General features: G+C 43.9%; 59 protein-coding genes, 7 tRNA genes and 1 pseudogene (2 of these 67 only partly in view). 10 read left to right on the plus strand and 57 right to left on the minus strand.

Annotated features, from left to right (window positions below; translation table 11 throughout):
- Together AS030_RS09720 and AS030_RS09725 are read right to left on the minus strand one after the other, a co-directional pair.
- A protein-coding gene (locus AS030_RS09720) for a YqgQ family protein (RefSeq protein ID WP_061971045.1) crosses the window boundary here: on the minus strand, positions 1-124 show its 5' portion. 68 nt of this gene lie to the left of the window's left edge; 124 of the gene's 192 nt are visible here — the first part of the coding sequence; the start codon lies at positions 122-124; its stop codon lies beyond the left edge, outside the window.
- 72 nt (positions 125-196) lie between these two features.
- Positions 197-1,237, minus strand: a complete 1,041-nt coding sequence (locus AS030_RS09725; RefSeq protein ID WP_061971047.1) for a M42 family metallopeptidase — start codon at positions 1,235-1,237, stop codon at positions 197-199.
- 128 nt (positions 1,238-1,365) lie between these two features.
- On the opposite strand from AS030_RS09725, the gene AS030_RS09730 reads away from it, so the two are divergent.
- Positions 1,366-2,232: a hypothetical protein gene (locus AS030_RS09730; protein WP_061971049.1), complete on the plus strand. Its 867-nt coding sequence runs from the start codon at positions 1,366-1,368 to the stop codon at positions 2,230-2,232.
- On the opposite strand, the gene AS030_RS09735 is transcribed toward AS030_RS09730, so the two are convergent.
- The 10 genes from AS030_RS09735 to AS030_RS09775 form a co-directional block, all read right to left on the minus strand.
- Positions 2,213-2,935: an HAD family hydrolase gene (locus AS030_RS09735; protein ID WP_061971051.1), complete on the minus strand. Its 723-nt coding sequence runs from the start codon at positions 2,933-2,935 to the stop codon at positions 2,213-2,215. The two genes, AS030_RS09730 and AS030_RS09735, sit on opposite strands and share 20 nt — an antisense overlap.
- A 31-nt stretch (positions 2,936-2,966) precedes the next feature.
- Positions 2,967-3,143, minus strand: coding sequence for a hypothetical protein (locus AS030_RS24010; RefSeq protein ID WP_169792704.1), 177 nt, complete (start codon positions 3,141-3,143; stop codon positions 2,967-2,969).
- Between the two features lie 44 nt (positions 3,144-3,187).
- Positions 3,188-3,811, minus strand: a complete 624-nt coding sequence (locus AS030_RS09740; RefSeq protein WP_061971053.1) for a molybdenum cofactor guanylyltransferase — start codon at positions 3,809-3,811, stop codon at positions 3,188-3,190.
- On the minus strand, positions 3,799-4,593 hold the full coding sequence (locus AS030_RS09745; RefSeq protein ID WP_061971055.1) for a DUF92 domain-containing protein: 795 nt from the start codon (positions 4,591-4,593) through the stop codon (positions 3,799-3,801). Before AS030_RS09745 ends, AS030_RS09740 begins: the two co-directional genes overlap by 13 nt.
- Complete coding sequence (locus AS030_RS09750; RefSeq protein WP_061971058.1) at positions 4,593-5,165, minus strand: 5-formyltetrahydrofolate cyclo-ligase; 573 nt, start codon at positions 5,163-5,165, stop codon at positions 4,593-4,595. The genes AS030_RS09745 and AS030_RS09750 overlap by 1 nt, the downstream gene beginning before the upstream one ends.
- A 103-nt stretch (positions 5,166-5,268) precedes the next feature.
- Positions 5,269-5,418, minus strand: coding sequence for a 50S ribosomal protein L33 (rpmG, locus tag AS030_RS09755; protein ID WP_061971060.1), 150 nt, complete (start codon positions 5,416-5,418; stop codon positions 5,269-5,271).
- Between the two features lie 119 nt (positions 5,419-5,537).
- Positions 5,538-7,505, minus strand: coding sequence for a glycoside hydrolase family 15 protein (locus tag AS030_RS09760; RefSeq protein WP_061971062.1), 1,968 nt, complete (start codon positions 7,503-7,505; stop codon positions 5,538-5,540).
- Between the two features lie 6 nt (positions 7,506-7,511).
- Positions 7,512-9,923: a sugar phosphate nucleotidyltransferase gene (locus tag AS030_RS09765; protein ID WP_061971065.1), complete on the minus strand. Its 2,412-nt coding sequence runs from the start codon at positions 9,921-9,923 to the stop codon at positions 7,512-7,514.
- Between the two features lie 14 nt (positions 9,924-9,937).
- Positions 9,938-12,715, minus strand: coding sequence for a 1,4-alpha-glucan branching protein domain-containing protein (locus tag AS030_RS09770; RefSeq protein WP_061971067.1), 2,778 nt, complete (start codon positions 12,713-12,715; stop codon positions 9,938-9,940).
- A 13-nt stretch (positions 12,716-12,728) separates the two neighbouring features.
- The gene (locus AS030_RS09775; protein WP_061971070.1) at positions 12,729-13,415 is read right to left on the minus strand and encodes a DUF4912 domain-containing protein; all 687 of its coding nucleotides are present in this window, start codon (positions 13,413-13,415) and stop codon (positions 12,729-12,731) included.
- Between the two features lie 394 nt (positions 13,416-13,809).
- Here AS030_RS09775 and AS030_RS09780 point away from each other — a divergent pair, with 394 nt between their 5' ends.
- On the plus strand, positions 13,810-14,007 hold the full coding sequence (locus AS030_RS09780) for a hypothetical protein (RefSeq protein ID WP_061971073.1): 198 nt from the start codon (positions 13,810-13,812) through the stop codon (positions 14,005-14,007).
- An 18-nt stretch (positions 14,008-14,025) separates the two neighbouring features.
- The gene (locus AS030_RS09785; RefSeq protein WP_061971075.1) at positions 14,026-14,496 is read left to right on the plus strand and encodes a hypothetical protein; all 471 of its coding nucleotides are present in this window, start codon (positions 14,026-14,028) and stop codon (positions 14,494-14,496) included.
- A 56-nt stretch (positions 14,497-14,552) separates the two neighbouring features.
- On the opposite strand, the gene phoU is transcribed toward AS030_RS09785, so the two are convergent.
- From phoU to AS030_RS09875, 18 genes are all read right to left on the minus strand, one after another.
- Positions 14,553-15,212: a phosphate signaling complex protein PhoU gene (gene phoU / locus AS030_RS09790; protein ID WP_061971078.1), complete on the minus strand. Its 660-nt coding sequence runs from the start codon at positions 15,210-15,212 to the stop codon at positions 14,553-14,555.
- Positions 15,213-15,234: 22 nt separating this feature from the next.
- On the minus strand, positions 15,235-16,020 hold the full coding sequence (pstB, locus tag AS030_RS09795; protein WP_061971080.1) for a phosphate ABC transporter ATP-binding protein PstB: 786 nt from the start codon (positions 16,018-16,020) through the stop codon (positions 15,235-15,237).
- Positions 16,021-16,031: 11 nt separating this feature from the next.
- Positions 16,032-16,790 carry a phosphate ABC transporter ATP-binding protein PstB gene (pstB, locus tag AS030_RS09800; RefSeq protein ID WP_061971691.1) on the minus strand — a complete coding sequence of 253 codons (759 nt, stop codon included), beginning with the start codon at positions 16,788-16,790 and terminating at the stop codon, positions 16,032-16,034.
- Positions 16,791-16,886: 96 nt separating this feature from the next.
- A complete protein-coding gene (pstA, locus tag AS030_RS09805; protein WP_061971083.1) occupies positions 16,887-17,774 on the minus strand; it encodes a phosphate ABC transporter permease PstA in 888 nt (295 codons plus the stop codon).
- Positions 17,774-18,688 (minus strand): phosphate ABC transporter permease subunit PstC, encoded by a 915-nt coding sequence (pstC, locus tag AS030_RS09810; RefSeq protein ID WP_240482305.1) that lies wholly within the window; start codon positions 18,686-18,688, stop codon positions 17,774-17,776. The genes pstA and pstC overlap by 1 nt, the downstream gene beginning before the upstream one ends.
- A 107-nt stretch (positions 18,689-18,795) precedes the next feature.
- On the minus strand, positions 18,796-19,704 hold the full coding sequence (locus tag AS030_RS09815; protein WP_061971087.1) for a phosphate ABC transporter substrate-binding protein: 909 nt from the start codon (positions 19,702-19,704) through the stop codon (positions 18,796-18,798).
- Positions 19,705-19,975: 271 nt separating this feature from the next.
- The gene (locus tag AS030_RS09820) at positions 19,976-21,991 is read right to left on the minus strand and encodes a peptidoglycan D,D-transpeptidase FtsI family protein (RefSeq protein WP_061971089.1); all 2,016 of its coding nucleotides are present in this window, start codon (positions 21,989-21,991) and stop codon (positions 19,976-19,978) included.
- A gap of 110 nt (positions 21,992-22,101) precedes the next feature.
- Positions 22,102-23,379 (minus strand): MFS transporter, encoded by a 1,278-nt coding sequence (locus AS030_RS09825; protein WP_061971092.1) that lies wholly within the window; start codon positions 23,377-23,379, stop codon positions 22,102-22,104.
- A 144-nt stretch (positions 23,380-23,523) separates the two neighbouring features.
- Complete coding sequence (locus tag AS030_RS09830) at positions 23,524-24,135, minus strand: superoxide dismutase (RefSeq protein WP_061971094.1); 612 nt, start codon at positions 24,133-24,135, stop codon at positions 23,524-23,526.
- Positions 24,136-24,657: 522 nt separating this feature from the next.
- Positions 24,658-24,733: transfer RNA gene (locus tag AS030_RS09835), tRNA-Phe, on the minus strand.
- Positions 24,734-24,737: 4 nt separating this feature from the next.
- Positions 24,738-24,814: transfer RNA gene (locus AS030_RS09840), tRNA-Met, on the minus strand.
- Between the two features lie 171 nt (positions 24,815-24,985).
- Positions 24,986-25,078, minus strand: a tRNA-Ser gene (locus tag AS030_RS09845).
- A 13-nt stretch (positions 25,079-25,091) separates the two neighbouring features.
- Positions 25,092-25,168 (minus strand) — tRNA-Ile (locus AS030_RS09850).
- A 38-nt stretch (positions 25,169-25,206) separates the two neighbouring features.
- Positions 25,207-25,282, minus strand: a tRNA-His gene (locus AS030_RS09855).
- Positions 25,283-25,298: 16 nt separating this feature from the next.
- A tRNA-Met gene (locus AS030_RS09860) sits at positions 25,299-25,375 on the minus strand.
- Positions 25,376-25,380: 5 nt separating this feature from the next.
- Positions 25,381-25,455, minus strand: a tRNA-Asn gene (locus AS030_RS09865).
- Between the two features lie 147 nt (positions 25,456-25,602).
- Complete coding sequence (locus AS030_RS09870) at positions 25,603-26,085, minus strand: DUF456 domain-containing protein (RefSeq protein ID WP_061971097.1); 483 nt, start codon at positions 26,083-26,085, stop codon at positions 25,603-25,605.
- A 29-nt stretch (positions 26,086-26,114) separates the two neighbouring features.
- A complete protein-coding gene (locus AS030_RS09875) occupies positions 26,115-27,731 on the minus strand; it encodes a Na/Pi cotransporter family protein (RefSeq protein ID WP_338082312.1) in 1,617 nt (538 codons plus the stop codon).
- A 167-nt stretch (positions 27,732-27,898) separates the two neighbouring features.
- Between AS030_RS09875 and AS030_RS09880 the strand changes: the two genes are divergently transcribed.
- The gene (locus AS030_RS09880; RefSeq protein ID WP_061971102.1) at positions 27,899-28,666 is read left to right on the plus strand and encodes a DUF1189 domain-containing protein; all 768 of its coding nucleotides are present in this window, start codon (positions 27,899-27,901) and stop codon (positions 28,664-28,666) included.
- A gap of 38 nt (positions 28,667-28,704) precedes the next feature.
- Here the strand turns inward: AS030_RS09880 and AS030_RS09885 are convergent, their stop codons facing one another.
- Complete coding sequence (locus AS030_RS09885; protein WP_141687046.1) at positions 28,705-29,580, minus strand: DUF1002 domain-containing protein; 876 nt, start codon at positions 29,578-29,580, stop codon at positions 28,705-28,707.
- A gap of 196 nt (positions 29,581-29,776) precedes the next feature.
- On the opposite strand from AS030_RS09885, the gene AS030_RS09890 reads away from it, so the two are divergent.
- Entirely contained in the window at positions 29,777-30,100 is a 324-nt protein-coding gene (locus AS030_RS09890) for a hypothetical protein (protein WP_061971107.1), read from the plus strand.
- A gap of 110 nt (positions 30,101-30,210) precedes the next feature.
- Entirely contained in the window at positions 30,211-31,311 is a 1,101-nt protein-coding gene (gene ispG / locus AS030_RS09895) for a flavodoxin-dependent (E)-4-hydroxy-3-methylbut-2-enyl-diphosphate synthase (protein WP_061971109.1), read from the plus strand.
- 55 nt (positions 31,312-31,366) lie between these two features.
- Here ispG and AS030_RS09900 read toward each other — a convergent pair whose 3' ends face one another.
- From AS030_RS09900 to AS030_RS09925, 6 genes are all read right to left on the minus strand, one after another.
- Entirely contained in the window at positions 31,367-31,744 is a 378-nt protein-coding gene (locus AS030_RS09900) for a hypothetical protein (protein ID WP_061971112.1), read from the minus strand.
- Positions 31,745-31,872: 128 nt separating this feature from the next.
- Entirely contained in the window at positions 31,873-32,085 is a 213-nt protein-coding gene (locus tag AS030_RS09905) for a DUF1540 domain-containing protein (RefSeq protein WP_061971114.1), read from the minus strand.
- Positions 32,086-32,145: 60 nt separating this feature from the next.
- Entirely contained in the window at positions 32,146-32,559 is a 414-nt protein-coding gene (locus AS030_RS09910; protein WP_061971117.1) for a Fur family transcriptional regulator, read from the minus strand.
- A gap of 15 nt (positions 32,560-32,574) precedes the next feature.
- Positions 32,575-33,426 (minus strand): metal ABC transporter permease, encoded by an 852-nt coding sequence (locus tag AS030_RS09915; protein WP_061971119.1) that lies wholly within the window; start codon positions 33,424-33,426, stop codon positions 32,575-32,577.
- Positions 33,427-33,441: 15 nt separating this feature from the next.
- Complete coding sequence (locus tag AS030_RS09920; protein ID WP_061971121.1) at positions 33,442-34,209, minus strand: metal ABC transporter ATP-binding protein; 768 nt, start codon at positions 34,207-34,209, stop codon at positions 33,442-33,444.
- A gap of 63 nt (positions 34,210-34,272) precedes the next feature.
- The gene (locus AS030_RS09925; RefSeq protein WP_061971123.1) at positions 34,273-34,953 is read right to left on the minus strand and encodes an HAD family hydrolase; all 681 of its coding nucleotides are present in this window, start codon (positions 34,951-34,953) and stop codon (positions 34,273-34,275) included.
- A gap of 150 nt (positions 34,954-35,103) precedes the next feature.
- On the opposite strand from AS030_RS09925, the gene AS030_RS09930 reads away from it, so the two are divergent.
- Together AS030_RS09930 and AS030_RS09935 are read left to right on the plus strand one after the other, a co-directional pair.
- The gene (locus tag AS030_RS09930) at positions 35,104-36,387 is read left to right on the plus strand and encodes an NCS2 family permease (RefSeq protein WP_061971126.1); all 1,284 of its coding nucleotides are present in this window, start codon (positions 35,104-35,106) and stop codon (positions 36,385-36,387) included.
- A gap of 89 nt (positions 36,388-36,476) precedes the next feature.
- Positions 36,477-36,737, plus strand: a complete 261-nt coding sequence (locus AS030_RS09935) for a DUF2624 family protein (RefSeq protein ID WP_061971128.1) — start codon at positions 36,477-36,479, stop codon at positions 36,735-36,737.
- Positions 36,738-36,797: 60 nt separating this feature from the next.
- On the opposite strand, the gene AS030_RS09940 is transcribed toward AS030_RS09935, so the two are convergent.
- Together AS030_RS09940 and AS030_RS09945 are read right to left on the minus strand one after the other, a co-directional pair.
- Positions 36,798-37,691, minus strand: a complete 894-nt coding sequence (locus tag AS030_RS09940) for a deoxyribonuclease IV (protein ID WP_061971130.1) — start codon at positions 37,689-37,691, stop codon at positions 36,798-36,800.
- A gap of 28 nt (positions 37,692-37,719) precedes the next feature.
- Positions 37,720-39,006, minus strand: coding sequence for a DEAD/DEAH box helicase (locus tag AS030_RS09945; protein WP_061971133.1), 1,287 nt, complete (start codon positions 39,004-39,006; stop codon positions 37,720-37,722).
- Positions 39,007-39,184: 178 nt separating this feature from the next.
- Between AS030_RS09945 and vrrA the strand changes: the two genes are divergently transcribed.
- Both vrrA and AS030_RS09955 read left to right on the plus strand, forming a co-directional pair.
- Positions 39,185-39,871, plus strand: a complete 687-nt coding sequence (gene vrrA, locus AS030_RS09950; RefSeq protein ID WP_061971135.1) for a VrrA/YqfQ family protein — start codon at positions 39,185-39,187, stop codon at positions 39,869-39,871.
- 123 nt (positions 39,872-39,994) lie between these two features.
- Entirely contained in the window at positions 39,995-40,936 is a 942-nt protein-coding gene (locus AS030_RS09955) for a 4-hydroxy-3-methylbut-2-enyl diphosphate reductase (RefSeq protein WP_061971138.1), read from the plus strand.
- Between the two features lie 37 nt (positions 40,937-40,973).
- Here AS030_RS09955 and AS030_RS09960 read toward each other — a convergent pair whose 3' ends face one another.
- From AS030_RS09960 to AS030_RS10040, 18 genes and pseudogenes are all read right to left on the minus strand, one after another.
- Complete coding sequence (locus tag AS030_RS09960) at positions 40,974-42,095, minus strand: Nif3-like dinuclear metal center hexameric protein (RefSeq protein WP_061971140.1); 1,122 nt, start codon at positions 42,093-42,095, stop codon at positions 40,974-40,976.
- The gene (locus tag AS030_RS09965) at positions 42,092-42,808 is read right to left on the minus strand and encodes a tRNA (adenine(22)-N(1))-methyltransferase (protein WP_061971142.1); all 717 of its coding nucleotides are present in this window, start codon (positions 42,806-42,808) and stop codon (positions 42,092-42,094) included. Before AS030_RS09965 ends, AS030_RS09960 begins: the two co-directional genes overlap by 4 nt.
- A 114-nt stretch (positions 42,809-42,922) precedes the next feature.
- A complete protein-coding gene (cccA, locus tag AS030_RS09970) occupies positions 42,923-43,267 on the minus strand; it encodes a cytochrome c550 (protein ID WP_061971144.1) in 345 nt (114 codons plus the stop codon).
- Between the two features lie 222 nt (positions 43,268-43,489).
- Positions 43,490-45,115 (minus strand): AMP-binding protein, encoded by a 1,626-nt coding sequence (locus tag AS030_RS09975; RefSeq protein WP_061971146.1) that lies wholly within the window; start codon positions 45,113-45,115, stop codon positions 43,490-43,492.
- A gap of 21 nt (positions 45,116-45,136) precedes the next feature.
- Complete coding sequence (locus tag AS030_RS09980) at positions 45,137-46,276, minus strand: acyl-CoA dehydrogenase family protein (RefSeq protein WP_061971148.1); 1,140 nt, start codon at positions 46,274-46,276, stop codon at positions 45,137-45,139.
- A gap of 256 nt (positions 46,277-46,532) precedes the next feature.
- Positions 46,533-47,657: an RNA polymerase sigma factor RpoD gene (rpoD, locus tag AS030_RS09985; RefSeq protein ID WP_061971150.1), complete on the minus strand. Its 1,125-nt coding sequence runs from the start codon at positions 47,655-47,657 to the stop codon at positions 46,533-46,535.
- Between the two features lie 588 nt (positions 47,658-48,245).
- A pseudogene (gene dnaG, locus AS030_RS09990) lies at positions 48,246-49,505 on the minus strand (DNA primase); the annotation flags it as partial.
- A gap of 70 nt (positions 49,506-49,575) precedes the next feature.
- Positions 49,576-50,046, minus strand: coding sequence for a YaiI/YqxD family protein (locus tag AS030_RS09995; RefSeq protein ID WP_074440499.1), 471 nt, complete (start codon positions 50,044-50,046; stop codon positions 49,576-49,578).
- A 274-nt stretch (positions 50,047-50,320) separates the two neighbouring features.
- Positions 50,321-51,145 (minus strand): pyruvate, water dikinase regulatory protein, encoded by an 825-nt coding sequence (locus AS030_RS10000; protein WP_074440500.1) that lies wholly within the window; start codon positions 51,143-51,145, stop codon positions 50,321-50,323.
- A 22-nt stretch (positions 51,146-51,167) separates the two neighbouring features.
- Positions 51,168-51,818 carry a transcriptional regulator CcpN gene (gene ccpN, locus AS030_RS10005; RefSeq protein ID WP_061971155.1) on the minus strand — a complete coding sequence of 217 codons (651 nt, stop codon included), beginning with the start codon at positions 51,816-51,818 and terminating at the stop codon, positions 51,168-51,170.
- A gap of 82 nt (positions 51,819-51,900) precedes the next feature.
- Positions 51,901-52,644 carry a DNA repair protein RecO gene (gene recO, locus AS030_RS10010; protein ID WP_061971157.1) on the minus strand — a complete coding sequence of 248 codons (744 nt, stop codon included), beginning with the start codon at positions 52,642-52,644 and terminating at the stop codon, positions 51,901-51,903.
- Between the two features lie 35 nt (positions 52,645-52,679).
- Positions 52,680-52,823, minus strand: a complete 144-nt coding sequence (locus AS030_RS22995; protein ID WP_074440501.1) for a YqzL family protein — start codon at positions 52,821-52,823, stop codon at positions 52,680-52,682.
- 94 nt (positions 52,824-52,917) lie between these two features.
- On the minus strand, positions 52,918-53,826 hold the full coding sequence (era, locus tag AS030_RS10015) for a GTPase Era (RefSeq protein WP_061971159.1): 909 nt from the start codon (positions 53,824-53,826) through the stop codon (positions 52,918-52,920).
- The gene (locus AS030_RS10020; RefSeq protein ID WP_061971161.1) at positions 53,819-54,217 is read right to left on the minus strand and encodes a cytidine deaminase; all 399 of its coding nucleotides are present in this window, start codon (positions 54,215-54,217) and stop codon (positions 53,819-53,821) included. The genes era and AS030_RS10020 overlap by 8 nt, the downstream gene beginning before the upstream one ends.
- An 80-nt stretch (positions 54,218-54,297) precedes the next feature.
- Positions 54,298-54,663: a diacylglycerol kinase family protein gene (locus tag AS030_RS10025; RefSeq protein ID WP_061971163.1), complete on the minus strand. Its 366-nt coding sequence runs from the start codon at positions 54,661-54,663 to the stop codon at positions 54,298-54,300.
- A 5-nt stretch (positions 54,664-54,668) separates the two neighbouring features.
- A complete protein-coding gene (ybeY, locus tag AS030_RS10030) occupies positions 54,669-55,139 on the minus strand; it encodes an rRNA maturation RNase YbeY (protein WP_061971165.1) in 471 nt (156 codons plus the stop codon).
- Positions 55,140-57,278 (minus strand): HD family phosphohydrolase, encoded by a 2,139-nt coding sequence (locus AS030_RS10035; RefSeq protein WP_061971167.1) that lies wholly within the window; start codon positions 57,276-57,278, stop codon positions 55,140-55,142. It lies immediately after the preceding gene.
- A gap of 146 nt (positions 57,279-57,424) precedes the next feature.
- Positions 57,425-57,671, minus strand: partial view of a PhoH family protein gene (locus tag AS030_RS10040; protein WP_061971169.1) — the 3' portion only. The gene runs 722 nt beyond the window's last position; only the last 247 of its 969 coding nucleotides appear in the window; its start codon lies off the right edge, out of view; its stop codon occupies positions 57,425-57,427.

Here is a 57,671-nt window from a genome sequence, read left to right on the forward strand (position 1 = left end):
TCCCTGACTCATACAGAGATCGCACCTCTTCCTCCATCAGTTCCAGGTCCGCGAGGCGATGGCCTGTATAAATGAAGATGCCAAACCTTTTTAATAGCTGCTGTACGTCATATAGCGTTTTCATTTTATCACCCTGCTTATTATAGCAGAGACTGACGAAAAAAACCGCTGAAAAGACAGCGGTTTCTTTCGCGTTTTATGCAAGTTCCGATTGTACGTAATGAAGAAGCAAATTTGCCGTATGGCGAAGCGAGCTCACATGGGTGCGCTCATAGGCATGGGAATCGGCAATTCCTGCCCCGACAAGTCCATGCTTGATATCAAAGCCTGCCTTGATTGCCGCCGAAGCATCGGAACCATAATAAGGATAGATGTCCACGCGGTAATCGACACTGTGTTCCTGAGCAAGCTTCACCAAATGTTTGCGCAGTTCGTAGTGGTAAGGGCCGCTTGAATCTTTCGCACAAATAGAAACACTGTACTCGTCGGTGGATTGTCCGTCTCCAATGGCGCCCATGTCAACCGCGATGTATTCTACTGTCTCTTCTTTGATATTGGAATTGCCTCCATAACCGATCTCTTCATTGTTGGAGATCAGTAAATTAACAGTATAAGGAAGTTCGATGTTGTTGTCTTTGATCAGCTTGATGAGGTGCATGAGGATGCCGACACTGGCTTTGTCATCCAGATGCCTGGATTTAATAAACCCGCTTTCCGTGATTTCCACACGCGGTTCGAAAGAAACAAAATCTCCTACAGATATGCCGAGCTTTTCTGTTTCTTCTTTTGTTTTTACTACTTCATCAATCCGCACTTCGATATTTTGCTCATCGCGCTTCGCATCGCCGGCATCTTTATACACATGAACCGAGGTCTGATGCATGAGGATGGTACCTGTATACGTTTTTCCGTCTGCTGTATGAATCTTGCAATATTCACCTTCCACAGCATTCCAACGGAAACCGCCGATCATCGTGAGCTTCAGTCGCCCGCTGCTTTTGATTTCCTTCACCATCGCTCCAAGCGTATCTACATGAGCCGTCAGCAGACGATGCTTGCTGTCGTCTTTTCCTTTCAGGGTGGCAATCAATCCCCCTTTATGGTTCAGGTAAAACGGCACATTTTCTTTCTTGAGAAAATCACTGACATAGGAAATGGCATCCCCTGTAAAGCCTGAAGGGCTTGGAATGCTGACCAGATCCTTAATGTTCTGTACAATTTCTTGTTCATTAATCATTAAATGCCTCTCTCCTATCTAATTCTTCTTTTAACGATTTCTTTTCGTTCCTCTCATTTCCTTCTTCTTTCTTTAACGTTTGCTGCATACACATGGAACAACAGTCTGTCCAACGGGGTGGTTATAAGATGAAAATGAGAAATTGGCTCGGCATTGTTCTTCCTGCATTTTTCGCAATCCTCTTTTTTATGTATCTTTTTGGCAAAGAACCTGTAAAAGAAAGCATCATTTTCTTTCCGATTGATAATCAGGTCTATTTTACAAAAGCCAATACAAGCGTGCATTTGAGCGGTTCCACCCCTGAAAACTATACTCTTCAGTGGAACGTGGCTTCCGAAACCAATCAGCCGGTCTATCTTCGTCAGGATATCTCCCTGTTGTATGGCAACGGCGTCCTGGCCAGCACCATGAATAAATGGAAACAGGATACCAAAAGCATCGAAGAATCCAAAAAGGTGTCCGGACGAAATGAACGGCTGTCCCAGAGCGTCAGCTTTCATTATGCCGAAATCCACAAAAATGAAAACACGTATCGAAGTGCCCAGGACATGAGCGGACAAAGTATGTACATCTATCAAAAGGGAGCTTCCTTCGCGTCGTTCCAAAAGCCACAAACACAGGCAGAACGGACTGCGAAAACTAAGCTGGATGTTAAAACCTACTCTTATCTGCAAAAAACATGGAACGGCGCAAAACAATTTTACAATGTAACCGGTGCAAATTACTACTCGGTTGCTCTCGCAGACCTGCCTCAATACCAAAAGAAGCCTCTCCCCGGCTTTACACAGGACCAAACCAATAAGATTATTGGAAACTTGTGGGAAGGGCTCTACAAAAATTATTTTCTCGGGGTGAAGAAAAGCAACGGCCAAAAGGTCAGCCCGGTCGGCAGCAGTATGCCGCTGATTATGTTCAGTAAAGACAAAACCCATCTGATGGTATTGTTTAAACTGAAGGATGGGGAATTCATCCAGCTTATTCAATATACGAGATAAGAAGTTTGTGCAGTTGACAAATGGAGAAGGCTGCATGTAGGGCATTCTCTGTTTTTGCATTCTGAGTTGTCATCCAGATGGCCTCCCATCCCGCTTTTTTGGCGGGCAGGATATCAAGCTCCCACGTGTCACCCACGTACAAGGGATGTTTGCAGCCGGATTGCTTTTGAACAAGGGAGAAAATCTTGGGATCTGGTTTTTTTAATGGCATCGTATCCGAAATAAAAACCGTTTCGGAAGATATCCAGTGATCAAGTGATAAAGCCTTTATTTTTTTCTTCTGTAGCACCTCTTCCCCGTTGGTAATGATCCCCGTAAGGATCTGGTGGTCCTTTAATGCTTGAAGCAGCCCATCCATACCGGCGAAAAGCACACAATAGGAAGAAATATAATGGCGAAGAAGTTGTTCAAACGAGAGGGCATCTCTGGAAACTGATAACAGCCCGCACTCCTTTAAAGAGTGTAAAAATCTCTTTTTCTGATAAGCGGACCGTGAAAGTTGACCGTTTTCATACTCTCCCCAGAACCGGTCACAGCAAGATTTAAAGCGCCGGAACCATTGTTCGGCTTTTGTTGCTGCCTCTCCAGTAATGTTCCCTTCTTTCCAGAGTTCTGTAAAGCTTTGAAGAGCAGCTAGCCGGAATGCCCGTTCATAATCATATAGCGTATTATCCAAATCAAAAAAGACAGCATCCACTTTCATGACGATAAAAGAAGAGGCGCAAAAAAGCGCCTCAAAACATTTCTTTCATAAATTTATCACGGACACCTGGAAACGACAGCATTTTGCCAACCGCCACACGCCGGATCAGTGGCACTCCAAGTATGACGTTCAGCAGCCGGTATCGATATTGATAACCAATCAGAACCAAAGCAACAAAAAGGACAAGCTTGATGAAAAATCTGGTCACAGAACATTCCTCCTTGTCCTTACTTTTTGCATAGATACCTGAAATTATTCGAATCGCCCGTTTTCGATATATTGCTTGTACTCATCAGCCGTGTTGATGTTGATAAACATCTCCTGAGGAAGATCATAATCCTCTGCCTCAACAAAAATGGTATTCACCGACTGCAGCAAGCCGTACATGCTTCGCCTTTCCTCCAAAAGCAGCCGCACAATGTGACCCTTGCAGCTTTTATGATAGATGGCGGCGAGCGGTTGATTTCTGCCTGCGGCCACAGGAACAACAGCCTGGGTTCCCGGTTTCTGATCTGCTATGGAGAACAGCTTCTCAAACAGGAGGGGCATAACAAACGGCATATCACAGGTCGCGACCGCATACCAATCCGACTCCTCTCCGCTTTCCATCCCCGAAAGAATTCCAGCAAGTGGCCCTTGACCCTGATACTGGGGAAAGTCGAATATTAATTTTGCATCTGCATGCTTCATTCGGTCCGATATGTCACTCTGTGATACGAGGACAACCTCATCCGTTATTTGTTTCAAACAACCAACCGCAAGTTCATAAAAATACCTATCTTTATACCTTGCGAACGCTTTATGAAACGGAAAACGCGTCGATCCGCCCCCTGCCAGCACAATGCCTGTCCTGTGTATCTTCCTTAAAGAACCCAAAACATCATCACCCCTGCCGCGACACCTGCCAGCGTGCTCGAAATAAAATTGACCGTGTTATTGTTGACCGAAGACCAGCCCTTGATTTGTTCAGTGGGTACCCCGCAATGGGTGTGCACTTCAACTTCCGCTCCGCATACTGGACAGCGAAAGCCAAGCTGAACCGTGCCTCCAATAATAGTATCGAGTATATTACCGAGGAATCCTGCTAAAAAAGTTATAAGGAAAACATAAAATGCCCATTTGCCTTCAAAAAACAACAAAGCACCTGTGACACTGATTAAGAGCGAGCCCAACGCAGCCGCTGTCAGTCCGAGTGCAGAAACGGCTCCTGATATTCCCCGTTCCACCCGGGTTCTGCGCAAGATATGATACGGCTCACCTTTTGAAAGAACACCAACTTCTGAAGCCCACGTATCAGCAGCCGCTTCTGCCAGACTGGCAATAAACAGGGCAAGCCAGAAAGGATGTGAAAAAAACAGAAAACCTGCACCCGCCAGAAACGCAGCCCCTCCGTTGGCAAAGACCTGTCCTGCATTTCTTCCCTTTGATTCAACCGACAAAGTGCGCAGCTTCTTCTTTTTCTCTTTTCCCCATTTGCTCAATAATGATGAGCTGATAAAGAACAACAGCAATAAACTCAAGCCCCGATATCCAAAAGCCGCGCAAACCACTACGCCAATCCCCCAGCTCGAAAATGCACCACCCAGTGTCAGCATCCGAATCTTATAAGCAATCGCGACAAACAAGGCGAGAACCACCATAAAAAGGGCAAAAGCCATCACCTTCCGTCCTTCTTGACGCCTTTATCCGTAATAATGTACTCCACAGGTATATCAAACGGTTCAACCGGAATACTGTTCATATACTGAATATCAAAGGCAAGTGAAACGGTTGTGCCATGGTAACCGGAGAGATACCGGTCATAAAAACCACCCCCAAATCCAATGCGGTAGCCTTCGGGATTAAAAATCAATCCAGGAACAACCATAAGATCCATATCCTCCGGCGGTGTAAGTTCAGTCATGCCCATGATTGGTTCGTAAAGATCCATATAGACATTTTCAAGTTCCTGGAACGATGTAATCCGATGAAAATTCATCAGCCGTTCACCGACCGTACTGCACTTTGGTACACTCACCTTTTTTTCATCATCCCATGCTTTTTGTATGATCTGTTTCGTATCCACTTCAAACCCTCTGGAAACCGTAATTCCAATATGCTTTGCGTTTTTCCATACCGGCAGGCTGAACAAATGCTGAGCGATATCTCCGCTTTTTCTTTTATGTACGGCCGGATCGAATGAAAGGAGTTGATCCTTCATCATTTTGCGCAATTCCTTTTTTGTTTCCATGAGCAGCTCCTCTTATGTGTGATTAATATTCTTATTTTACCAGGGTCCGCGCCATGAAAAAAGCCGCCAGTCTTCCATAAGGAATGTGGCGGCCTTTCGTACATTACTTCGTTTCACGGTGCAATGTGTATCTTTTTAGTCGTGGGCTGTATTTTTTAAGCTCCAGACGCTCTGGGTTATTACGCTTGTTTTTCTTAGTGATGTAATTGCGATCACCAGTCTCAGTGCAAGCAAGAGTGATGTTTACACGCATGTATTTTCCCTCCAAACCTTAACCATTACAAAAATGGTGTACTGCTTTGATTGATTTGTTTCCAAATTAATTCATACTTTAATATAATAGCAGACACAGTCATTTTCAGCAAGTGGTATTTATTGAAGACGTTCATAAGCTTTCATGTAATCCACGACCACATCAGCAAACGTGGCGTGAGACCAGGTCAGCGGTGCCACTGAGAGCGGATCACCGGTAAAAGGATGCAGTTGTTCGGGAAGAACTCCACTCGTAAACGCATGGTCAGCGACCCAATCAAGATAGTGCCGGCATTCCTGCAATTCCGATAAACTCTGTGCCGTATAGATCTTCCACTTTGCCAGCCAAAGAGTGCAGATGATCCATGGATTACCGGGAACTTTATCCACCTCATGGGTTTGCTGGAAATAATAATCGTTAAAATAACGGGCAACACCGCCGACATCCGTTTTGATATAGAGCTCACGCTCAATCGCTTCCATGGTGGAACGGATGCGCGGATCATCCGGAGAAAACACCCCAAAGGCAAACAAGCCGTAAATGCTGCTTTCAATCGTATAATCTTTTTTGATTTCGCGCGTTTCTTCATCAAGGTAGATGCCGCGCAGGAACCGGCCCGCCTCTTCATCATACAGATGCGCCTCTATCCCTTTTTTCACGCGCTCAGCACCCGTTTTATAACGAGCTGCCCGGTCATCCTCCCCAAATAAAAGAGCAAAATTATGGGCAGCCATCAAACCGCCGTAAACACCCGCACATGTAAAAGAAAAAATGCCTCGTCTTTCTTCCCAAAGATCGTACGAAGGGTTTGGCAAGTCCAGCGCTGCATCCATGAATCCCAGCAAAAAGCGGGCTCCTGGTCTGACCAGCGACCGGTAAAGAGATTGTGCAAACTCGATGTCCCCCGTCTCTTTGTAATGCTCCCAGAACGCCCATAATACGAGAGCTGTTTCATCCTCCTGGATGGGCAGCTGCTCTTTGCCATTCTTTGCGATGGTAGGATGCCAGCTGGAACCAATGGAACCGTCCGGATTGTATTTATGATGCAAATAGCCTTCCTTTGTCAGGACATCGGAACACCTTCGGTAGAAGTTTTTCACCATTCCCTGGTAACCGGACTTGGCGATCGCCGCCGCAACAAGCGCCCCGTCCCTCGGCCACATATAGCTGTAATGGTCCCGGTTATATTGCTGGATATCAGAATCATTTGCAGCCATGATATAGCCATTCTCATTGGTTTGTGTCCGTACCACAAGAAGGCTTCGTTTATAGAGGGAGAGAATCTCATCGCTCAGGTCGGTTTCAGGAAAGTGAGACTTGTTTGCCCACCTTCGCCAGTAGATTAAAATTTTATCTATCGTTAAAGAAGGACCGATTTCCTGGACATAGTCATTCAGGGCAACCACTTCTTCGCGGTTGCGGCCGATCGTCATCCAATAAAAGGCTTCAACCGTCTGCTCGCCGCCTACCGTATGCTCCACGGCAAAGGTGCTGTCGACAGACCCCTGTGCAATAGGATTGATATGAAGAGAGCCATCCTCCGCATCCTTCCATGTTCCTTCTGCACTTTGAAACCGTTTAATCCCGGTCGTATACTGCGAGATGCCGTTGTTGCCAAAAAGGGCGTTAAACAAAAAGTAGCGGTTCTTTTTATAGTGGACAATGGATTGTGAATCAGGGGCAAAATAGGCCGTGTCGCCGACCTCTGTTTCATAAATATTAAGATCCTGGTGAAAAAACAGCCTGATCTTTTTTTCGTGAGGTGTGGTATTCGTCACTTTAATTCTACGAATAAAAATGTTTTCACGCTGATGAACTCCGTCCTCAAAAACAAGACGGAGGCCCATCTGCTTGTTTTCTGCTGTACAGCAGGTCACAAGAGAATCTTTATGATAATCATTGTGAATCGACCAAGATTCAGAGGAAAGCCAGGAGAATTGGCCGTCTGACCAAATCCCCACTCTGTTGGCATGTCCTTGTACGTGATTTTGTTGTCCGACATATGGGTAATAGATATCTCTGATCTGAAGGTGCCGATCGATGTTAACGAGAATCTTGCCGTTTCCGGCCACAAGCTCCCTTGGCATATGGAATCAGACCTGCTGGTACTGCCGGATTTTATTAATAAATTCCGCTGCAGCTTCCTTCGCTTGATCCATATCTGATCCTTGGGAATAGACGGTAAAGATCGGCTGCTCTACATCCGGAAGGATCAGCGTCCAACCCCCCTCAGGATGAAAGACTTTAATCCCGTCGACCAGTTCTACATTGTTATCCCGGATATCCTCCATTAACCGTCTCATGACTTTTCCTTTTTTATCCCATGGACAAGGTACGTATTCTCTTAACATATTCACATTAGGCAGCAAATCGACCAGTTCGGACAACGAAATTTGCTGGGTCGCCATCATCTCCAAAATGTGAATAAGCGCATATTGTGCATCGTATTGGAAGTTCATCACTCCGCTGCCCACTTCCATAATCGACCGTGGATTCGCTTTTGTACGAATGAGCCTTCCATTCAGACGACCGGCCAGGCTGTCAAGGTCAGATGAGCCATAAATGGGAATCGCCATTTCATTTTGTTTTCCTTCATAGAAGGTAACCAGAACATAGAGGGAAAGCATTGTTTCTTCATCAAGCAGCTTTCCGGATTCCGTGATCAAGCTGAGTGTTTCTCCGGCTTCTCCAACGAGAATTCCAAGATTGGCATTGGTCACTCGTACGAATGATGCCATTTCCTCTGCTCCAGTCTGGGAAGGTACGGTTAAGAACTCGCAGTCCAGCTTGTTGAAAAGAATCGGAATAAAACTTAAATATGGCTGGTGGTTGTAATTTACGACAATTCGAAATTTGGAATTTTTGATGCGCTTCGTGTTCACCGTGTGAAGGAGCGCTTCGATATATTCTTCATTTTTGAAATTGTTGTGTGTCCCCTTTCCGATCATATCAAAGGCTGCACGGCGGTAATCTTCCTGCCAATAAGCGTTTTCAATCTTTCTCTCGAGATCAGGGTGGATGGGAAGGCCTTTATGATCATAAAATTCAATGAACACTTGCTTCTCTCCGCCTCTGTTAGAGAACCGGATGTATACGCCGCCCTGAAGGTTGTCTTCTTCAATCGCAAATCGCACAACAGGAGCTACGGTCGGGCTGGTGTCGCATGTGTTAATTCCTGAAGACAAAAGCCCCTGAATGAATGCCCCTTTGATCAGTTCGGAAAAAGAATGGGAATCGCTTGCGATGGCGATATGGCATCCGTGGGGAAGCACTGCGCCATAAGCTGAAGCAAGTCTTGCAATATAATCTGGTGTAATTTCAACGTTGGCAATTCCGGAAACCCCGCGTCCGCCGAATAGCGATTTAGTGGCTTTTCGTCCCCAAATCAAAGAGGTATGAACGAGTGCCTCATCATAAATTTCTTTTTCTGGCCAAATCTTCACTTCCGGTTTTAATGTGGAGCGTTTTCCGATTTTGCAGTGGTTTCCAACAACTGCATGCTCATAAATGGTCGCTCCCTGTTCAACCATGATGCCATTGGCCAGCGTGGCGCCTCTAAGCTCACAGTCTGAACCAACATACACATCATGCCAGAGAATGCTCTTCTTCAAGGATGCCTGGGAGGATATCACATTGTTTCGGCCGATAACAGTGTAGCTTTTTACATCTGCACCTGAACGGATAACCGCTCCGTCTGCTATATGAACCGGGCTTTCCAGCTTCGCTCCGTCCTCAATGACCACATTGTTTCCAACCCAGATTCCTTTATCGATTTCGTGCCCCGAAAATGGCAGGTTAACCTCTCCATCCAGCATGTCGCGGTGAGACTGGCGGTATTGCTGCAGGCTGCCAATATCGGACCAGTATCCATCAGCAGGGAATCCGTACAATGGACGCCCTTCTTTCATGAGAAGAGGGAATAAGTCTTTACTGAAATCTGTTTGTACATCCTTCTCCATATAGTTAAAGATCTCCGGCTCGAGAACATAAATTCCGGTGTTGACTGTATCACTGAAAACCTCGCTCCAGCTTGGTTTTTCAAGGAAGCGGATGATTTCTCCATCCTGATTGGTCATAATAACGCCGTATTCCAGCGGAGATTCCACCTGTTTCATAAAAATAGTCACCAGTGAATCCTTTTCAGCATGATAATTGATGCCTTTGGATAGATCAAAGTCGGTTAATGCGTCACCGCTGATTACAATAAAGCGCTCGTCCAAAAACTCCTCGGCATTTTTAATACTGCCTGCAGTTCCGAGTGGAGTGGTTTCCTCAAAATAATGAAGATTCACCCCAAAATCACTGCCATCGCCAAAATAATTTTTGATCGCTTCTGGCATATAGTGAAGCGTGACAGCAATGTCCGTGATGCCATATTTTTTTAGTAATTCAATACTATACTCCATAACTGGCTTATGAAGCAGCGGCACCATTGGTTTTGGTAAGTTACAAGTTAACGGACGAAGACGGGTTCCCTTTCCCCCAGCCATTATTACACCTTTCATTTAGACACAGCCCCTTATACCGGATTTTTTTGTAAACATTGTTGATACAATGCGCTAGTTTGTTGAGCAATTTTATTCCAGTTAAAAACAGTTTCCGCTTCTCTTTTGCCGTTGCTGGCGAGAGTAAGCCTCAGATGTTCATTTCGAGCAAGCGAGAGGACTGCCCATGCTAGGCTTTCTGCATTACCCGGATAGATTTTCAATCCGGTTTCTTCATGCCGGACAATGTCTTTCAAGCCGCCTGTGTCTGAAACAACGGTTGCTTTTCCTGCAGCCATTCCCTCCAGTGCCACAATGCCAAAAGGTTCATACAAACTTGGGAACAATGCGATATCACATTCAGACAGCAGCCGATTGCGGTCTTCATCCGACACAAAACCGCTGAAGGTGACAGTGCCTTCCAGTCCTTCCTGATGAACCCGGCTGCGGTATTCATCAAGCATCGGCCCTTTGCCGGCAATGATAAATTTGATATTTTGATTTTGCTGCCTGATCAGATGAGCCGCATCAATGATGGTCTGAAACCCTTTTTCTTTTACGACACGGCCTACGGAAAAGACAAGCACTTGATGCGGTTCCTTAAACCGGTATCCGTCGGTCACTTCTTCCGTTTGTATTAATTCAGGATCGACCCCGTTTGGAAGAATCGTTATCTTATCCTCCGGAACGCTGAAGACGGTCGCCACTTCATCTTTCATGTATGGGCTGCAGACAATGACTTCGCTCGCTTCATAACAGAGCTCCCATTCCTTCTGATTGATCTCGTACTGAAGCGAATTATGAATGCCGTTGTTGCGCCCATGTTCCGTGGCATGGATGGTGGCAATCAACGGAATGTTCAGTTCCTGCTTCAGACCCTTGGCCGCTACACAAACGAGCCAGTCGTGCGCATGGATGCAGTCAAAGTTAATTTTCTTTGCCAATTCCCTTCCCTGATCAGCGATGGCCAGATTCAAACTGCCTGTCCAATGGAAAAATTGATCAGTTTGTGGCTGATTGGATTGTACACGGTACACATGAATTCCCTGATTCACTTCGTAGGACGGGTATCCATCCACATGACAGGTGACAACGTGTACCTCCTGACCCTGTTTTACAAGCGTTTTGGCGAGATCGAATACGTGCCGGGCCAGTCCGCCGACAACCATTGGCGGGAACTCCCAAGAAAGCATTAAGACTTTTATTTTGTTTGTTTCAGAAACGGTGCTGTGATGTTGTTGGATATATTGGTCATGAGGAGTTTCAAAATAGCTGGTATCAATATCGTTTAAAAATGGAAAGTCCTGTTCAAATGCTTCTATTGATGCTGTGTCTTTAGGTGATTGGTTTAACATTTCTCTAATGATATGGAAGCGTTCAATATGAGTGTTGAAACGCTCATTCGCATATTGTGCTGCCGTCTCATTGTCGACTATAAATGCCCAGTCTGAACTTGCAGCAAGCATCCATTCCCGGATCATCTGCTTGAGGAAGCGTTTGGTTACCGGTGTCAGTGGCGAATGTGTAGCAGCTGCTGTAATGATTTCTCTTTCGCATTTATGCAAGTGGCGGTACATCCAGGCATTTTTTTCGTTCAGCCAGACTTCTCCGTACTCATTCCTGCCCCATGTCGAAAACGAGGCATGCACCGTTTGCAAGTCCTGATAATGACGGTTGATGAACGAAGCCGGCGTAATCCATTCCACCCTACCCTTGCAGGCTTCCTGAACAGCGGATATCCAGTCTGTTCCCTCATACCACCAGTGGCCGAATAACTCTGCGTCAAAAGGAGCAGTAATGAGATGCGGAGGATAGCATTCTTCTTCTTTTTCGCTGAGCGTATGTTCCAGTGTTTGAACAAAATGCTCCGCATGCTGCTGCACTTTTCCTTCCGCCCATTCGCGAACATAAATTTGCTTTTGTTCAACAGACCCAGTGATCCTGTGATATTTCAAGCCAGTGTCAATCCTGATTCCCTCGGGGTGAATGTGAGGAAGGATGTAATCAAGATCCCTGTTATAAGCAATATCGCGGTAAAACTCCCGATAGTCAGGGTCTCCAGGGTATCCGTCAACTGAACTCCATACTTTTCCTGATATTTCGCGGTTTCTTGGAAAGAGCGCGACGCCGTGCGGTGAGAATACGGGGGAACCAATACCTCTTGTCGCTTTTGGACTGCTGTTCAGGAGAGTTTGTTCATCTACAAACGTATATCTTATGCCTTTTTGATGGAGCAGTTTATCAATGCCAGGAGTATATGCACACTCAGGCAGCCAAAAGCCTTTTGGCAATTCACCGAAGTATTTCTTAAAAGTTTTGATTCCCATATCCACCTGCGCTTCCAGTGCTTCATGCGTTTGAATATAAGGCAAAAAGGCATGAGTTGCTGCAGTGGTAAAGCATTCAACCGCTCCACGCTGGTGATGATACTTAAATCCATCGAGCAGATTCTGATTCCATTTGAAGAACGTCTCTCGGATTTTCTCATAGCGGTCGCTGTAAAACCGAATCACTTCAGTTTCTTCTTGATCCAGGGATCGAAGCTTTTCTTTTTTGATTAAATGATCGGTGCTGTCCAAATACTCCAGATATCTTCGTTGAAGCACAGGATCTGACAGCATCTCCATTACTGGGGGAGAAAAGGAAATACTCCACGTAAAACCTTCAGGCTGGCGGTCCAACGCCCAAAGCAACGGGATGTAGGTTTCTGTCATTGCTTCAAATACCCATCGCTCTTCCAGGCGGTTGGCTTCCTTATGCTTAACGTATGGAAGATGGGCATGCAGTATAAATGTGAAATATCCACTTTTCATAGGTTAAAAGCTCCTATCTGATTTTTTGATAGTATGAATAGCTGCTGAAATTCTCCATCCACTCCGGCTCATGTGCATTGCCGTTTTTCCAATTCACCACGTTTTGCATACGGTGATCGTTCGCAGCGTCTCTCGGGGTTTCAACAGGATTTGATCTCAATACGGTAAAGAAGCTTCCATCGAATGTTTGGGTGCCAATATCAACCACATACGTACGGTCTGGTTCCAAATGCTGCAAAAACCAATTGTTCGTCATTTCCGGAAGGTCAATTTCAAAGCTGCGATGAGAGTTATGTCCTTGGAAGATGATATCTGTAACATCGTAGATTTTCATCTTTTTGGGAAGACGGCTCCAGCTGGTTCGGAAATGATGCTCTACCATTTGTCGCTTCATGGCTGAAATGCTCCAGTACACAAAAATACTCGTGGGGGACTGCACCATTGCAAATAGAGTATCTTCGTCAAATTCATACGGCATTATCCAATGAATCTTTGGCTGTTCTACAATATTTTCCCTCGGTTCATCTGGCTTTTCCTGAACGGTGCTTCCCTTTTTACTGTTTGGCTCCATTGCTTTTCCAGCCTCCTGGCGGTATTTGTTCCACCGATATTGGACTTTGCCGATCGAGAGATTCATCCTGTCGGCAATCTGCTGAAGGGTCAGCCCTTTTTCCTTCATTTTGACAATTTCATTAATCATTTTCTTCACCCCGGTTTTTTGTCTCCAATGGCTTACCACTGCTACTAAAATACTTTTAAAAGCCTACCGATTTATTTGAAAATATCGTATCATTATGCATTTACTTTCACAATATACAGAATTTGTAGAATTTTGTTGGTTGCTTGTCCTGTCTGCGAAAATCAATAATGTAAATTTTTTGTAACCGCTTAAAATCACCTTATTCGACGAAATCAAGGGTTTTATTGACAAAATTCTACAAGAAACGCCCCATTTTCCTCTGCATGCTGGAGATACCGTCGAATTTCTCGTCGAAATACCGCAAAAAGTTTAACGATTTGGCGAAATATCTACATTTCAGCGGAATACTATGGTATAAAAAATAGGGGGCAGGTTAAACTTGAGGAGGTTTTATATGAATATCATTATTTTTTCCTTGTTGGCTTTAGGACTGATTCTTCTTGCCATCTCTTATCGCAAAGATAAAGGAAACAATCTGGAGGTCCAGCTGGAGAACTTTTCAATACAGATTTTAAAAGAAATGTACCAGCTAAAAAAGAAGCTAAAGGTCATTGAAGACGCAATGCCAACGCAAGATAAATCTAAATACTAAAATACTGGGGATTTGAGAATGACAAATACAACACTAAGAGGTTTCGCTGCCGGAATGATTGTATCTTCCGGATTGATCGCAGGCGTATACTATTCACAAACGCCTCCCGAAAAGGAAGTAAAAGCCGAGTTAAACGACAGCACGGTCAATACATATTTACATTCAAAAAGTATGACAGCTATTACAACCGAAGAACTGCAGCGTTTGAAGGAAAACAGAGTGGGAGCGGCTCCCGCTCCGAAAGAACAGGACAACTCTGAAGAAGCAAAACAAGAGAAGCCGAAGGTTTTTAAAGCGGCTCTTCATGTTACAAGAGGTATGAGCACTGGAGAGGTTTGTGACTTTCTCGAAAAAGAAAATATCATTAAAGACAGCAAGTCTTTCCTGAAATACTTGCGCAAAAACAAGCTTGAAGGCCAAGTCCGGTTTGGTACATTTAAAGTCAACAGCAGCATGGACTTTAAAAAACTGGCCGATGCCATCACATAACATTTATAAAACATTTAAAAAGGGAGCCTGCAGCGTGCAGGCTCCCTTTTTTGCATCTATTCGTTTAAACCGTAGCGCTTGCCTTTCACAAGGAAAATAATGCTTTCGGCAATATTTGTGGCATGGTCCGCTGTACGTTCGATATAACGGCACACAAACGACAGCTGCGTAATCTGGGCAAGAGATTCGGGATGCTTGGTCATCAATTCCAAAAGCTCCCTGATGATTTTTCCGTAGAGCTCATCCACGGAATCATCTGTATCAGCAAGATTCTTCGCCAATACCACATCTTCGTCCACATACGCTTTAATGGAATCGGTGAGCATGCCAATAGCAATTTCCGCCATCCGCGGGAGATCAACCAAAGGCTTAATTAGCGGCTTTTCTCCGATACGAATGGTCGATTTAGCGATATTCACTGCAAAATCAGCCATCCGTTCCACGTCGGAAGAGATTTTGATGGCGGCAATAATTCTCCGCAGATCGGAGGCAACCGGTGCCTGCTTGGCGATCAGCAGTATGGCTGCATCATTGATTTCATCCTCCAGCTGATTGATCCGCTGGTCGTTCTCAATCACTTCAAGTGCTTTGTCTACATCCTGTTCTTTAAGAGCTTCCATTGATTCTTTTAATGCGTGCTCAGTGAGTTCTCCGATTTCTACAAGCATCGCCTTTAATTCATTCAATTGAAGCTGAAAATTTTCCCGTACAACCATCTGCTTTTCACTCCTCTAGTTTTTATCCAAAACGCCCTGTTACATAGTCCTCTGTCCGCTTGTCAGAAGGAGCCGAAAAGATCTTGTTTGTCTGATCATATTCGATTAGTTCACCCATCAGGAAGAAGGCGGTTCGGTCGGAAACGCGTGCTGCCTGCTGCATGTTGTGGGTAACCATAACGATCGAATAATTCTTCTTCAATTCAAGTGCCAGTTCCTCTATTTTAATAGTGGAAATCGGATCAAGGGCTGATGTCGGCTCATCCATCAAGATGACATCCGGCTTGGTAGCGATGGCTCTTGCAATACATAAACGCTGCTGCTGTCCTCCTGACAGACCCAAAGCAGATGTATTCAGACGGTCCTTCACTTCATCCCAAAGGAATACATCTCTTAATGAACGTTCTACAATTTCATCCAATTTTCCTTTTTTCTTCATCCCGTGGATTTTTGGGCCGTATGCCACATTCTCATAAATGGATTTCGGAAAAGGGTTGGCTTTTTGAAAGACCATCCCCACCTTTTTCCGCAAATCCACCAGATCCACCCTGTCATTCAGCAGATTTGTCTGTTCATAATTAATTTCACCGGACATTCTCACACCGGGGATATTTTGAATCATCAAATTCAACGTTTTAATAAACGTGGATTTCCCGCATCCCGACGGACCGATGATGGCTGTGATTTCATTATTGTAAATGGTAAAATCAATATCCTTCAGGGCAAGATTTTTGCCGTACCATAAATTTAAATTTTTGATATCAAAAACACTTTTCTCGGCTGCTGGTGTTGCTATTGCTTGTCCCATTTTCATCCCCCTTATCCGAACCGTCCGGTAATGTAATCTTCCGTATCTTTTTTAGATGGATTGGTGAAAATTTTATCGGTCTTATCAAATTCCACTAGTACACCATTTAAGAAAAACGCAGTCTTATCCGATATACGTGAAGCCTGGTGCATGTTATGCGTCACGATGACAATCGTATACTCTTTTTTCAGTTCCATAATCAAGTCTTCAATTTTGGCATTGGAAATCGGATCGAGTGCAGAAGCAGGCTCATCGAGCAACAGAATATTCGGTTTCATGGCCAGTGTCCTCGCTATGCACAAACGCTGCTGCTGTCCTCCCGACAAAGAAAGCGCTGATTCATGCAGCCTGTCTTTTACCTCATCCCACAATGCAGCTTTGCGTAAACTTTCTTCAACAATTCCATCCAGCTTTTTCTTGGAACGGATTCCGTTAAACTTTAACGCATGAACGATATTGTTATAAATGGACTTTGGAAACGGATTTGGCTTTTGGAACACCATCCCAATTTCTTTTCGCAATGCCACAACATTAATGTCATCACCAATCAGGTTAACATCATCATACTGGATCTCTCCTGTGCTCCGAGCACCCGGAATAAGATCATTCATCCGATTGATTGAGCGCAGAAATGTGGATTTCCCGCACCCTGAGGGTCCGATCAATGCAGTAACCGCATTTTTTCCGATTGAAAAACTAACGTCTTTTACTGCATGGTTCTCACCGTAATAAATATTTAAATGCTTTACATCCAGAGCAGCCTGCTTCATCTCTGTATTTTCTGATCGCGGCTGTTCGGCAATACGTGTATTTGTTTGTTTTGGTTCCATCACAGTTTTCATGTTACCCCACCTAATTTCTAAAATTTATTTAGAAGCTGTTATCTTTTTGTGTACGACACTGCCAATCCAGCGGGCAAGCAGGTTAAATATCAGCACAGAAATGATCAGCACAGCTGAAGAGCCATCCGCCACTTCTCGCACATCCGGGATGAGCCCTTGTGTGTTGACAGCCCAAATATGGACAGCAAGGGTTTCGGCCGGTCTGAAAATATTCAATGGTGATGTCGAATCAAACGGATTCCAGTTGTAAAAATCAAGAGTAGGTGTTGTTAATCCTGCTGTAAACAGCAATGCAGCTGCTTCTCCGAATACACGCCCGGAAGCAAGAATCGCTCCTGTTAGAATGCTTGGAAATGCCGCCGGTAAAAGAACCGTTTTAATGGTGTGCCAGTGAGTGATACCAAGGGCAAGACTTGCTTCTTTTTGATCTCTGGCCACTGTCCGCAATGCGTCTTCACACACACGTACCATGACCGGAAGATTGAAAACAGTAAGGGCAAGCGCACCCCCGAGGATGGAATAGCCCCAGCCCGTCAAATTAACGAACATAAGCAAACCAAACATACCGATGACAATAGATGGAAGTGAAGCCAGCACTTCGATACACGTCCGGATGGCATTCGTCAGCCTGCCGGGACGCGCGTATTCAGCCATGTAAATACCGCCTCCAAGACCTAGAGGTACAGTGAACACCATCGTCAAAAACAGGATATAGAAGGAGTTAAATAGCTGGTTGCCGATTCCCCCTCCTGCTCTGAACGAGCTGGACGGTGAGGTTAAAAAATCTAGATTAAGTTTGGAAAATCCGTGAAAAATGATATAGCCAAGCAGTCCCACCAGAACGGTGACGATGGTCGCTGCAATCAAGTAAAAAATCGTGGTTGCAATACGGTCAGCAACTTTACTGTTCATTAGAACTGCCTCCTTGAAGAAAGATAACGGATCAACAGGATAAAGATAAAGGACATGACCAATAGAATCAGGGCAAGTGACCAAAGAACATTGTTTTCAACACTTCCAAATGTCGTGTGTCCCATATTCAGTGTAATAATGGTCGTCAATGTAGCCGAAGGGTCCGTGATGGCTGAAGGCAATGAACGAACATTACCGATAACCATTTGAACCGCAAGAGCTTCTCCGAAAGCCCGTGCCATCCCCAGAACAATAGCTGTTAATAGCGTAGGCATAGCTGCCGGAATAAGTACTCTCCAGATCGTTTGCCAACGGGTTGCCCCAATAGCATATGAGGATTCTCGTAATCCTTTCGGAAGGGAGCTCATTGCATCTGTTGCAATACTCGTTACAGTAGGCAAGATCATAATGGAGAGAACGATCATCCCAGCGAGCAAGCTGAATCCTTGTCCGCCAACAGTATCCCGAAGGAACGGAACAAGAACAGAAAGGCCGATGAATCCATAAACAACAGATGGAATACCAACAAGCAGCTCGATAACCGGCTGAAGAATCTTTTTTCCCCAAGAAGGAGCAATCTCGGTCATGAAGATGGCACCGCCAATACCGAGCGGAGCCGCTATTAAAGCGGAAAGAATAGTCACTGCAAAAGATCCCAGTATGAACGGAACTGCACCATACAATGGATTCTCTGCTGTTGGATTCCACTTCGTGCTGGTTAAAAATTCATATATACTTACGCCGTTGCTGATAAATGCCTGCAACCCTTTGGACCCAAGAAAAATGGTAATCGCAATGGTCGCCGAAATAATCAATAGAGCACTGGCCAACACCAGGTATTTTCCCCGCTTCTCTTTTTGTAGTGCGGATTTGTTTGATTTCTTTAACAGCCTTTGGCTGGCTGCCATGGTCATTGTCTTGTTATCCATTTTCGTACCTCCCCAAAACGCCCTAACAGGGTAAATATCCATTATGGTTTGGACACTTACCCTGATAATAGGCTTCTTAATGGTTCACTCTGTTACTTTTTTGTAACTTTTCCTTCAGCATCACGTTTTACTTCCATTTTGCTTGCAGGAATATATCCTTGCTCAGGTACAAGATTGTTTTGGATATCGTTGCTCATCATATAGTCAAGGAACTGTTTTTCCAATCCTTTAGGCTCACCTTTTGTATAAGAATGCTCATAAGCCCAGATTGGGAATTTACCTTTTTGAACATTTTCGTCTGTCGGTTTTACACCATCAATGCTAAGTGGAGTAACACCGCTTTTGTCCGTGAAGTAAGAGAATGCAAGGTAACCGATAGCTCCAGGTGTTTCTTTGATCAATTTTTGTACTGTGTTTGATGAATCTTCTGTTGCAGCACCTTCGACTGGTTCTTTTCCATCAAGAGCATATTTAACGAAAGTAGCTCGTGTTCCGGAAGAATCGGGACGGTTAATCAATGCAATCTTTTGATCTTTTCCGCCAAGTTCTTTCCAGTTTTTGATTTCACCAGTGAATACTTTGATAAGGTCTTTTTTAGAAATATCCTTGAGTCCTACTTCAGGGTTAACAGCTGCAGACATACCAACTACTGCGATTTGGTGATCTTTAAGCTTGTCCGCTGGGATGCCTTCTTTTTCTTCAGCAAAAACATCAGAGTTACCAATCTTAACCGCGCCTTCTGACACCTGGCTTAGGCCTGTTCCGCTTCCGCCGGCTTGTACTTGAATATCAGCATCAGGGTTCTTTTCTTTGAATTGTTCTGCTGCTGCTGCTACAAGCGGCTGCATTGCACTTGAACCGGAAACCACGATTGAACCGGAAGCTTTTTTCCCTCCGCCGCCATTCGCACTGTTGTCTTTATTATTGTTTCCACATGCTGTGGCAACAACCAGGATTAATGCCATTACTGCCAAAAGATAAACGGATTTCATTTTTTTCATTGTCTTTGGTCCCTCCAAAATGTTTTAAAAGATTTTTTGTTGATAGAGATTTTGCTATTTCTATACTGTCGTTGTCTCTATCGCCCACCCCCAACAATCGGTTAATCACTTCACATCTACTACAATAAGCGAGCATTATTAACGCTGTTTGAACCTAATGTTAAGAGATTGTAAAGAAAGCACGACATCTGTACTAGTGTTTCTGCCTAAAAATTATTTATGCACAAAAAAAAACGCGCCCAAAGGACGCGTTTTCTTTACAAACAGCTAGTTATTTCGTCTTATTTCCGTCTTTTTTTAATTTAAAGTAGGCATCAAGTGCCCCTGAACCGATCTCAAGGTTGATTGAACCTTCACGGACTTTTGGAACCACAACCGCAAAAGAGACTTCCGGGTTGTCATACGGTGCATAACCAACAAGGGTTTTATTGTTTAATCCCGACTTAACATCAACCTGAGCGGTACCTGTCTTTCCTGCCGGCTGATAACTCTTGTTTTTAAAATACGCAGCCGCCGTACCATGGCTTCCCACCATAACCTGGCGGAAGCCCTGATGGACCACATCGAGGTATTCTTGTTTCATTTCAATTTTGTTCATAACATGGGGTTCAAATTTGTAATCCAATTTGCCAAGCTTTCCTGGCTGAGTGGAAGGTTCCCGTACTTCTTTTAAAAGATGCGGCTGCATTCGGTAGCCATTGTTGGCAATGGTCGATACATACTGAGCCATCTGCAGCGGTGTATACGTATCAAACTGTCCGATGGCAAAGAACATCGCCTGGGCAAGCTGATCGCTCATACCTGTGTTATAGCCTGTCGCTTCAGAAGGCAAATCAATTCCTGTTGGTACGCCGAGACCGAATTGGCTGTATGAATCCCGCAGTACTCTGAACGCCTCGTCCACGTGATGGTCAATAAACCGTTTATGTGAATAATCATAGCCAGCAAGCTTCATTGCGACATGCCACATATAAACGTTGGAAGAAGCCTCGAGTGCCTCCACTGGTCCGATGCTGCCAAGACCTGAGTGGGCAGATTTCATTTTCCTTCCGTCACCGAATACGAGCGGAGCATCGTAGAAATGCGTGGCTGGTGTAATCGCTCCCTTCTGCAGTCCAGTGAGCACTGTCGCACCTTTTACGGCAGAACCCATCTCAAACGAGTTATACACCGTACCGAATGGCGCGTTTTTATATTGGCCGGTTTTTGTATCGTATTTTTTTCCCGCCATGGAAAGAATCTCTCCATTTTCGGGATTCATCATAACGACATAAGCTTCCGTAAGATCCCGGTTGGCATAGGCAGATCCGCCGGATTTTGCTTTTTTCATGGCCTTTTCAATCACGTCTTCCACTTTTTGCTGAAGCTCCATATTAACGGTTAGCGTAAGGTCCTTGCCCCTTGAACCTTCTACTTCTACCGGTTCGCCAACCGGGTTCCCTGCTTTATCGGTTACATATCTAACACTTGATTTTTTTCCTCTGAGCAACGATTCGTATTGCTCTTCAAGAAAACTGGTTCCGACTAAATCATTTCGTTCGTTTCCTCGTGATAAATAAAAATCCATTTTACTGGAAGGGATTTGTTTGACCTGTCCAAACAACGCTTTGAACGTATCACCATATGGATAATCCCGTTTGGCATCGGGCTTAATATCAATGCCGGGCAGATCGGAAAGATGCTCACTGATTGTGGCGATCTCCTTTTGTGATGCACCGATTTTAATACGCTGTGGTGTCAGGGCATATCCGCTGTCCATTTCCCTCTTGATCGCCAGTACCTCAATTTGATGAGGAGTAAAGGAATCAAGATCCTTTTTGGTGATCCGGTCAAGCATAAGCTTGTAATACTGATCATCATTCAATTGCTTCTTTTCAGCGGGCGAAATGCGGCTTTCTACTTCCTTTTGATGCAGAAAGATAAAATAATCCTTTTTATCCCGCTCTGTTACATTTTTTGTGTCCTTTTTGATATAGCCAGCCAACTTTTCGGCAATGGCTTCACGGTCTTCCGCACTTGTTTTCTGTGTACGTGTATACGTAATGGAATATACCGGTTTATTATCCACCGCTACACGGTTTTCAGTATCCATCATCTTCCCTCTCGGCGCATCCAGCCGTGCGGTTACATTTTCCTTTTTATCCGCGGATCGCTGATACTCTTCCCCCTGGACAATCTGTACATACCCCAGACGGAAAATTAAAATTGAGAAAAGAAAGAACACCGCAAGAAACAAGGCGTTCAGACGTATAGGGACATGATTCTTTTTCTTCGTTTCTTTCGTCATTCATTCCACCTTACCTATGTATGGAAAGAGTTTCTGCTCATTTCCATTTTCCACAAATTGATTTACTACAATAATAGTAACAGTAAATCACTGTTTCGGAAAGAAAAATGTCACACTCTGCTGCCGTCTTCTCGATCTGTATTGTTCTGTGAGTAGTTGGATACAATGTCTGATTTTGGAAGGTTCGAAAATCGAATGGACCGCACACAAAAGTAAATGACAAAATGCCCGGCTCCAAGGATTGGAAGCAATAGTGGAATGCTGTAGTCCCCATTAAAGAACTGAATCGTGATCAGCAGAATAACAATCGAAAGGATTCGTCCCGCATTTAAAAAAAGTTCTCTCACGACAATATACTCCACTCTCATCGGCCCTGCATTGTCACATCTCCCGATCACATCATAAGTCAGAGAAACATATGGCACGAGAAGAAGAGGATAGGCGATCGAGATCACAACACCATAAAACATTAAAAGAGGAAAGGTGACATTCATTAAAAACAAGAACGGCGAAAGAAACAGGATCAACCCTCCAACAAAGATGGATTTTTTCCTTCGTTCCTTGTTCATGTACCGGGATACAACAAAATAGCCGATAAAAGATACTGCCGATTGAACAAGGCCGAACGTGCCAAGCGCAAATTCACTGTCTGAAATAATATAAACCCAGATGACGATCAAAAAGATAAATGTGCCTTCTCGAATCCCTTGAAAAAAATGGGCATACAAGATTCGCGCCCAGTTTCGATTGTATGCCCGGGATTTAAGGATTTGCCATATATGAAACTTCCCTTCGGCTTTTTGCCGCTTCAAGAAAAAGCTGATGACTACAGCTGTAAAAAACAAAAACAACGAGACGGTAAAAATAATGCGATAGCCAGTAAACTTATCCAGCTGGGAAATTAAGAATCCCGAGGTTATAGGTCCAACCATACCCGATAACGAATTGAATACACCAAGATAACCGTTAAAGGAATCACGCGTGTCCGGCTCAGTCACTTCAAACGTCAACACGTTAAAAGCCAGCCAGTAGAACCCTGAGCCCGCACCAAGAAGACCTCCAAGCAAGAGAAGACGCTCGCTTGCCTGTTCTCCCAGAAAAAGCACAAACAAATAAAACAGCGACAGGATGGTAACACCAATTCGAAGTACAATAACCCTGTCAATTTTTTTGGTTAATCTCCCCGCAATAAAAAAAGCAACAGGCTGAATGCACACAATGGATAAATTATATAGAGCAATGTCTCTCAATTCTCCCGACTGTTTCCACAAATAAATGTTAACGAATGTATTGGACAAAGCGGTGCTCAGCGCGAACAGTCCGCCAATCACAAGCAATAAAAGCAATTCCTTCGTTCTGTCTGTATCTCCGAACAATTTAAATTTCATGATCTCGCCCCTTTGCAATTCACATGTAGTTTTCACCACTTATAAGGGGCTATTCGCCAATCGGAAAATTGGTTTTTATTGTAATTCCAATAAAAACAAAAGCCGGCTCCCCTGAGGAAACCGGCTTTCACCTGAAATACTTGCTTATTTTGCTTCGTTGTAGCGTTTTTCAACTTCATCCCAGTTTACAACATTCCAGAATGCGTTGATATAGTCAGGACGCTTGTTTTGATACTTAAGGTAATAAGCGTGCTCCCAAACATCAAGTCCAAGAATTGGTGTTTTGCCTTCCATTACAGGGTTGTCCTGGTTGGGAGTGCTTGTTACTTCCAACTCACCGTTATTTACAACAAGCCATGCCCAGCCAGATCCGAAACGGCCTTTTGCAGCGTTCGCGAACTGCTCTTTGAAAGCATCAAGGCTTCCAAATTTGTTGTTGATGGCATCAGCCACTTCACCAGTTGGCTCATTGGATCCGCCTGGTTTAAGGATTTCCCAGAACAAACTGTGGTTCGCATGCCCGCCGCCGTTATTGCGTACAGCCGTGCGAATGTTTTCTGGTAGAGAATCAAGGTTAGTCAGAATGTCAACCAAGTTTTTGCTTTCAAACTCGGATTGGCCTTCAAGAGCTGCGTTCAAGTTGTCAACATATGTCTTGTGATGACGGTCATGGTGGATATTCATCGTATCCTCATCAATGTGTGGTTCAAGTGCGTTTGCGGCGTAAGGTAAAGCAGGCAGTTCAAACTTTGCCATGATACATCTCCTCCTTGATATGTAGTTCATTTTTTATTTCATTTTGGGAAACCCCAAATTGAAAACTTAGTCAACAAGAATGTTTAATAAGTAGCACAACACATACATTATCAGATTTACCCTTATCTTTCAACGATAAACCCTTATTGGAAGAAGCTTATTTTTTACGAGGGAATAGAGCGCTATGCCTTGTTTTCATAGAAATGGATTAAAAAGCGGTAAATTCCCTGCAAAATGCACAGTTTTGCAATTTTTTTGTTAATCTTAGACTGGAGAGTAACAGACCTCTCCCTTTTGGAATGAATTTTTATCATAAATGTCCACACATTAGCGGGTGATATTTAATTATTCTCAAAACTCCTGTGTTTATTCTCAAAATGAACCGATTTATTCTCAAAAAAGCCCCTTTTACTCTCAAACCGTATATGTTGACACTAATCGAGCATATTCGACGCATTTATTTTGAAATGTTGTAAACAAAAAACCTTTGCCAAAACGGCAAAGGTTACGTATGTATAGAAATGGTGGCTCGAGACGGAATCGAACCGCCGACACGAGGATTTTCAGTCCTCTGCTCTACCGACTGAGCTATCGAGCCACTTTGGTTGCGGGGACAGGATTTGAACCTGCGACCTTTGGGTTATGAGCCCAACGAGCTACCAGACTGCTCCACCCCGCGATGATATTAAGGTTTTGGACGATGAGTCCGAGTTTGTTGTCTCTTCCTCTACACGCTGTTTCTTGAAGTGTATCCGTCGAGACAAGCCATCATTGGTGCTGATTCACCGTCGTAGGCTTGCTCCACCCCGCGATGATATGTTACGAATGTTATTCCTCTTTACAAAGTAAATGGAGGAGGTAGAGGGATTCGAACCCCCGCGAGCCGCTAAGCCCCTGTCGGTTTTCAAGACCGATCCCTTCAGCCAGACTTGGGTATACCTCCGTATGATTGTATGTGGTGGACCCTGTAGGACTCGAACCTACGACCAATCGGTTATGAGCCGACCGCTCTGACCAACTGAGCTAAGGGTCCATGTGGTTTTATTTAGTATATCATATATGTAAGTATAATGGGGCGACCGATGGGAATCGAACCCACGAATGCCGGAACCACAATCCGGTGCGTTAACCACTTCGCCACGATCGCCATCGCCTAAAAAATATGGTAGCGGCGGAGGGGATCGAACCCCCGACCTCACGGGTATGAACCGTACGCTCTAGCCAGCTGAGCTACACCGCCATAGTTGGCTCCACAGGTAGGACTCGAACCTACGACCGATCGGTTAACAGCCGATAGCTCTACCACTGAGCTACTGTGGAACAATTATGTTGTCCTCTAAGGGACAAGAATTACTATATCATTTTTCCATTATGTAAGTCAACTCTTTTTTCAACAGCCTTGGTTGGCCGTTGTCGAGAAGACAGATATAAATATAGCATGTTCCCATCCGCTTAGCAAGCACTTTTTTATAAAACCACATACAAAAAGTATCCAATCATAATCAATTGAATGACGATCTTAACTACCGTCCCTCCCAAAAAGCCAAGGACCGAGCCTACACCGACTCGGAAGGCATCCATGGGAGATTTGCGTCCAATAACGAGTTCAGCCAGAAACGCCCCGATAAATGGACCGGCAATAATACCGGCCACCGGAATGACAAACGGACCGACAAGCAGGCCGATGGTACTCCCCCATATTGCCGCTTTCGAACCTCCCCGCCTTTTGACTCCATATAAATTGCTGACATAATCCACAACAAACAAACTCGCCAGCAGAACGGACTGCACAACGATAAAAAAGATCGTGTATGAGTGAAAGGAATAAAACAAGCCATACAAAACAAACCCCAGTACAAGAAACAGTGCGCCTGGCAAAATCGGATAGATTAAGCCTGCAAAGGCAAACAGAAAAGACAAGATGATCAGCGTCCAATATAAATAATCCAACGTTTTACCTCCAACTATCCTCGCATTTTTTATCGCTCAAGAACAGCTTCAGCAATATTGACGGAATGATCACCGATCCGTTCGAGATTGCTGATGAAATCAACATAGACAACACTTTCCTGGCCGGTGCTCAAATTATTGTTGATATCCTGAATATGCTTCTTTCTCAACGTTCTTTCCATTTCATCAATATCATCTTCAATGGAGAGTACCTCTTCAGCCATGAACTTATTATTGGTCTCCAGCGCCTTAATGGCCTTTTCCAGACACGACTGGGTAAGAATCATCATATTCTCAAAATCCCTGGAAGTGACCTCTGAAAGCTTAATATTGTTTCTAGCCATAAAACAGACCAGATCAATCATATTTTTCATATGGTCCCCCACTCGTTCGATATCCTTGCAGAGGTTGAGCAGCATCGTATGCTCAGTTGATTCGTTTTTGGAAAGAGAATGAATCGATAATTTTACGAGAAATTTTGTGATTTGTCGGTCAAACCGGTTAATTTCCTCTTCATACTGCATGGCAGTGTCAGCATAACGGTTTTTTCGTGTTTGAAAAAAAAGCAACGCCAGTCTAAGGCCATCCCGGGAATAGGCCGCCATTTTCAGCAATTCCTGTCTCGCCTGATGCAAGGCAAATTCAGCTGAACTGTTAATCACTTTTTCATCCAGCTTCACCGTTTGGGTATCAACGGTCCATTCATCATCCCTGATCAAACGGGTAACAGCATAAACCAACAATGAAATGAACGGAAACAAAATTATGACGCTTGCGACATTAAAAAAGCCGTGTGCAAATGCGATTTCCATCGCCGGCTGTAAATTCATCGTGCGTGCGAACCATTCAATAATGCTTTTGTAGGGGATAAAGAAAATGAAAAAAATGACGGTGCCGATTACATTAAAAAGCACATGAACGAGCGCCGCACGCTTGGCATTCTGAGAAGCTCCGATGGCTGCAATTACTGCGGTGATGGTTGTTCCAATGTTTTCACCAAACAATACAGCAAGGGCACCGTTCAGATGAATCCAATCCATGGAAAACATTTGTTGAAGAATTCCTACAGTTGCACTGGAGGATTGCATAAACATAGTAGCTAGTGTCCCAATGGCTATCCCCAAAAAGGGCTGGTCATTAAGATGGTCATTTAAATTTTTAAAATCTAGGACTTGCAGCGGCTCAATTCCCGATGCCTTCAACTGTATTCCAAAGAACAGTGCGCCAAGTCCAAAAAGAATTCGTCCAATGGAAATATATTTATAGCTGCGAATAAAGAAAACAAAGAATCCACCCACTGCGAGCAAAGGCAAACCGAAGGCTGCAGCATCAAAGCCAATAATAAAAGTGGTAAAAGTTGTGCCTATATTAGCTCCCATAATGATTCCCACTGCCTGTCTCAATGTAAGCATGCGTGCATTAACAAGTCCGACAGTCATTACAGTGGTGGCGGAGCTGGACTGAATTAATATCGTAAAAAACAGACCAGTGAGAACCCCTGTATATGGATTTGTTGTTAAACTGTCAAGAATGTTTCGTAGCCGGTCTCCGGCAGAATTCTGAAGCCCTTCGCCCAAATATTTGATTCCAAAAAGAAAAAGGCCGAGTCCGCCCAAAAACTGAAACAGCATATCCTGAACACTCAATGTATTTGACAACCCCTTTTTACTAATCATCCTTCTGATATTATCTAGTTTTATAAATGTTCTGTAAAGATGCTTCCGAAAACCTTAACAAACCAATGGCTGCACATTGTTTGTTTTCTCATTATTCGCTAAAATTAATAGAGACCATTTAGGAAATGAGGAGTTACATGAGAATTGTCAATCATTTTATTAAGAGTCTGTATTCCCCGCAGACTGTGGCGCGTCTACGCTTTCAAGGGGTTGGAAAAGCAATCGGATACATATTTTTTCTTATTTTTCTCACTTCCATTCCCTTTGGAATTACATTTTCCATGGCCTTTAAATCAGGCACCGAGGAATTTGAGCAATCCATGAAGTCCGATATACCTGATTTCACGTTAAAGGATGGAAAGCTTTCTTCACAGCTCAAAAAGCCCGTCATTCAAACCGATGACAATCAAACCTTTATCTTTGATACCACGGGAGCCGTAAAGGAAAGCGACCTTAATAAGTACAATGATGTCATTGCCATGTTAAAGAACAAGGCGATCATTACATCGGGTGGTGAAACCCAAGCCTTTCCGTATCAGACGCTTGGCGATGTGACACTGACCAAACAGGATGTGAGTTCCTGGATCAATAAACTTTCGGATTTGCTTCCTATTTTGCTTCCATTGATTTTTTTGTTCATTTACCTCTTTACTGTAGCCATGAAGTTTATTGGCGTAACTGTCCTCGCCGTCATCGGCCTTGTTTTGCAGAACATCAGCCGCCGAAGCCTTAATTACAGAAGATTGTGGGTCATGTCCGCCTATTCCGTTACCCTGCCTACGGTTTTCTTTGCGGTCATGAAGCTTTTACATACCGAGGTGCCCTTCTCTTTTATCATTTATTGGGCAGTGGCTTCCCTCTTCCTACATCTTTCCATTAAAGAAACACCTGATCCACAAGCATAAAAAGAGGAGCCGGTTTCGGCTCCTTTTCGTATGGCCTTTTACTTTTGGAAAAGACCTTTTATGCCATCTATGATGGAAATAATGAAATCAATGAATTTTTGAAGAAACGATTGTGTTTCTTCTTTATTGAGAAAACCATCAAGATTATCTCTGACGTTATGCAGCTGGTCTTGAACGCTATCCCAGTTTATGTTCAAATCCTTCATTTTATTAAAAAGGGAAACCAGGCTGTTTAATTCATCATCTGTCAGTGTGATTCCCAGTCGTTCAGCTACGCGTTTGATCAAATCACGGAGTTCATCCTCGCTCTTTACCGGATGATCCGCAAGCTCCTGCTTGATTTCGGTAATCAGCTGAGTCGCTTCTTTTGTTCCAATACGGTCACCAAGCTCAGCGGTTTTAACCACTTCCTCATTGGCTACCTGCTTTTTTTCTTCGGGAATGTTTACATTTGCTTTTTGTTCATATGCTTTTAAAATTCCTGTAAGGGCGGCTGTACCCGATACCTCAAATGGGGCGGTCACATAAATGTCGGCGTCTTTAACACCCGCGGTAACAAGAGCATTCACAATCATGCTGTCTGTTACCCAATTGATGTTTTTAGCTTCAACATGAAGCCCTTTCCCCTTTTCTGCCAGGGTAACTTTTGAAGATGAAATCGCCCGGGTGCCCAACTGGGCCTTTGAAACATATTTACCGAGATATTGATGTTCCTCCTCGTTCGTTACGGTAACAGTATCCACATCTGAGGATACGCCCATTTCATTCAAAATTTTTGTTTTTTGATCCGGAGTCAAATCTTCCCCCAATGTAACGATGACATCTCCGGGAGCTGCGTCAGCAAATGCTTTTAAAGGAACCATAAAAACAAGTGCAAGCAGCATTGGAATTAACCATTTTACATTCCGATTCATGTTTATACTCCACCTCATAATTTGTTTTTCCCATCTGTACCCATGTATCTTTCTCTCTCTTTTTAAGATACATCTCCCATTTTACACCACACATCTTTCTCCCCGCAAACTTATCCTTGAAGCTTCAACAGCGATAAAAAAGGAATAAATTGATCGCTCGTACATATACATGTCCTAAATAAAGGAGGACAAGCTTATGAAAAAGTTTATATACATTTGCCTCACCCTTGTTGTCGTTTATACGATTGCCTATGATCTAAAGGTTGGTACCCTTCAGCCGTACAATCAAAAGGCTGCTCCTGTTGCCGCAATTAGTATCCAAAATAGCACACCTTATCAAAAGGTCAAAATTTCTTCCGGAGATACAGTACTGTCAGTGATTGAAAGACTGAATCCATCCTCCCTTTCCAAACCGATCCCCGACCTGGCAAAGGACTTTCAGCGTTTGAATCACGGAATACGTCCGGAAAGTATCCAAGTGGGCAAAAGCTATAATTTTCCGGTATATAAAAAGAATTAAAGGACTCGTTTCCTTGCCAAACTAAAGACAACCTTGCTAAAATATACTATTGTACAGATGGAAAAAATCTGTTGTTATGAATAAATAGAGATTAAAGGAGCGGTTCACCTATGAGTGAAATTACGCATCGTTCAAAAACAAGACCTGTGAAAGTCGGCCCTTTAACCATTGGCGGAAACAATCAGGTTATTGTTCAAAGTATGACAACAACGAAGACTCATGATGTGGAAGCAACTGTTGCTGAAATCAAACGCCTGGAAGAGGCAGGCTGCCAAATTGTGCGTGTCGCCTGTCCTGACATGCGTGCAGCAGAGGCTATTGCTGATATAAAGAAACAAATCTCCATCCCTCTTGTGGTTGATATCCATTTCGACTACAAACTGGCTCTAAAAGCCATTGAAGGCGGAGCAGATAAAATCAGAATCAATCCGGGAAACATTGGACGCCGGGAAAAAGTGGAGGCTGTCGTTAAAGCAGCAAAAGCCAAAGGCATTCCAATTCGAATAGGTGTAAACGCTGGTTCTCTTGAAAAAAAATATCTTGAAAAATACGGATATCCAACAGCGGAGGGAATGGTCGAAAGCGCCCTTGACCATATTAAAATCCTTGAGGATCTGGACTTTCACGACATCATTGTTTCCATGAAAGCATCCGATATCAATCTTGCCATTGAAGCGTACGAAAAAGCTGCACAGGCCTTTGACTACCCGCTTCATCTCGGTATTACCGAATCCGGAACACTATTTGCCGGAACTGTAAAAAGTGCTGCCGGACTGGCCGTTATTTTAAACAAAGGCATCGGAAATACACTTCGTGTTTCGCTTAGTGCCGACCCGGTAGAAGAAGTAAAAGTAGCAAGAGAACTTCTCAAATCCTTTGGATTGCTTTCTGATGCTGCTACACTGATCTCCTGCCCGACATGCGGAAGGATTGAAATTGATCTGATTTCTATTGCCAATGAAGTGGAAGAATACATTTCCAAAGTGCGTGCTCCAATTAAAGTAGCGGTGCTCGGATGTGCCGTAAACGGACCTGGCGAGGCCCGTGAAGCTGACATCGGAATTGCCGGTGCCAGAGGCGAAGGGCTGCTTTTCCGCCATGGCGAAATTGTACGCAAGATCCCTGAAGATCAATTGCTTGATGAGCTTAAAAAAGAAATAGACAAGCTGGCTGAAGAATATCATTCCAAACAGCAAGCTGAACTTGTATAAATGGAAAACCCCTGCCATGCTGGCAGGGGTTTTTTATGTGCTCCACAGATTGTTTCTAAAAGAAAGGTGCAAACAGCAAACTGATTACGATAGAAGCAATTCCAATTCCGATCGCCCAGTAACCGGAAGTGGCAGCTCCGCGCCTTACAGCAACAAATCCTCCGATAATACCGGCGGCGCCAAAAAGCACGGGAAGAATAAACAATGACAGGACAGAGAGAATAACCGAAAACATGCCAATGACCCTTCCGGTTTGGCCTGCATCCTCCCTGGCTTCCTGTCCTTTTCGCCTTTCATGAATCTCTGAGTCGTCTCGCGGACGCTCGTATTCCGGCAGTGCTGTACCACTTGTGATGGGCACAACATCTGCAGCCATTTCCTCTCTGTAATCCGGATCACGGTTAACGGGTTCCGATGCATTATTTTCTGCCATACTAATCCCTCTCTTTCTGAATTGGAGCGTTTTTAGTATGTCTTGATCACGTTGAAATATAGTTGTTAATAATTATGAAATTTAAAAGGTCCAAAATAAAAAGGAGCGCGCGTGCGCTCCTCTTTTTATTACTGCTTTTGTTTAAACGTATGGCAGCATGTTTCAGCAGATTTATCCGCGCTGTCTTTATGCCTGGCATCTCCGATCAGCTCTCCGCTTGCTTCCATTTTGTAGTCTTTATTGGCATGCTTATCGATTTCTACAAGGATGGCATCGGCAACACAATTATTGCCTTCTCCCCAATAGGTACAATTTGCTACATTACATTTTACGGTTGGCAAATGACTCTCCTCCTTTTACAGCTAGGATGCGCCATTTGGAGAATCATCATACCCGCCATTTCAATTCACACACACTTGGCAGACACCGTAAATTTCGAACTTATGGCCCGTTACCTGAAAGTCGGACAAATCCGTTGCTACATTTTCCATGGGACACGCATTGACCTCTTTTGTTTTTCCGCATTTCAGACAGATGAGATGATGATGATGCTCCTTGGTCGGACACGTAAAGCGGAACTTCTTTTCTCCTTCGAGCTCAGTCTCCTCAAGAATATCGAGCTCGGAAAAAGTGGAGAGATTCCTGTAAATGGTATCAAAGCTAAGTCCTGGATAATTTTCCTTTAAGGCATCCTGAACCTCTTTTGCACTTAGATATCGTTTTTCATCCGAAAATAATTGCAACAAATCCCTGCGTTTGTCGGTGTATTTAAAGCCCTTCTTTTTTAATAAATCCATCGCGGTTAAAACATCCAAATTTTTCCACCTCCACTATTCACTCAATATCGGTTTTCTGGCTCTCCATTTTTTCCAGGCAAGAGAAAGCAGTAATATCAACACAGAGATCATAACAATGGTTCCGCCGGGAGCCAGGTTCAAGTAGTACGAAGATATCAAGCCAAGGATCACAGCTGTCTCACCAAAAATAACAGAAAGAACAAAGGTCTGCTTAAATCCATTGGCAATGCGCAGACTTGCCGCAACCGGAAGCGTCATCAGTGCGGAAACCAGAAGTATTCCAACAATCTTCATGGAGGATGCGATGACCAAGGCTACCATGATAATAAACAAAAATTGAATCCACTTTCCTTTAATTCCTGAAACAGCTGCCTGTTCTTCGTCAAAAGAAAGCAAAAAAAGTTCCTTGTACAAAAACAGGACAAAAGCAAACACGAGCAAAAGGATGTAAAAAACGGTCCAAACATCCGATTTTTTCACAGCCAGCACACTTCCAAAAAGATAATTAAATAAGTCCGTATTAAAGCCGTTCGCCAATGAAATAAAAATGACGCTGAGTCCAATACCTGCAGACATGATGATAGGAATCGCAAGCTCTTCATAATGCTTATAAACCTTCCGGAGCTGCTCGATTCCAATTGCTCCACCTACTGAAAAAACCATCCCCATATATAGCGGGTTCAACCCCTGGAAAAACCCAGGGCTCCGGCCCAGCATCAAATTGGCTGCGATGCCGGCCAGCGTAATGTGCGAGAGTGCGTCGGCGATCAGGGACTGTCTTCTGACAACGATAAACACGCCAAGAACCGGAGCTAAAAGGCCGATCATGATGCCGGTTAAAAACGCATTTTGTAAAAACTCATAATGAAAAAACGGAAATGACATCCAAACTTCCTCCGGTTAATGAAGATGTTCCAGTACATGGACATGATGCCCATACATCTGAGAGAAACCCTCTTTTGAGATTTCTTTGAATTCTTTTGTATCCCCATGAAAATGCAACTGATTATTTAAACAGGCAACATGGGTTACATAGTCGGACATTACACCGACATCGTGGGTGACGAGCAATAATGTCAGTCCTTTTTCTTCGTTGAGGCTCTTAAGCATCTGATAGAAGTTGGATACAGATGCGGCATCCACTCCTACTGTCGGTTCATCAAGAATGAGCAGCCTTGGATCACTGACCAGGGCTCTTGCGATAAATACTCTCTGCTGTTGGCCGCCAGAAAGTTCACCGATATTCCGGTGAGTGAATTCGGTCATACCCACCGTTTCAATGGCCCCCATTATTTTTTGTTTGTGTTTTTTCGTTAAAAAACGAAAAAGCCCGACCTTACCGAACAACCCCATTGACACCACTTCATATACGGTTGCTGGAAAAGCCGTGTTAAAACTGTTCGCTTTTTGGGAAACATACCCAACTTCTTCCCAATTTTTAAATCGACCGAGAGGAATACCAAAAAAGGATACCCTTCCGGATTGGGGCTTCAGCAAACCCAGAATGCATTTAATCAGGGTGGATTTTCCGGAGCCATTTGGCCCGACAAGCCCGATAAAAGCACCATTCGGTATTTCAAAATTTATGCGATCAAGAACATACCTGTCTCCGTAATGAAAAGATAAATTCTCGATTTTCACGGCAGCCGTATTATCGTGTTTTGACATAAGCGCCTCCAAGCAATAGTAACGATTACGATTTATATTCCTGTAAAGTATACAAGAATCCCTCTATTTTGTAAAATCCCTCGCCTGCACACCAACTTCACTCAATAAATACTCTTTAAGTTCTTGATGATGCTTCAAAATGTCATTCGCCAAAATCAGCTTCTCTTCAGGCAGTGTAGTTAAAAGAGCCAGAACGAATGCTCCTGAAGCCACAGCTGCCTGGATGCCAAGCGGTGCATTTTCAACCACGATCCATTCATTTGGACGGTATGAAAATTGCGCAAAGACCTTTTCGTAAGGTTCAGGTGAAGGCTTTCCCTTTTCCACATCATCACCTGTAATCACCGCATCAAATGTTATACCCATCTCCTCAAGCCTTTCCAGTACCTCGTTCACAAATTCCTTCCTGCTGCCCGTGGCCAAACCGATTGGAATTCCGGATTGGGATAAACCTTTAAGAGCCTGTAAGGTGTGTTGATAAAACCCATACTTGGAATGCTTCACAAAGTGGGTCCGCTTGTTGCGGTAGATCGCCTCCTGCTGTTCCAAAGGAAGCTGCAGTCCGTAAATACGGTTCACATGAAGAATAGTCTGCATGCCTGGCATACCTTCCAGCTCGTAAAAATCGGCCGCTTTGACTACATGCCCCTGTTCGCGGAACGCGTGGTGCCAAGCCAAAGCATGATCGTCCATTGTATTTACCAATACTCCATCCATATCAAAACAAACTGCTTTATAGTTCATATGTATCATCCTTTTTTCGCTCAAAACCAATCCCATTGTCAAAAGAAGAAGTAGTCAAAAGATTAGCGGTGCGTTATAATTTTTAATTGGCAGCCTGCGATAGCAGGATGCCGGGTGGGCGAGGGATAAGTAAATAAAGAAGGGAAACACTTGAAGTTATCAAGATTTTTTGAAGTAGAAAAGCACCACAGTTCAGTGAAACGGGAAATATTGGCGGGGGTTACATCGTTTTTTACGATCGCCTATATCATTATCGTCAACCCGCTTATATTGGCGGACGCCGGAATGCCCTATTACGGTGTACTGCTGGCTACCATTCTGACATCAGTTGCCGGATGTTTCTTTATGGGGTTTTACGCCAATGCCCCTATCATATTGACTCCGGGAATGGGCGTCAACGCTTTTTTTACCTATACGATTATACAGGGTATGGGGCTGTCCTGGAGAGAAGCGCTCGCTGCTGTTATTCTCTCAGGCATTTTATTTCTTATCATCGCATCAACAAAGCTTAAAGATGTCCTGTCAGAAAGCATCCCAGCTTCCTTAAAGCATAGCATAACCGTAGGAATCGGTTTGTTCCTGGCGTTTATCGGCCTTCAAAAAGGCGGTATTATTGAAGCGAGCACAACCACATTTGTGAAACTTGGCCATTTAAGCCATCCCACAACCTTGCTGACCATCATCGGTCTTATTATTACTCTGTTTCTTTTTTCAAGAAACATAAAAGGAAGCTTTCTTATTGGAATTGCGGTCACCTGTCTGATTGGCTATGTTACAGGATGGGAACATGCGGCCGAAGATTCACATACCAAATTGGAACTTTCTCCATTTATGCAGCTTTTTTTCGGAGCCGATTTTAAAGGAATGTGGAGCCTTCCTTTCTGGATCGCTACATTTTCCTTAACCATGATTGTAACGTTTGAAAACATGGGACTTTTGCACGGCCTTCTTCCGGACCAAAAAAAGTTTCCAAAAGCGTTTCAGGCCAATGCTGTCACGTCTCTTATCTCGGGAGTTTTCGGGACAAGTCCTACCATTTCTACCGTAGAAAGTGCGGCCGGCATCTCAGAAGGCGGTCGGACCGGGCTGACAAGTGTGGTGACTGGAATCCTGTTCCTTGCTTCCATTGCCGTTACGCCGTTTTTAAGTCTGATTCCGGATGGGGCGATTGCGCCTGTTCTGATTATTATTGGGGGATTGATGGTTCAAAACATACAGCAGATTCCTCTCTCCGATTTTACAGAAGGATTTCCTGCATTTTTGATCATCGCGCTTATTCCGCTCACTTACAGTATTGTGGACGGGCTGGCATTTGGCTTCATCGCCTACCCTATATTAAAATTGGCTGTTGGGCAACGAAAGCAGATTCCTGCCCCCATGTACATCATCGCTTTATTATTTTTAATTAACTTTGTCTTTCATTCTTTCATATAAATGATCAATCAAAAAGCCGTTTTAAACGGCTTTTTTCTGTTCACTTTTTTTCCGCTCCTTCATAGGATAGGGTGACAGGAGGGGATATCATGAATCCGATTATGGTTCATATGATCAACAACAAGTTAAATCAGCTTACTGCACAAGAGCTCGTCGGTCTGGCCGCACAGCACCAGTTTCCCGTTTCTATGCAGGAAGCCACTCAAGTAGTAAACATTTTAAGAAGATATAACATAAACATAATGAATGCTGCACAACGGGAAGAAATCATTCAAGCCATAGCTCATGAAGTCAATCGCGAAAAGGCAGCAACCATCCAATACTTAATCAACAATTATTTAAACAGATAAAAAAAAGAGACGGACATGAACAGCATACCCTGGTGCAGTTCACCTTCCGTCTCTTTTTAGTCATACCGTCAGCAGCTGCTCCTGCAGAGTAGGAACAAATTCTTTATTCTTCAACATCTCGATCTCCAATTGGTAAGGAGGCTTTTTGTTGTTTTTATCTGTTCCCACATAAGGAGTTTCTAAAATTTTTGGAATATCATCTAGCTGCGGGTGATGGACGATGTAATTCAATGCATCAAATCCAATTTTCCCAAACCCAATATTTTCGTGACGGTCTTTGCTCGCTCCACATTCGTTTTTGCTGTCATTAATATGAAGGACTTTCAGACGGTCAAGCCCGATAATTTTATCGAATGAATTGATAACGCCATCGAAGTCATTGATAATATCGTAGCCGGAATCGTGCGTATGGCACGTATCAAAACAGATGGAAAGCTTGTCATTTTGATGTACCCCTTCAATAATAGCTGCAAGCTCCTCAAAGGTACGCCCGCACTCTGAGCCTTTTCCGGCCATGGTTTCAAGTGCAATTTGCACGGTTTGATCCGGTGTCAGTACTTCATTTAATCCTTCAATGATCTTTTTGATTCCCTCTTCTGTTCCGGCACCCACATGTGCACCCGGGTGAAGGACAATCTGCTTTCCGCCGATTGCTGCAGTCCGTTCAATTTCCGAACGCAGAAAGTCTACTCCCAATTGGAACGTTTCAGGCTTCAATGAGTTTCCGATATTTATAATATATGGTGCATGCACGACGAGTTCCGTCATGCCGTTTTCTTGCATATGCTTGATCCCGGCCTCAATGTTAAGGTCTTCAATCTTTTTTCTGCGCGTGTTTTGGGGAGCGCCGGTATATACCATAAAGGTGTTTGCTCCGTAGGAAGCTGCTTCCTCACTTGCGCCAAGCAGCATTTTTTTTCCGCTCATTGATACATGTGATCCTAGTTTTAGCATCGCCTGTTCTCCTTCTCTAACCGGTTTGTTACTTTTTATTGCGGTTTTGCCTTTTTTCCATTCTTCTCTTTTCTTCAGCCATCTTTTTCTTATAGCCCGGCTTTACTTTTTTGGGCTTTGGAAGGCTTGCTCCCTGCTTTCCTTTTTCAACGGAAGCTTTTTTCATCCGTACAGGAACTTCAATCCATTCACCGTTCTTGATTTCTTCCTGGACAAAATGAATCTTGCGGCTTTGCAGCTTTTGGATCGCAAGCTGATCGGATGGTTCATAAATGGTTGCGGCAATACCAGACATGCCCGCACGTCCCGTCCTGCCTGTACGATGAATATAATAATCCAAATCAGACGGCAGTTCAAAATTAATGATGTGGCTGATGCCTTTAATATCGATACCACGCGCAGCCAGGTCGGTCGCAACTACATATTGGAACTCGGCTTTTTGTACGCGTTTCATGATGTTTTTTCGCTCACGCGGAGGCACATCCCCATGAATGCGTTCAACATTCATTCCCTCTGCAAGCATTGCATCCCCGACCTCGTCCGCTGTTTTTTTCGTATTAACGAAAATTAAGCAAAGATACGGATTATAGGCCTTTGCCACCTCAATCAGTGTTTTCTTTTTATCCCTGTGTTTTAACGGGATTAACACGTGCTTGATTTCTTTGGCCGTTGCCTGTTCCGGACTGATATGAACATGCCGGGGATTATTCATGTACTTTCTCAGGAAAGGCTGCAGTTTTTCAGGTATAGTCGCTGAAAACACCAGCATTTGAATTTCATTTGCCATGCGTGAAGCGACCTGGTCAACGTCCTCAATGAATCCCATATCAAGCATCTGGTCCGCTTCATCCACAATAAGTGTGGTTGCCGAAAAAATACTGATTCCTTCGTTGTTAACCAGATCCTTAATGCGGCCCGGAGTTCCTATGATAAGATGGGGTGCATTCTTCAAACGGTCTGCCATTCGTTTCCGGTCGGTACCACCGACCACGGTCTTGGCTCGCACATACTGGTCTTCCGGAAAATAAGGAGTCAATTTTTCGTACTCATCAAAAATCTGTTGTGCCAGTTCTCTTGTTGGTGCGGTAATCACAGCTTGAATTTCATTTCTCGCTGGATCGATCTTGCTCAGAACCGGAAGCAAAAAAGCAAGAGTTTTTCCTGATCCGGTTTGTGACTGGCCGATAATGTCGTGGCCCTTCAATATCCCGGGAACAACCCGTTCCTGAATATCGGTTGGTTTTTTAAAACCTTGCTCGGTCATTGCGTTTAATAAAAAAGGTTTTATATTTAAACGGTCAAACGCTGTTTTCATTTTTTATCACCTGACTTTTTACATTTGTAGGGTCTACTTTTAGTATTATAGAGGAAGTCTTTGAATTTAGCCATGTAGAATAGGAAATCCGCCTAATAGCATGACATCCGCACACCTCCTGGCCATCCATTTCATATCTTTAAGGGAAGGGTATTTTTTTGAAGGGAGGGTCAAAACCATGTATCCATTTCCCCCTAGAGGTCCTCAGGGAGGACGTACGCCTCATGCCAACGTGCCGCCCGGACAACGATTCGCTCCTCCAGGCGGCATGCGGTCCCTGCCAGGCCTGGGCGGTGCGGCAAGATCACCATTGAACATGCTGACGATGGTGGAAAACGTCCAGAAAATGTTGCAAGTGGCTGAAACTATGGGCCCGATGGTTAAACAGTACGGACCAATGGTTAAAAATCTGCCAGACATGATGAAATCGCTTAAGGAATTCAGAGATAATACCAATAAAGCCTTTAAAGAAAAAAAGGAAGCAAGAGAAGAAGCCAAAGTCCAAAAAGCAAACACAGTCCAAGTTCAGGCAGAAGCACCAACCAAAAAGAAAGAAAGACCTGCTGCAAAAACCAAAAAGACACCAAAGGTTCAGCAAAAACGCCAGTCCAAACCACCTGTTAAAATCGAAGTAAACAGTGAATGGCTGGATGAAAGCAGTTTTCCTTATGATTTGCCTGTAAATGGAGAGAGCTCAAGCTTTCCGTATGACATCCCCGAAGGAACACCAGAAGATGCAAAAATTATGATCGGTCCTGCCGCTGCCCCAGCTGCCCCAAAGGTAAAGAACATCCAGGCACCACCAAAAGCTCTAAAAAAAGGGCCGGTCAAAAAGCTGCAGCCTGCACCAAAACTGTTTATCTAGCGGTGCAGGGTCCCTTCATTGTTTTCTGATACACTCTCCTTTATAATGGTATAAGGTGTTCAGACCGTCTTCGTGACGGATTCTGCATATCCTACTTTTACGTTGTATAAGGGAGAGATGTACATGAAGGTAGTAAGAATATCTCCTCGAGGTTATTGCTATGGCGTAGTCGATGCCATGGTATTAGCAAGACAGGCGGCTAAAGACCCATCATTGCCCCGTCCTATCTATATTCTGGGCATGATTGTTCATAATAAACATGTAACTGACGCTTTTGAAGAAGAGGGAATTATTACATTGGACGGCAAAAGCCGTCTCGATATTATCCGAAACATTGAATCCGGCACAGTGATTTACACCGCCCATGGTGTATCACCTGAAGTGCGGCGCCTCGCCCATGAAAAAGGGCTGATGGAAATAGACGCCACCTGCCCTGATGTAACCAAAACCCACGATTTGATCCGTGAAAAGGAACAAGATGGGTATGAAGTGATCTACATTGGAAAGAAGGGTCACCCTGAACCCGAAGGAGCCATCGGTATTGCGCCCCGGGCTGTTCACCTTATCGAGAATGTGCAGGATATTCAAAACTTGCAAATCGATAACAAAAAGATCCTGATCACTAACCAAACAACAATGAGTCAGTGGGATGTAGCCGAAATTATCAAACAGCTGCTTGTAAAATATCCTGAAGCCGAGGTTCACAAAGAAATTTGCCTGGCGACTCAAGTCCGTCAGGAGGCAGTTGCCGAACAGGCTAAGGAATGTGACCTCGTTCTAGTAGTTGGAGACCCAAAAAGCAACAATTCCAACCGTCTGGCACAGGTTTCGCAGGAAATTGCAGGAACACAGGCATACCGGATTGCAGATGTGACTGAAATTGAACTGGATTGGCTAAAAGGTGTGAAGACACTCGGTGTTACTTCAGGAGCCTCCACCCCAACCCCGATTACAAAGGAAGTCATCTCTTTCCTCGAACAATATGATGAAATGGATCCTTCAACATGGGAAAAAGAACGAAAAGTAAGTTTGGCCAAAATATTGCCAAAAGTAAAAGCAAAATAAAAAAAGTCTGGTTCAAGATATTTGAACCAGGCTTTTTTTAGAAAAAGAGAAAAGGATCGGTATGAACTTCGGAAGAAACGACTCCGGTTGAGTATCCCTTTTTTTCCAAACTTGCCGTGAGATACTCCCGAAGCCCTTTCTTCATGATTTTCTCTACATTATGTCCTGGATCCACAATCGAAAGGCCCGCCGCTTGAGCATCATGTGCATTGTGATAGTACATATCACCGGTTACAAGAACATCTGCACCTTTCATAATCGCGGAAGAAATAAATTTATTTCCATCCCCTCCAACAACTGCAACCTTTTGTACCTTTTTATTGTTCCCTTTCACCGCGCGCAGCGAACGAACATCCAGCGTTTTTTTCACATGGGCAATAAACGCTTCAAACTCCATTGGTTCTTTCAGCATTCCGATTTTGCCAATCCCGAGAGCTTGTCCTTCGTTTTTCAGTTCGTACACATCGTAAGCCACTTCTTCATAAGGATGAGCCTGAACCATAGCTGCCACCACCTGATTCATTCGTTCTTCCTGAACAACCGTTTCGATTTTAAGCTCGCTGACCGCCTCTAGCTGGCCTTTTGTTCCAATGAAAGGATCAGTTCCTTCTAGCGGCTTAAACGTGCCTTCGCCGGATGTGTTAAAGGTACAATGGCTGTAATTTCCGATATGTCCCGCTCCTGCAGCAGCCATCGCATCTCTCACTTTTATGCTGTGCTGCTCTGGAACATAAACAGCCAGTTTGTACAGCCGCTTCTTAACCGTGGTTTTAAGCACTTCTGTGTTTTGAAGCTCCATCGCATTTGCCAGCCAGTCATTCACTCCACCCTTAGCAATATCAAGGTTCGTATGTGCCGCGTAAACAGCAATATCATGCTTAATCAGCTTCTCAATCATCCTTCCCTGCGAAGTGGATAGATCGACTTTCTTTAAGGGACGGTAAATCATTGGATGGTGGGCAATGATGAGCTGTACTTCTGATTCAATAGCTTCATCCACCACCTCCTCCAATACATCCAGTGCAATCATTACCTTTTTGACCGGTTGGTTAAGGTTTCCCACCTGCAATCCAATCGGATCCCCTTCTTCTGCCAGTTGTTTGGGTGCGAGGACATGCAAATCTGAAATGATCGTTTGTCCGTTTGCATATTTACTCATAGACTTAACTCCTCCTTCACCGAATCAATGCGCTTTTGCAGACTTGCTTTTCTTTCGGCCAGATCAGGGGATTCACTTCGTTCCATCTGCTGCAGAATCTTTTCCCACTGACGAAGCTCGCCTTTCCACTTTTCAACAAATGCCTCGTTTTTCTCTTTCATGAGGAATGGACCAAGAAGCAATTCCAGCTCTTCTTTTTCGCTATAAGGCTGCTGTTCTTTTTTGTCCCAGTCCCAATCAGCCACAAGTACTTCGTATATTTTACCGTCCTCTTTAATAATTTCTTCATGCACAAGGATCCAGTTTTCTTTCATGAGCCATTTTCTTACAGTATCTGCGCCAACATTGGGCTGCAGCACGAGCCTTTTTACACCTTCAATTTTCGTTTTTCCCTTTTCCAGAATACTCGAAATTAATTGGCCGCCCATTCCGCAAATGGTGATCACATCTGCCTCGTTTGGTGAGAGGATGTCCAAACCGTCTCCCTTGCGCACTGATATTTTGTTTTGAAGGTTGGCCGCCTGAACTTCGTGGAGAGCGGATTGATAGGGGCCTTCATTAACTTCACCAGCAATCGCATAGACCACCTGATGTTCAAGGATTAAATAACACGGAAGATAGGCATGGTCAGAACCGATATCCGCCATCACTGCCTCCCTGTGTATATGGGCTGCCACCGTTCTCAGCCTGAGGGAAAGGTTATCTCGTTTCATTAATTCCACCTGCTTTTATTTTCATAGTTCTTATTATGAACAACTCGTGCTAAAAAAACAAAAAGCTGGCTCTTCACAACACATCACCTGTGTCGTCCGGAGTCAGCTTTTCTATTACTTTTTCTTTGAAAGCCATTGAGCGATAATTTGTTGCTCTTCACCTTTTACAACACCCGCCGGCATTCCGCCTGATTTACCATTTTTAAGAATGTTGGTAATCTGCTCTTTTGAATACTTGCCTCCAACCTTTTGAAGATTCGGTCCAACCGCGCCTTCAAGGTTTTGTCCATGGCAGGAAGAACAGTTTTGTTTAAAAATCGCTGCCGGATCCAGTGCTGCCTGTTCTTTTTCTTTTTTCGCTTGTTCCTGATTATGTATTCCCCAAAACGACATGCCAATAACGAGAATAATACCAATCACTGCAGTGAATATAAAAGGAATAAGCGGATTTCGTTTCATGATTTTTCCTCCTTCGTCTGTTATACAATTGGTGTACATTCTGCCTGCTTATGTAAGTGCTAACAATCCATATCCTATTTTACTTGAAAATAGAGTTGAAGGAAAGAAAAAGTTAAACTTTTGCTAGTTTTATCAATCTTACACAAGTATCGGTACAACACTTTACTTTCGGGCCTGCCTCTTGGACTTGATGAGAAAAAACCGTCCGCTGGGCGGACGATTTTACCTTACCAGGCCTTCTTTTACGTTCATCAGTCGTTGTGCCTCTTCACGGAGTTTATACTTTTGAATTTTACCTGAAGCGGTCATGGGATATTCTTTCATAATGAAAATATGCTCCGGGATCTTAAATTTGGATATTTTCCCTTGGCAATAATCCACCAATTCTTCCTTGGTCAGCTGTTCCCCTTCCTTCAGCTGCACACAGGCCGCTACTTTTTCACCATATTTCTCATCGGGAATCCCAATCACCTGAATATCGAGAATCGATGGATGGGAGTATAAGAATTCTTCCACCTCACGCGGATAAATATTTTCTCCACCGCGTATGATCATATCCTTTAAACGTCCGGTGATTGCCACATAGCCATCATTGTCTATAACAGCCAGGTCGCCCGTATGCAGCCAGCCTTCAGAGTCAATAGCATTAGCTGTCGCTTCAGGCATCTTATAGTAACCTTTCATCACATGATACCCTCTCGTACAAAGCTCTCCCTGCATTCCCGCTTTCAAAAGATCTCCTGTAACAGGGTCGATCACCTTCACTTCAACCCCGGAATGCGGCTTTCCTACGGTTTCCACCCGTTTTTCAATGGGATCATCAGGAACTGTCTGTGTAAACACAGGAGAGGTTTCCGTCTGACCATAGGCAATGGTGATTTCTGACATCCCCATTTTGTTGATAACACTTTTCATCACTTCAATTGGACAGGTAGATCCCGCCATCACACCCGTTCTTAGCGAGCTAAGGTCATAGCGTTCAAAGTTCTCGTGGTTTAGCTCGGCAATAAACATGGTTGGAACACCATGAAGAGCCGTACATTTTTCTTTTTCAACCGTATCCAGCACTTCTTTCGGGTTGAACTGGACGACAGGCACCATGGTGGCGCCTGCCGAAACAGCTGTGAGCGTTCCTATGACACATCCAAAGCAATGAAAAAATGGAACTGGGATGCAAAGTCGGTCCTCACTAGTGAGTTTCATTGATGCAGCCAGCCGGTGGGCATTGCCCATTATGTTGTTATGCGTCAACATAACGCCTTTGGGAAAACCTGTCGTCCCTGACGTATATTGCATGTTGATGACATCATCCGGGTGCAGGCTTTCCTCTCTTTGGGCAAGATCATCATCCCAAACGGCTTCGCCAGCGTCCAGCATTTCTTCCCAGGTCAACATGTTGTCATGTGCTTCATTGCCCATAAATATCAGCTTTTCAAGAAATGGGAATTCTTCTTTTTTCGCCTGAATGGTTTGTGCCATTTGTACATAGGATGTATCTTTAAATCCTTCGATTAAAAAAAGGGCTTTGGCATCCGACTGTTTGAGCAGATACTCGAGCTCGTTTTGCTGATAACTTGTATTTACCGTTACAAGGACAGCACCAGCTCGTGCAGACCCAAATTGAAGCAAAATCCACTCCGGAACATTGGTCGCCCAGACTGCAATATGGTCCCCTTTCCTGACCCCGAGGGCCATTAAGCCTTTTGCCACTTTTTCGGTTAACTCATAAAACTCCTGATATGAATAACGAATTCCGAGCGTGCTGTAAACAACGGCTTCATGTGAGGCCAGAGCATGTGCCTGCCCTTCAAGGTATTTGCCAATTGTCAAAGAACCATTCACAGCCATAGTTCACCCCTTCTACTGGATTTAACAGCCAATTTCTCTTGCGATAACCATACGTTGGATCTCCGATGTGCCTTCACCGATTTCTGTCAGTTTGGCATCCCTGAAATATCGTTCTACGTGATAATCTCTCATATAGCCATAGCCGCCATGAATCTGTACGGACTCGGAACAGATTTGCATGCAAATCTCTGATGCATATAGTTTCGCCATAGCCGCTTCTTTTGAAAATCTCTTACCCTGGTCCTTCAGCCATCCTGCCTTATAGACCATGTTTCGTGCCAGTTCAATCTTCATGGCCATATCCGCAAGTTTGAACTGAATCGCCTGAAACTTCGAAAGAGAGGAACCGAATTGCTTCCTTTCCTTTGAATATGCAAGCGCTTTATCGTAGGCTGCCTGGGCAATGCCTACAGCCATCGCTCCGATGCCGATCCTTCCCCCGTCCAGGGTAATCAAAAATTGCTTAAAGCCATCTCCACGTTTTCCAAGCAGATTTTCCTCCGGCACGTTGACACCGTCGAGAATCAATTCAGTTGTATTGGAAGAATGAAGCCCCATTTTTTCATAGTTATCAATAACCTTAAAACCTTCTGCATCCGTTGGAACAATAATAGCGCTGATTTCTTTTTTGCCGTTACTCTTTCCAGTAACCGCCGTGAGCGCCAGGTGCTTTGCATAACTCGCGTTTGTAATATAGCACTTGCTTCCGTTGATGGTCCATTGACCATCTTGATTGATCGCTGTTGTCTGTGTACCCCCTGCATCTGAGCCAGCGTTCGGTTCGGTTAGTCCAAAAGCACCCATCGATTCACCTGTACAGATCGGCACAAGGTATTTTTGTTTTTGTTCTTCTGTTCCAAACATATAAAGAGGAGCGCCACCCAGTGATACATGCGCAGAATAGGTAATGCCTGCAGAACCACAGGCTCTGCTGAGCTCTTCTACGGCGATAGCAAACGATATGGTGTCGGCTCCTCCACCTCCGTATTCTTCCGGAAATGGAAGACCCATGATTCCAAGCTTCGCGAGCTTTTTAAAAATTTCCAGAGGAAACCTTTTTTCTTTGTCGCGTTGTTCGGCACCCGGAGCCACCTCTTCGTCCGCAAATTCCTTCATCATTTTTTGAATCATTGCCTGTTCATCTGTTAATGCGTAATTCATGGCAGACCCACCTTTTGTGTAATTTCACCATTGTGTGTAATCGCTTTCAAGTTTATTATAGATATAAAGGCAGAATTTTTACAACATTAACATTTTCGATTTCTTTCTTTTTTTACCTCTTATTGGAAGTCTGTATTTCTCAAAGGCATTTGCATTCCGTTCTCAGAATCAGTAAAATACATATTAATAAATGGTAAATTTGGAAATCACATCAACAAAAAAGCCTGCCCTAAGGCAGACTTGATCATTCACTATTCTATTCCAAGAAGTCCTTGAGTCTTTTGCTTCGGCTTGGGTGACGAAGTTTACGAAGAGCTTTTGCTTCGATTTGGCGGATCCGTTCACGTGTAACACCGAACACTTTGCCGACTTCCTCGAGCGTTCTTGTACGCCCGTCATCCAGGCCGAATCGTAAGCGAAGCACGTTCTCTTCCCTGTCAGTAAGGGTATCAAGAACGTCTTCCAGCTGTTCCTTTAAGAGCTCATAAGCGGCTGCCTCTGAAGGAGCAAGAGCATCCTGGTCTTCAATAAAATCACCAAGATGGGAATCATCCTCTTCCCCGATCGGTGTTTCCAGAGATACAGGTTCTTGAGCTATTTTCAAGATCTCACGCACCTTGTCAGGTGTAAGTTCCATTTCTGCTCCAATTTCTTCCGGAGTTGGTTCACGGCCCAAATCCTGAAGAAGCTGCCGCTGGACACGGATCAGTTTATTGATGGTTTCAACCATGTGAACAGGAATTCGGATGGTTCTTGCCTGGTCCGCTATCGCACGGGTAATCGCCTGTCTGATCCACCATGTGGCATAAGTACTGAACTTATATCCTTTACGGTAATCAAATTTTTCAACGGCTTTGATCAATCCCATGTTACCTTCTTGAATCAGGTCAAGAAAGAGCATTCCGCGGCCTACGTACCGTTTGGCAATACTGACAACGAGCCTGAGGTTGGCTTCCGCCAGACGGCGTTTTGCTTCCTCGTCTCCTTCTTCAATTCGCTTTGCAAGAGAAATTTCTTCTTCAGCGGAAAGAAGGTCCACACGGCCGATCTCTTTCAGGTACATTCTGACGGGGTCATTTATTTTAACACCTGGAGGAACACTCAAGTCATTGAGGTCAAATTCCTCTTCTTCTTTACCGGCTTCAAATTTTGGCTCTTCCTCATCGCCATCGGTTTCATCGGAAACTTCTACCCCTTGTTCTTCAAGGAAGTTGTAGAACTCATCCATTTGTTCGGAATCCTGGTCAAAAGGAGCCAGTTTATTTGTGATGACGGTATACGTCAGCACCCCGTTCTTTTTACCTGCTTCAATTAGTTGCTCTTTTACTTGATCGATGGTTAATTCGCCTTCCGTCTCCTGACGGTTTGGTTTTTCAGCCATTCGATCCCCTCCTTCCACACTTCACCAAAAAAATTATGAACCTTTTAACTCTTTTTGCATATGAAGTATTTCCATTGCTATTTGGGCCGCCCTGGCAAAATCCTGCCCGCGTTCCGCTTCCTTTTTTTGTTTCTCTTTACTCTGTATCTCCAACCATTTCGGATAGTTGGTGATCTGCCTTATATAATCACTCATTTCCCTGTCGGAAAGATGTTCATTGACAGTCAGCATGGCCAGTTCGGATGCAATCTTGTTTAACCTTTCATCTTCAATGCGCTGCAGGAATAAACCAACATTGGGCAAATTTCCTTCTTCGTAGAAGGCGTATAAATAAGCTGCAACTGCATTGTGTTCTTCAATGTTAAATGACGCTCCAACTGACTCCTGAACCCTAATGGCCACATCGGTGTTTTTCAGCATATGTGCAAGAAGAATCCGTTCAGCATTATGATAGGCAGGCAAAAGCGGTTTGTTAAAATATGTTTTATACCTAGGATTATTATTCCTGTTTGGTTCCACATTATCCTTTTTTCGCTTCTGCTGCTTTGCAGTAAGGTACTGCTGCTGTTTAAGTGCCTCCAGAGAAAGGTTGAATTCATCGGAAAGCTGCCGTAAATAATGGTCTTTTTCGACAGCATTGGACAGCCTGCTGATTTCCTTAATAATCTCTTCGATGTAGAGCATGCGTTCTCCTTCATCGTTAAGATTTTTCCCTCTTCTGAAGTATCGAATCTTGAATGCCATTACGGTTAAACTTGCCCCTATTACATCCCTATTAAACTTCTCAGTGCCAAATTTTTGGATGTAGTCATCGGGATCAAGTCCATCAGGCATCTGCGCAATTCTGACATTAACGCCAGCTTTTTGAAGAATGGCAGAGGCACGGAAGGCAGCTTCCACACCTGCATTATCCGAATCATAGCAAATGACAACGGAAGGAACATTCCGTTTCAGCAATTTAGCCTGCTCCTCGGTCAGGGAAGTACCAAGTGTGGCCACCCCGTTCTCCACACCAGCCCGCCATGCCGCAATCGTATCGACATAGCCTTCAAACAGAACCGCCTGCTCTTTCTTCCTCATTTGCGGCCGCGAAAGATGCATGGCATACAGGTTGTTCCCTTTATTAAACAGCATGGTTTCAGGACTGTTTAAATACTTGGGTTCACCGCTGCCGAGGATTCTTCCGCCAAAAGCAATGACCTTGCCGTTTCTATCCCAAATCGGAAACATTATCCGGTTTCGGAAACGGTCAAAAAACTTCCCGTCAAAATCACGTGTACCGAGCAAGCCCGCTTTTTCACAGAGATCGAGCGAAAATTTTCTTCTCTTTAAAAAATTGGTCGCCGCATCCCATGAGTCAGGAGCAAAACCGATCTGAAAGCGTAAGATAACTTCATCCGTAAATCCCCGGTTCTTTAGATACTCCAGCGCCTTAAGCCCTTGCTCAGTGTTGAGCAGGTAATGGTGATATAGCTTTGCCAATAGCTCGTGGGCCTCTGTCATCACCGCACGGTTATCGGAAGCCTTAGAGTTCCCCTGCTGGCGTTCCAACTGAGGTAAATCTATTCCGGTTCGCTGTGCAATATGCTTGACGGCTTCCAGAAAGGAAAACCCTTCAATATTCATTAGAAACGAAAAAACATTTCCGCCCACCCCGCAGCCAAAACAGTGATAAATCTGTTTGTCCGGTGCAACGGAAAAAGAAGGAGATTTCTCACCGTGAAAAGGACATAACCCAAAATAGTTGCGCCCTTGTTTCTTTAAGTTTACGTATTCACTGACAAGCTCAACAATATCTTGAGACGTTCGAACCTTTTCAATTAGTTCGTCCGGAATTCGTTCTGCCATGTTTAAACACCGCTTTATTTACTTTCCTGTCTCAGAAAAATTCAGACAGGTAATAATTATTCGTTATAAATTAATGAAGTCCTTCAATATTCGACAATAATTTTTGAAATTGTTCAGAGAACCGTTCCAGATCACTTTCACGGAACTTCGATGGGCCCTTTGTTCGCTTCCCTGCTCTTCTCTGTTTCCCGGAAATGTATCTTTCAAAAAGTATTTTTTCCATTTCTTCCTCCTGGTAAATGAATCCACGGGGATGAAAGGTCACCACACCTTTTGGAACGAGAATGCTTGCCAAGCCAAAGTCCTGTGTAATGGCAATATCTCCCTTCACTGAATGATTCATAACATATAAATCTACTTCTTCCCGGTTGGAATCGACAAGCACCCATTCCACACCAGGCGCAGGATCCGTGTAGTGGGCATAAGAGATAACAAAAAATACCGGTACTCCAATTTCACGACAATGTTCGATAATTGCCTTTTTTATCGGAGCCGGACATGCATCCCCATCAACCCATACTTTTACTTTAGAATTTAGCATAAATTACAATTCTACATCCTTCATAGGTTTCCTTCTGTTAAAACCATTTTGTCGAAGAAAACCTCTTTTTGTTTTACTGCTGTAGAAGAATGTTGTTTCATAGAATTCCGCAAGCATGCCCTTAGAAAGAACATTCCAGTCCTATTCTTGGTTGCATTGCTAACTTTTAATCACAATTTTATATTATAACTAAAAATTAATCATAATGCCAGAGAAAATAATCACCAGGAAAAGGCGCACAAAATCCATTTGATTTCGTACGCCAGACAGACGTTTATCTGTAATTTTTCCCTGTGTATATATTGTAGATCAAATTTGCCGATTCTTCGACCGCTTTATTTGAAACATCAATGACTCTGCAGCCAATGCGGTCTATCGTTTTATTGAAATAATCAAGCTCCTGGCGAATGCGATCCATATTCGCATAGTTCGCTTCTGAATTTAACCCGAGAGCCATCAGGCGTTCCCGACGGATATTATTCAGTTTTTCAGGTGTAATACTTAAACCGAAACACTTTTTGGCAGAAACCTTAAAAAGCTCCTCTGGCGGTTCAACTTCGGGCACCAACGGAACATTGGCCACTTTCAGCCGCTTATGTGCCAGATACTGGGACAACGGAGTTTTCGAGGTTCTTGAAACCCCGACCAGAACAATATCCGCCTTCAAAATTCCGCGCGGATCTCTTCCATCATCATATTTGACGGCAAATTCGATCGCTTCCACTTTTCTGAAATAATCATCATCCAGTTGATGTACAATGCCAGGCTCATAACGTGGAACCTGCTGAAGCAGCTGCTGCATCTGGCTCATCATTGGACCGATAATGTCCACGGCAACAACACCTGACGCTAACGCCTGTTGAAGCAAGAATTCTTTCATCTCGGGTATAACGAGTGTGAACGCAATCAGCGCGTTGTGCTCTTTGGCCAAGGCAACGACTTCTTTAATGGTGCCCTGGTCCTCCACATAGGGTACTCGTTTCAATTCAATGGCTGCGGTATTAAACTGGCTGGCCGCGGCTTTAACCACAAGCTCTGCCGTTTCCCCCACAGAATCAGATACAATATAAATCATTGGTCGATCTATTTTGTCAGTCATCCTTACCTCCTGATAGTTAAGATCAAAGGATCATTTCATCCCTGGCCAATTCAACAAAGGCCTTGGTGACGTTCGTTTTTGTAATCCTGCCCACGACTTCATAGCCTTCGCCGGCTGTGGATTGCTTTACGACCGGAAGTCCGTCAATTTGCTTGTCAATCATGATTTGTGCCACATCGAGCAAATGGTCTTCCTTGAAACAAAACGTGATATTTGGCATTCTGGTCATAATAATATTGATAGGAATGGCGTTCAGTTCCTGTTTGCCCATACTTGCCCTCAGCAAATCTTTCCTTGAGACCACACCAACAAGATGAGACTGTTTATTTACGATAAACAATGTTCCTACGTCTTCGAGAAACATGGTACAGATCGCTTCATAAACCGTGGAGGATTCTGAAACTACGACCGGGATGGATGAAAATTCGTGTACCTCTATTTTTTTGATTTTCTCGGTCAATAGCTGCGATCCGGTTTTTCCCGTATAAAAATAGCCTACTCGCGGCCTGGCATCCAAATAGCCAGCCATTGTCAGTATGGCAAGGTCCGGCCGCAGCGTGGCCCTCGTCAGGCTCAGACGGTCAGCTATGTGTTCCCCGGTTATCGGCCCATGATCTTTTACGATCTGCACTATCGTTTCTTGCCTCTTATTTAGTTCGATTGTTCGCACCACCTTAGCAAACTTTTAAATGTGTTATACTCTTAATTAAACATTATATACTAATTAAGGGAGCAAACGAAACCATAACACAGGGTTATTCAAATTTATTCAATTGATTGAGAAACTTTTTTGATTTAAAAACCATGCCTGAATTTTCATCGATATATGTAGTCAGGACAAAACGGATCTGATCTTTTGTTTGTTTTTTTAATGATATGTTCCCCAGACGGTTCAGGTCGAAATGATAAAAAAGCCGGAGAAGCCTAGCTGCCGGCTGTGACAAAGGTATCCGGTTCGGATCCAAGTGGCTGCATCTCTCACAAAGTAAACCACCCTCCCGAATTGAAAAGGAAAATTCTCCTTCCGTTCGGCCGCAATTGGCGCAGTGATCCACCTGAGGGCCGATTCCGGCCTGCCGCAGCATTTTCATCTCAAAAATAAAGGTAATAACTTCAGGATCTGCTCCTTCGTCCAGTTGGTGAAGGGATTGCCACAGGTGCTCAAATAAATAAGGCTGAGGGTTCTGCTCCTCAGTCACTTTATCCAAAAATTCAATCATATACGCACAATAGGCGGTTTTAAACAAATCTTCTTTAATTCCCCGAAATGAGTCAATAATTTCTCCCTGATTAAGGGTACCCAGGCCTCTGCCCTGTTGATAAACAAAATGACCGTATGTAAAAAGCTGCGCAACAGAAGAGAGGCGACTTTTAGGTTTCTTCGCCCCTCTTGCCATAACACCGATTTTACCTTTTTCCCGTGTAAAAAGAGTCAGGATGACATTTGTTTCACCGTAGTCCACTTTTCTGATGACAATTCCTTCAACCTTTTGCAGCAAGTTTACCACCACCAGGTTCTTTTAATGAAGGCTCCTTATTGGATGGGAGAGTCAATAGGTGCTTGAGGATCCTCCTCTTGAACCGTTCTCGCTGACATGTCCACTTCAAGTTCTTTAAACAACAAATAGGTATCGATACTGCCCGTTTCGCAAAATACCTTCCAGGTAAATTCTTTCATGGGAATGTTCCACCTTTCACGTTGTTTTTTTAAACTCTCTTGTCCTTAGGGTTGCCTTATAACAAAAATTAAATGTGAAGGAAAATATGGAAGCTTAATACTCGTCTTCGTTAAATCCAAATTCTTTCAGATTGCTCGTTTTATTTCTCCAATCCGCCTGAACTTTTACAAACAGCTCAAGAAAAACTTTGGTTCCCAGCAGGTTTTCAATATCAGTGCGTGCCCGCTTGCCCACTTCCTTGAGCATGGAACCTTGTTTTCCAATAATAATTCCTTTTTGCGACTTTCGTTCAACAATGATGGTAGCATTGATAAAGACGACATCGCGATCTTCGCGGCGCTGCATTTGTTCAATCACGACAGCAATCGAGTGAGGAATTTCCTCACGAGTCAGATGAAGCACTTTTTCCCTAATCAGTTCTCCGACAATAAAGCGTTCCGGATGATCAGTGACCTGATCCTCGGGATAGTACTGCGGTCCTTCCTCAAGGTATTCCGTAATCTGATTCATCAAGGTGTTTACATTATTCCCCTGAAGCGCGGAAATAGGAATGACTTCCTGCACCTCGACTTTATTGCGGTAAAATTCAATAAGCGGCAGAAGTTTATCTGGATGAATGGTGTCGATTTTGTTGATTACCAGAAAAATCGGCTGGTTGATTCCCTGAAGTTTATCAATGATAAATTGATCGCCCCGTCCATAGCCTTCCTCCGCATTAATGACAAAAAGGATCAAATCCACTTCTCTTAATGTCTGCTGGGCAATCTTTGTCATAAAATCACCCAACCGGTGTTTTGGTTTATGAATACCCGGAGTATCGATAAAAATAACCTGTGCTTGGTCAGTTGTATAAACTCCTTGGATTTTGTTTCTTGTTGTTTGCGGCTTATCACTCATAATGGCAATTTTTTGGCCGATGATATGGTTCAATAACGTTGATTTTCCTACATTTGGCCGTCCAATGATGGATACAAAGCCTGATTTATAACCAGTTTTATTCATTTAAATCCCCCGGTGAAAACGCTCCAGGAAGCAACTCTTCCACAGTCGTTTCCAAAATGTCTCCTTGTAAATTGGTTAAATACACTTTCATGTCAGATGGGCATAATTCCGAAATGACCTGTCTGCAGGCTCCGCAAGGCGGAACCGGACGTTTTGTGTCTGCCACAACAGCCAGTGCAGAAAATTCTTTATCGCCCTCTGAGACCGCCTTAAAAAGGGCGGTACGCTCCGCGCAGTTTGTCACACTGTAGGCCGCATTTTCGATATTGCAGCCATGATAGACCTTTCCGTCTTTGGTCAGAAGGGCTGCCCCCACCTGGAATTTGGAATAGGGAACATACGCACGGTCTCTGGCTGTAACCGCTTCCCTGACCAGTTTGTCTTTTTCCATATTCGTTCCACCTTTCAACATTCATCCTTTATCCTACTGATTGATACAATGCTTCATCTATTTTGTTTACGTTTATGGCTTTAAAAAAGATAATGCAAGACAGGTTTTACAAATAGCAGTAATCCGATTATAACAGCAATCAGTGAAAAAACCAAAACGGCACCCGCTGCCATGTCCTTGGCCTGCTTGGCCAAAGGATGGAATTCCTCCGTAACAAGATCTACCACCCGTTCAAGAGCAGTATTGACGATTTCCAACGAAATGACAACTCCAATGACAATGAAAAGAATCGCAAATCGCACTACAGAAAAATCCAGCACATACGCAGTACCCAAAACAACCAGGCTGATCAAAAGGTGGATTTTAATATTTTGCTCCCCTGCTAAAGCGGTCTTTATACCGGACCATGCAAATTTGAAACTTCGAAAAAACCGGCGGGCAGCCATCCCTGTTATCTCGTCAGGCCGTATGCATTTAGGATTTCATCCTGCCGGCCAAACATTTGTTTTTCATCCTGCTCACATAGATGATCGTAGCCTAAAAGGTGAAGAAAACCATGGACCGCAAGAAATCCAATCTCCCTCATCAAGGGATGCCCGTATTCTTCGGCCTGCTGCTTTGCAGTATCCACGGAGATAATAATGTCCCCAAGGATTCTTGGCAGTTCGGCTCCCGTGATTTCAATTTCCCCTTCGCCCATTTCTTCCATGGCGAATGAAATCACATCCGTTGGCCGGTCCTTGTCCCGGTATTGTCTATTGATTTCGTGGATCCTCTCATCGGTCACGAATGTTAATGACAGCTCGGTTTCATCAGGCAGCTCCTCCATGGCTGCAGCATGATTGAGAAGATTGGTCAATTCCTCTACCTGCTCCGGTGTCACCTGTTCGGTTTCGTCAGTAAAATCAATGTGTAAGCTCATTTATAAATCCACCTTCTTTTTAATTTGCTGTTCGGGGTATTCAATCCTCGAATGGAAGATACCGTTCAATGTCTGGCTTAGCGTTTTAGCGACCGTATCCAATTCTTTAAAGGTCAGTTCACACTCGTCAAACTGGCCATCCTCCAGCCTGTCTGTGATAATTTTGCGAATAATGGAGTCAATTTTAACCGGTGTCGGCTTAGATAGAGAACGCACGGCTGCTTCGACACTGTCTGCAATCCCTACAACCGCAGATTCCTTTGATTGTGCTTTTGGACCCGGGTATCTGAAATCCGATTCCGGAATATCTTTTTCGCTCTGTTCTGTTGCCTTATGGTAAAAGTATTGAAGCAGTGTGGTTCCATGGTGCTGTTCGGCAATATCAATAATTTCTGCCGGCAAGTTATATTCTTTCAACATCTCCGATCCATCATACGGATGCGCAATAATGATGGTCTTGCTCAGCTGTGGAGTTAATTTCTCATGGGGATTGTCCATATTCATCTGATTTTCAATAAAAAAGTGCGGCCTTTTTGTTTTTCCAAGATCGTGATAATATGAGCCCACCCTTGCAAGCAACCCGTTCGCACCGATAGATTCACAGCCTGCTTCGGCAAGGTTGGCAACCATGACGGAATGATGATACGTCCCCGGCGCTTCAAGCAAAAGCTTGCGCAGAAGGGGATGATTTGGGTTGGAGAGTTCAATCAGCCTTGTTGTGGATAACACACCAAACCATGATTCAAATACAGGCATCAGACCCAACGCGAGCACGGATGCCAAAAATCCGGAAACAAAACCAAACCCAATCTCGACTCCAATCTGTACGGGTGAATATTTTCCGTTTTGAAGCAGCAGAATGATCAGGATCGATACAACATTAATAAACGAAACGAGAAGCCCCGCTTTCAGTATCCTTGATTTTAAATGGCGCTTGCCCAGATAAATAACGCCTGCAATACACCCCAGCAGTACATAGATCCCGAGCGGAAAGTTAAATGTACCGGTCGATCCTTCATTAAACATCAATGTGGCGCACAGCGCAAATAAAACACTTGAAAGAATAGCTGTAAATTCGTTAAAGAGCATTTTGATCATCATCGCTCCCGCTGCAATAGGAACGATAAAAAAGATTCCTGTAATCTCCATTTTGTCAATGAAGCTGGACAGCTTCATCACCAGGAGGGAAAAAGCCATCAGGATGATATAAAGGAGAATCTGTTTCCTTTTGCTGCTCTCTTTGGCAGCAAATGAATCTCTTATTAAATAATACAAGCCTATGACCAGGATAAGAACAAAAAGGAGCAATCCAACATAGGGATATACCGCAACTTCTTTATCCAGCAGACCGACTAGCTTTAACTGTTTAAATTTTTCAGGCGTTATGACATCGCCCTCTCTTACGATGATTTCCCCTTCTTTAATCTCCACAGGCTCTGCTTCATCAATGGCTTTTTGCTTGGCAAGCTTCGTTTTATCCACATCAAGCAGATAATTAGAAACAATATTGCTTCTCGTCAGCTCGATTACTGCACTTTTTAAAGAAGAAGCAAAGTTGGAATTTTGCTGGATGTTATCTTCGGCCCGGTCGCGAAAAAATCCAAGTTGGTCCACTCTGATTTTATTTTTCAGAGTGTCATTGATAACCGAACTAGCCAAATCTCTTGCTGAACGCAATTCTGAAGAAGATGCATTAAACAGAGCAGTATAAGCTTCGGGTGAAATTTGATTGTTGCCGACCATGCCCTTGATTTGATCGATTTTCTGATCGAGTGTAAGTGGTTCTTTGTCTTTGTCCTTTTTTTCCGCTTCGTTAATTTTTTCAATGGCCTTGAAGATTTCATTTGATTTTTCAGCTTGTTTGAGCGGACTGTCTTGATCATAGGAATAGATATTTTCTACCTTATCCGCCGCATCCTTTTGCTTTTTTAGCGTGTCTTCCTTCATTTCAATGGTGATCGGTGATTGTATGTCCCGAGGAGAAATGGAATACGGCTCAGCATCCACCGTATCAGGTGTGACATTGCTTAATAAAGTCGAGTAAATGATCAAGGCCAATAATCCAAAGAGCGGGATCGACCAACTTTTAGGTGAGTTCTTTCTTTTAAGCTTAAACCGTTTTATCACATTATTGCTCATCACATTCAGCCCCCGCCTGTCACTGCTTTGTATTTCCATATTAACAAAAACTGGACAGAGAAGGTATAGCAGAATTGCAAGCGTAAATTTTTCTCTGCAAAAAAAGAAGAAGCCTCAGGTTTTATTTAATAAACCTGAGGCTTCTTCTACTTGCCACCCTCGTTCTTTTCGTAGGCCGAAATGATGCGCTGGACCAGCGGGTGTCTTACCACATCAAGCTGCTTTAAGAAAATAAACTGTATGCCTGGCACGCCATTCAAGGTGCGTTCTGCCACTTTTAACCCTGACTCTTTCCCTCTTGGAAGGTCAATTTGGGTTAAATCGCCCGTAATGACCATTCTTGAGCCAAAGCCAAGGCGTGTCAGAAACATTTTCATCTGTTCTGGAGAGGTA

Origin of the sequence: Fictibacillus enclensis, assembly GCF_001457035.1 — a bacterium.
Taxonomy (GTDB): Bacteria; Bacillota; Bacilli; order Bacillales; family Fictibacillaceae; genus Fictibacillus_C; species Fictibacillus_C enclensis.

Bases quoted from the DNA above. Each gene is read 5' to 3' on its own strand.
- AS030_RS09965 (WP_061971142.1), bottom strand. From the start codon at position 42,808: ATGAAACGAGATAACCTTTCCCTCAGGCTGAGAACGGTGGCAGCCCAT.
- pstC (WP_240482305.1), bottom strand. From the start codon at position 18,688: ATGACCATGGCAGCCAGCCAAAGGCTGTTAAAGAAATCAAACAAATCC.
- AS030_RS10000 (WP_074440500.1), bottom strand. From the start codon at position 51,145: ATGACTGACAAAATAGATCGACCAATGATTTATATTGTATCTGATTCT.
- AS030_RS09920 (WP_061971121.1), bottom strand. From the start codon at position 34,209: ATGTCAAAACACGATAATACGGCTGCCGTGAAAATCGAGAATTTATCT.
- AS030_RS09945 (WP_061971133.1), bottom strand. From the start codon at position 39,006: ATGAAAACAGCGTTTGACCGTTTAAATATAAAACCTTTTTTATTAAAC.
- AS030_RS09995 (WP_074440499.1), bottom strand. From the start codon at position 50,046: ATGCTAAATTCTAAAGTAAAAGTATGGGTTGATGGGGATGCATGTCCG.
- pstB (WP_061971691.1), bottom strand. From the start codon at position 16,790: ATGAAGCAGGCTGCTCTGGATGTAAAGCATTTAAATATTTATTACGGT.
- AS030_RS10035 (WP_061971167.1), bottom strand. From the start codon at position 57,278: ATGAGCAATAATGTGATAAAACGGTTTAAGCTTAAAAGAAAGAACTCA.
- AS030_RS09975 (WP_061971146.1), bottom strand. From the start codon at position 45,115: ATGGCTGTGAATGGTTCTTTGACAATTGGCAAATACCTTGAAGGGCAG.
- AS030_RS09960 (WP_061971140.1), bottom strand. From the start codon at position 42,095: ATGAGTAAATATGCAAACGGACAAACGATCATTTCAGATTTGCATGTC.
- phoU (WP_061971078.1), bottom strand. From the start codon at position 15,212: ATGGTTGTACGGGAAAATTTTCAGCTTCAATTGAATGAATTAAAGGCG.
- era (WP_061971159.1), bottom strand. From the start codon at position 53,826: ATGAATAAAACTGGTTATAAATCAGGCTTTGTATCCATCATTGGACGG.
- rpoD (WP_061971150.1), bottom strand. From the start codon at position 47,657: ATGGCTGAAAAACCAAACCGTCAGGAGACGGAAGGCGAATTAACCATC.
- AS030_RS09765 (WP_061971065.1), bottom strand. From the start codon at position 9,923: ATGAAAGGTGTAATAATGGCTGGGGGAAAGGGAACCCGTCTTCGTCCG.
- AS030_RS09780 (WP_061971073.1), top strand. From the start codon at position 13,810: ATGAATATCATTATTTTTTCCTTGTTGGCTTTAGGACTGATTCTTCTT.
- AS030_RS09725 (WP_061971047.1), bottom strand. From the start codon at position 1,237: ATGATTAATGAACAAGAAATTGTACAGAACATTAAGGATCTGGTCAGC.
- AS030_RS09815 (WP_061971087.1), bottom strand. From the start codon at position 19,704: ATGAAAAAAATGAAATCCGTTTATCTTTTGGCAGTAATGGCATTAATC.
- AS030_RS09730 (WP_061971049.1), top strand. From the start codon at position 1,366: ATGAAAATGAGAAATTGGCTCGGCATTGTTCTTCCTGCATTTTTCGCA.
- pstA (WP_061971083.1), bottom strand. From the start codon at position 17,774: ATGAACAGTAAAGTTGCTGACCGTATTGCAACCACGATTTTTTACTTG.
- AS030_RS09750 (WP_061971058.1), bottom strand. From the start codon at position 5,165: ATGGAAACAAAAAAGGAATTGCGCAAAATGATGAAGGATCAACTCCTT.
- ispG (WP_061971109.1), top strand. From the start codon at position 30,211: ATGAGTGAAATTACGCATCGTTCAAAAACAAGACCTGTGAAAGTCGGC.
- AS030_RS09890 (WP_061971107.1), top strand. From the start codon at position 29,777: ATGAAAAAGTTTATATACATTTGCCTCACCCTTGTTGTCGTTTATACG.
- AS030_RS09880 (WP_061971102.1), top strand. From the start codon at position 27,899: ATGAGAATTGTCAATCATTTTATTAAGAGTCTGTATTCCCCGCAGACT.
- AS030_RS22995 (WP_074440501.1), bottom strand. From the start codon at position 52,823: ATGAAAGAATTTACCTGGAAGGTATTTTGCGAAACGGGCAGTATCGAT.
- cccA (WP_061971144.1), bottom strand. From the start codon at position 43,267: ATGAAACGAAATCCGCTTATTCCTTTTATATTCACTGCAGTGATTGGT.
- AS030_RS09825 (WP_061971092.1), bottom strand. From the start codon at position 23,379: ATGAAATTTAAATTGTTCGGAGATACAGACAGAACGAAGGAATTGCTT.
- AS030_RS10025 (WP_061971163.1), bottom strand. From the start codon at position 54,663: ATGGCTGCCCGCCGGTTTTTTCGAAGTTTCAAATTTGCATGGTCCGGT.
- AS030_RS09760 (WP_061971062.1), bottom strand. From the start codon at position 7,505: ATGCCAAGGGAGCTTGTGGCCGGAAACGGCAAGATTCTCGTTAACATC.
- AS030_RS09900 (WP_061971112.1), bottom strand. From the start codon at position 31,744: ATGGCAGAAAATAATGCATCGGAACCCGTTAACCGTGATCCGGATTAC.
- AS030_RS09775 (WP_061971070.1), bottom strand. From the start codon at position 13,415: ATGATTAATGAAATTGTCAAAATGAAGGAAAAAGGGCTGACCCTTCAG.
- rpmG (WP_061971060.1), bottom strand. From the start codon at position 5,418: ATGCGTGTAAACATCACTCTTGCTTGCACTGAGACTGGTGATCGCAAT.
- ybeY (WP_061971165.1), bottom strand. From the start codon at position 55,139: ATGAGCTTACACATTGATTTTACTGACGAAACCGAACAGGTGACACCG.
- AS030_RS09980 (WP_061971148.1), bottom strand. From the start codon at position 46,276: ATGAATTACGCATTAACAGATGAACAGGCAATGATTCAAAAAATGATG.
- AS030_RS09885 (WP_141687046.1), bottom strand. From the start codon at position 29,580: ATGAATCGGAATGTAAAATGGTTAATTCCAATGCTGCTTGCACTTGTT.
- AS030_RS09735 (WP_061971051.1), bottom strand. From the start codon at position 2,935: ATGAAAGTGGATGCTGTCTTTTTTGATTTGGATAATACGCTATATGAT.
- AS030_RS09915 (WP_061971119.1), bottom strand. From the start codon at position 33,426: ATGTCATTTCCGTTTTTTCATTATGAGTTTTTACAAAATGCGTTTTTA.
- AS030_RS09935 (WP_061971128.1), top strand. From the start codon at position 36,477: ATGAATCCGATTATGGTTCATATGATCAACAACAAGTTAAATCAGCTT.
- AS030_RS09745 (WP_061971055.1), bottom strand. From the start codon at position 4,593: ATGGCTTTTGCCCTTTTTATGGTGGTTCTCGCCTTGTTTGTCGCGATT.
- AS030_RS09770 (WP_061971067.1), bottom strand. From the start codon at position 12,715: ATGAAAAGTGGATATTTCACATTTATACTGCATGCCCATCTTCCATAC.
- AS030_RS09785 (WP_061971075.1), top strand. From the start codon at position 14,026: ATGACAAATACAACACTAAGAGGTTTCGCTGCCGGAATGATTGTATCT.
- vrrA (WP_061971135.1), top strand. From the start codon at position 39,185: ATGTATCCATTTCCCCCTAGAGGTCCTCAGGGAGGACGTACGCCTCAT.
- pstB (WP_061971080.1), bottom strand. From the start codon at position 16,020: ATGGGACAAGCAATAGCAACACCAGCAGCCGAGAAAAGTGTTTTTGAT.
- AS030_RS09925 (WP_061971123.1), bottom strand. From the start codon at position 34,953: ATGAACTATAAAGCAGTTTGTTTTGATATGGATGGAGTATTGGTAAAT.
- AS030_RS10020 (WP_061971161.1), bottom strand. From the start codon at position 54,217: ATGGAAAAAGACAAACTGGTCAGGGAAGCGGTTACAGCCAGAGACCGT.
- AS030_RS09830 (WP_061971094.1), bottom strand. From the start codon at position 24,135: ATGGCAAAGTTTGAACTGCCTGCTTTACCTTACGCCGCAAACGCACTT.
- AS030_RS09955 (WP_061971138.1), top strand. From the start codon at position 39,995: ATGAAGGTAGTAAGAATATCTCCTCGAGGTTATTGCTATGGCGTAGTC.
- AS030_RS09940 (WP_061971130.1), bottom strand. From the start codon at position 37,691: ATGCTAAAACTAGGATCACATGTATCAATGAGCGGAAAAAAAATGCTG.
- AS030_RS09820 (WP_061971089.1), bottom strand. From the start codon at position 21,991: ATGACGAAAGAAACGAAGAAAAAGAATCATGTCCCTATACGTCTGAAC.